This window comes from Hymenobacter sp. GOD-10R (assembly GCF_035609205.1).
Lineage (GTDB): Bacteria > Bacteroidota > Bacteroidia > Cytophagales > Hymenobacteraceae > Hymenobacter.
On the sequence record NZ_CP141184.1, the window covers coordinates 1,093,197 to 1,150,867 of the forward strand.

Here is a 57,671-nt window from a genome sequence, read left to right on the forward strand (position 1 = left end):
GTAGTCGGCTACGGGGTGCAGGAAAAAAAGCTGCTGACGACCTCTATTGCTACCGTATCAGCCAAGGACGTGGAGCTGCTGCCCGTGGCCTCGCCGGCGGAGGCGCTGGTAGGTCAGGTGGCGGGCGCGCAGATTACGGAGCCTTCTGGCGAGCCCGGCGCGGGCGCGGTGATTCGCATTCGGGGCCTAGGTTCGATTTCGGCAGGCAACAGTCCGCTCTACGTGGTGGACGGCTACCCGCTGGGCAGCGCGGATAACTTCAACCAGATTTCGCCCCTCGATATTCAATCCATTCAGGTGCTGAAGGATGCGGCGGCGTGCGCCATCTACGGTTCGCGCGGCGGCAACGGCATCGTGATTGTGACTACCAAACGCGGCCAAGCCGGCAAAACGCGCTTCAACTTCAACGCCAACACCGGTATTCAGCAAGTGGCTAAGCGCATCGACGTGCTCAACCGCAACCAATACCTAGACTACCTGACGGACGCTTTTACCAACGGCAACCGTGTTATTCCGGCTCCGCTGCAAGTCGACCGCAATACCCTAGCTGATACCGACTGGCAGGACGAAATCTTCCAGACGGGCGTGCAGCAGCGCTATCAACTCTCGGCCTCCGGAGGCTCGGATAAGTCGCGCTTCTACATTGCGGGGTCGTATTTTGACCAAAGCGGAATTGTGAAGGGCACGGGCTTCGAGCGGTTTTCGTTGCGCGCCAACTACGATGCGCAGCTCAGCAAGAAGCTCAAGATCGGTCTGAACCTAGCGCCGTCCTTCACGCGCACCGACGTGCGCCCCGTGTCGGGGAGCTACAACGGCGGCAACATTTCGGGCGGCGGCCCCGGCGGCGAAACGGCCGCCGTGACGACGGCCCTGATTCTGCCACCCGTGGTGCCCGCCCGCTTACCCAATGGCGATTATGGCCTGATCAGCAACGCTTTTCCTGCTAACACTATCACCATCAGCGACCTGCTGAACCCAGTGGCGCCCCTAGACCTATATAAGGACCGGACCAGCTCGGTGCGGGCGCTAGGCACCACCTTTCTGGAATACGAACCCGTGAAAGGGTTGATGCTGCGCACCAATTTCGGGGCGGAGCTGATTGCCAACCGTCGCGGCATTTACGTGCCCGCCACGCTTCCCACCAACAACTCGCGGAGTGCTAACCTCTCGAACCCCGTGCTCAACAACATTGACGCCCGGCAGGTGAACAGCACCAACTACAACTGGGTGTGGGAAAATACGGCTACCTACAACCGTACCTTCGCCAAGGATCATAACGTGACTGTGCTGGCGGGCTACGCTTCGCAGTACAACACGAACGAGGGCAGCACTGTACTCGGCCAGACCGGCACTTACACCAACACGGCGGTAGAGTACGCTACCGCCGCCGGGCAGCTGTTTGGGCAAGCTAGCTATAGCGCTAACTCACTGACTTCCCTGTTCGGCCGCGTCGACTATGCCTTCAAGGAACGCTACATTCTGACGGCTGCGCTGCGTACCGACGGCTCCTCACGCTTTGGACCCGACAATCGCTACGCTACGTTCCCGTCGGTGGCGTTGGCGTGGCGCGTGGGGGAGGAGAACTTTATTAAGCGCCTGCCGAGTGTGAGTGAGCTGAAGCTGCGCGCCAGCTACGGCGTAACCGGCAATAATAACATTGGTGACTACTCGTACCAGAGCTACCAGCAGGCGGCCAACTACGTGTTTGGCGCCAACACGGGCACCCGGGCGTACGGCTTCTCGCCCAACGGCGTGGCCATCCGGGATCTGACGTGGGAAACCAACACCCAGTTCGACACGGGCTTCGACCTAGGTTTGTTCCGCGACCGGGTATACCTGACCGTGGCGGCCTACCAGCGCAATACCACCGACCTGCTGCTGAATCGCAACATTCCGGCGGTGCTGGGCTTCTCGACGCGGGCGTTGGCGAATGTGGGCGAGGTGCGCAACCGCGGCCTAGAGTTTCAGCTGAACACGTCGAACTTCCAAGGCAAGGATTTTACCTGGAGCACGTCGGCTAATATGTCGTTTAACCGCAACCGCGTGATGGCGCTGGCCGGCCAGAACGACCAACTGGTATACGACGCCGTGTTTGGCTACACCAGCTCGATTCGGGTGGTGCCAGGGCAGCCGCTAGGCATGTTCTACGGCTACGAGCAAGTGGGCGTGTACCGTGACCAGAACGATGTGGACAACAGCCCCAAGTTTGCGACCGGCACCACCTTACCCGGCGACATCAAGTATGCCGATAAGAACGGCGACGGCATCATCAACGCCGCGGATATTAGCGTCATTGGTAACCCGTTTCCCAACTTCACCTATGGTTTGCTGAACACCTTCGGGTATAAGCGGTTGTCGCTGGCTATCACGCTGCAAGGCTCGCAGGGTAATGATATTCTGTACGGCGGCGACCGGTACGTGAACAACTTCCCGGGCCAAGCCAACCCGCGCACCAACGTGCTGGATCGGTGGCGCTCCCCCGAGGAGCCCGGTAACGGTATGGAGCCCCGCGCCTCGTCTAACCCGTCGCCTTCCATCCGGGAGTTTAGCTCGCGCTTCGTGTTCGATGCTTCGTTTTTGCGCATTCGTAACGTGACGCTGCGCTACAACCTCCCCACGGGTTTTGTGCAGAAGATCGGGTTGCAGAACGCCGACGTGTATACCAGCATCCAGAATCTGTACACGTTCACCAAGTACTTCGGCTATAACCCCGAGGCCAACAACTACGGCAATACCACCCAGCCGACCTACGGCGTCGATCAGGGCTCGTACCCCATGGCCCGCACGCTGACCCTAGGAGTGAACATTGGTTTTTAACCCGCCGCCTCTCATGATGACTTTCCCCAAACTTTTCACCAAACTAGGTGTCGCTGGGCTGCTGGGCCTAGGTCTGCTGAGCACGACCTCGTGCAACAAGGAGTTTATCGACCTGAATGACCCCACCCGCATTCCGACCACCGAAGGCTACACTGATTCGCTCAGCATCCTGAACGGGGTGACGGCCGCCTACGCTGGCCTGCAGGATGTGTACGGCAAAAGCGGTTCCAACAACGGCCTCTTCGTGTTTGCCGAAGTGCCCTCCGACAACAGTACTTCCGTTATATCGGGTCAGAATATCAATGAGTTCGACTTCTTTACCGTCACTTCCACCAACCTGCGCTTGCAAAGCCAGTGGACAGTAACGTACCGAACGATTGCGCGCTGCAACGTGGTGCTGAATCGGGCTCCTGCCGTGAAGCTCACCGCCGCGATCCGTAACCGCTACTACGCCGAAGTGCGTTTTGTGCGGGCGCTTTCTTACTTCAATGCCGTTCAGATTTGGGGTGATGTGCCGCTGGTGACCAGCGAAATTGCCACCATCCCCAATGCCTATCAGTTTGGGCGCACGGCCGCGGCACAGGTGTACGCCCAAATTGAGGAAGACCTCCGCTTCGCTGCCGACAACCTGCCGGTTACCCAAACCACTGCCAACCTAGGTCGGGCTACGAAGGGCGCGGCGCAGGGGCTGCTTGGCAAGGTGTACCTCACCCAGAAGAAATACCCCGAAGCTGCTGCGGTGCTAAAGCAGGTGATTGACGCCAACACCTACGCCCTGCAAGCGAGCTACGCCAACGTCTTCTCCATCACAAACGAGATGAACAATGAGATTTTGTTTGCGGTGCGCTATAGCAAAGGCGGGCTAGGGGTGGGCAGCCCGTTTGCCAACTACTTCGCCGTGACGCCCGCGCTGGTGGGCAACGTGGGTACTTCGGATCAGTTCAACACCATTCATCCCGACTTGGTGGCTGCTTTCACCGCCAGCGGAACCGCCGACACGCGTGCGGCGGCATCTTACGGTAGCACGCCGCTAGGTGGCCAAACGGTGTATTACACGAAGAAATATGCTGACACGCCTACCTCGTCGCTCGATGCGGAAAACGACTGGATTGTGCTGCGCTACGCTGATGTGCTGCTCCTGTACGCCGAGGCGCTGAACGAACAGGGAACCACGGCGCAGGCGGTGCCATTCGTCAACCGGGTGCGCACGCGGGCCGGCGTGCCCTCACTGGCAACTACACTCTCGCAAGCCGACTTGCGGCTCGCTATAGAAAATGAGCGGCGTTTGGAGTTGAATATGGAAGGCCAGCGGTGGTTCGACTTGGTGCGCACCGGCCGTGCCATTCCCGTGATGAATGCCTTTTTTGCCCGCTACAACATCCGGCCGAACAACGGCACGACCGGCGCAGCCATCCAGATTCAGGCGTATCAGCTGCTGCAACCCGTGCCCATCCAGGAAATCCAGACTAACCCCATTCTGACCCAAAATCCTGGGTACAACTAGGAGGCGCTGTAAACCTAGGTTGAGGGTATGCTAAACTGGCCATTGGTCTAGGCTTCGAATCCGAAATAAGATTAGCATTACGCTGTCTTACTACCACAACACCTTTCATGAAAAACCAACTTGTACGGCGTGCCCTGACGGCCGTGTTGCTAGTCCTTGGCTTGGCCACGAGCCAGTCAGGACAAGCGCAATCCACCTTGATCCAGAACATGCCGGCGCGGCGCATGCTCAGCCTCGATGGCAACTGGAACTACATCATCGACCCCTACGAAAACGGCTTCTACGACTACCGCCGCGAACCATTCGACCAGTCGAAATCGGGTAAAGGCGGCTATTACGACAATCAGAAACCTAGCTCCAAACAGGAGCCGGAGCTAATCGAGTACGACTTCGACCACTCGGCCACGTTGCAAGTACCCGGCGACTGGAACTCGCAGGACCCCAAGCTGCTGTACTACGAAGGCACCATTTGGTACAAAAAGAGCTTCAATCTGACGCCTAAGGCCGGTAAGCGCTACTTTCTATACTTCGGAGCCATCAACTACGAGTCGCACATCTATTTGAATGGCAAGAAGCTAGGTATGCACAAGGGCGGCTTCACGCCAATTCAGTACGACATCACGGACCGGCTCAGCCCTAACGGCGACAACTTCGTGGTGGTGAAGGCTGACAACACCCGTCGCCAAGATGAGGTACCGACCATCAACACCGACTGGTGGAACTACGGCGGCATCACGCGCAACGCTTTCATTGCCGAAACGCCCGAAACCTTCATCACCGATTACAAGGTGCAGCTGGCGAAGGGCAACCTAAACACGCTCACTGGCTACGTGCAGCTCGGTGGGAATAACAAAGCTGGCCAAACGGTGACGCTCGACATTGCCGAAGCCAAAATCCGTCAGCAGCTTAAGACGGATGCCGAGGGAAAAGCTAGCTTCAGCTTCCCCGCGAAGAGGCTCTCCTACTGGTCGCCGCAGAACCCGAAGCTATATGCCGTGAGCCTCGCCAGCGGCTCCGATGTCGTGCAGGATCGCATCGGCTTCCGCACGATTCAGACCCGCGGCGCCGACGTGTTGCTCAATGGCAAACCGACCTTTTTGCGTGGCATTTCTATCCACGACGAAAACCCGCTCATTCCGGGTCGGGCCCGCGGCGAGGGCGACTTGCGCATGCTGCTGACCTGGGCCAAGGAGCTAGGTTGCAACTTCGTGCGCCTGGCCCACTATCCGCACAACGAAACTATGCTGAAGCTCGCCGACGAGCTAGGGCTAATGGTGTGGGCCGAGGTGCCGGTGTACTGGACGATTTCGTGGCAAAACCCCGCTACGTACCAAAACGCCGAGACGCAGCTTTCGGACCTCATTTCGATGGGAAAAAACCGGGCGGGCATTGTGGTGTGGTCGGTAGGCAACGAAACGCCGCTGAGCGAGCCGCGCCTGAAGTTCATGAGTAGCCTAGCCAAAAAGGCTCGTGAGTTGGACGATACCCGCATGATTTCGGCTGCTCTGGAGCTGCACCGCGAAGAAAACAACATCATCGTGGATGACCCTTTGGGCGAGTACCTCGACCTGACCAGCATCAACGAGTACGCCGGTTGGTATTGGGGCGGTAAGCCGAGCGAAATCACGAAGTACACCTTCAATATCAAGTACAACAAGCCAGTCGTGATCAGCGAGTTTGGGGGCGATGCCCTAGCCGGCTACCATGGCGACGCCGAAACGCGCTGGAGCGAAGAATACCAGGAAGCCTTGTACCAGAACCAGCTCAAAATGCTGAGCACCATCGGCAACCTGCGCGGCATGACACCCTGGATCCTGACCGACTTCCGCGCCACCCGCCGCCAGCACCCGGTGTATCAGAACGGCTTCAACCGCAAGGGCTTGATTTCAAGCTCGGGCCAGAAGAAGAAGGCTTTCTATGTGCTGCAAGAATACTACCGCCAGCAAGCGAAGAAGTACGACAACAAGTAGCGCGGACTAGTCCGCGCTACTCAAAACCCCACCGCGCATGAAAACACAACTTTTCTTGAGCATGCTCAGCCTAGGTCTGCTGACGTACTGCATCCCCAATCAGCAAACGGGTGAGGATAACCCCGGCCCGACCACGCCCGCTGTGACAGGCTTGAAGCAGCTCGCGCCGTTTCCGATGGGGGCGGCAGTAAACGTGAGTTTGCTGAAAACCCGGCCCGCCTACGAGCAGACGGTAGCCACCGAGTACAACAGTCTGACAGCCGAAAACGCCATGAAGTTTGCCTCCTTGCATCCTGCCCAGACGACCTACACTTGGAGCGACGCCGACTACATCGTGACGTACGCCCAGCAGCACAATGCCCGGGTGCACGGCCACACGCTGGTGTGGTATAAGTCGTTGCCGAGCTGGGTAACAGGTTTTCAGGGCGATTCGGCGGCGTGGGAAAACTTGATGAAAACCCACATTCAAACCGTCGTGACGCACTTCAAAGGCAAAGTAGCCTCGTGGGATGTGGTGAACGAAGCCTTCGAGGATAACGGCACCCTGCGCAACAGCGTGTGGCGTCAGCACCTAGGTCCCGACTTTATTGCCCGAGCCTTCCAGTACGCGCATGAGGCTGACCCCGCCGCGCTGCTCTTCTATAATGACTACGGCCACGAGTGGGGTCCGACGAAGCGCACCGCTATTCTGAACCTAGTGAATGGCCTCAAAAGCCGCGGCATCCCGATTCACGGCATTGGCTTGCAAATGCACACTAACAGCAACCGCGCCGACTCGAACCTAGCTACGGCCATCAACACCGCCGCCCAAACGGGCCTGAAGGTGCACATCGCCGAGCTTGACATTGCCATGAACCCCGATAAGACCGCCGGTCTCGCGTTTACGCCCGCAATTGCCGCTGCTCAGAAGGCGAAGTACAAAGCCATCGTGCAAGCATTCAAGGCCTTGCCCGCCGCCCAGCGCTTTGGCATCACGACTTGGAATGTGGGCGACGCTGACACCTGGATTCGAGGCTCTTGCAGCTGCTCCGACTGGCCCTTGCCCTTCGATGACAACTACCAGCGCAAGCCCGCCTACGATGGTATCGTGGAGGCGTTGCAGTAAGAATATCAAAGGACGTCGTTCCTCTCATAACTCGGAACGACGTCCTTTTTGCTTTCAACAACTCAATCAGAAATGCCCCTGCCTTCTCCTAAATGCCTACTTCTTTCTTGTCTGCTGCTCTCGGCCAGTAGCTCTGTTTTCGCCCAGCAGCAACCTAGCTCTGCCACCATTGAGCAGAAGGTGACGGCCCTGCTGCAACAGATGACGCTCGAAGAGAAAGTTGGCCAGTTAAACCAATACTCTGGCCGCGAGCTGACCGGTCCGGCGAGCAACCGCAAGAATGACCTGCTCAACAGCATCCGCAGCGGGCAGGTGGGCTCTATGTTGAATGTGAAAGGCGTGAAGGATACCCGCGAGATTCAAGCCGAGGCCCTGAAGTCGCGCTTGAAGATTCCGCTACTGTTCAGCCTCGATGTGATTCACGGTTACAAGACCGTTTTTCCGGTTCCGCTGGCCGAAGCAGCTTCTTGGGATATGGATGCTATTCGGCTGGGGGCGCACGTGGCGGCCAAGGAAGCTGCCGCGGCCGGCATTCACTGGACGTTTGCGCCGATGGTGGACGTGGGCCGCGACCCGCGCTGGGGCCGCGTGATGGAAGGCGCCGGGGAGGACACGTACCTAGGTTCGCAGATTGCCAGGGCGCGGGTACTTGGTTTTCAGGGAGAGAAGCTAGGTGGCACCGACGCCGTGCTGGCCTGCGCCAAACACTTCGCGGCTTACGGCGCTGCCATAGCTGGCCGCGACTATAATGCTGTGGACCTAAGTCAGCAGCAGCTCTGGGAAACGTACCTACCGCCCTTCAAAGCCGCCGTAGATGCCGGTGCGGCCACTTTTATGAACTCGTTCAACACGTTGAACGGCATTCCGGCGACCGGCAACAGCTACTTGCAGCGCGACATCCTGAAGGGCCAATGGAAGTTCTCCGGCTTTGTTGTGTCGGATTGGGGTTCGATCCGGGAAATGGTGCCGTGGGGCTACGCCCAAAACTTGTCAGACGCCGCCCAGAAGGCTCTTGTTGCTGGCAACGACATGGATATGGAAAGCGACGCCTATCATCAAAACCTCGCGCAGCTCGTGAAAGAAGGTAAGGTAGCCGTAGCGCAAGTAGACGACGCAGTACGCCGGATTCTGCGCGTGAAGTTCGAGCTAGGTCTGTTCGATGACCCATACAAGTTTTCGGATGCGAAGCGCGAGCAAAAGGTGCTGAACGATCCACAAAACCGAGTGGCCGCCCGGCAGATGGCCCAAAAGTCGATGGTGCTGCTGAAGAATGAAAAGAGCACGCTACCGCTGAGCAAGCAGCTCCGCAAAATTGCGCTCATCGGCCCGCTGGCTCAATCCAAACGCGACCTAGATGGGGGCTGGACGGTGCAGGCCGACACCACCGAAATCGTCTCGATCTATGAAGGGTTGGCGAAAAGAGCCGGTAAGAACACGCAAGTGGTCTACGCCAAAGGATGCTCCGTATTGGGCGATTCGCGCCAGGGCTTTGCCGCCGCCGTCGAGGCTGCTCGTCAGGCCGACGTAGTGGTGCTGACCGTAGGCGAAACTTGGGACATGACTGGCGAGGCCAAGTCACGCGCCGATATTCAGTTGCCGGGCGTGCAAGCGGAGTTATTTAGAGCCCTGAAAGCAACTGGTAAACCCGTAGTGGTGGTACTGCTAGCTGGTCGGCCGCTGATCTTCAACGACATTGCCGACTCGGCCGATGCTATTCTGTACGCGTGGTGGCCAGGCTCGGAAGGCGGCAATGCCCTTGCTGATGTGCTTTACGGTGAGTACAACCCCGCCGGAAAGCTACCCTCGTCTTTTCCCCGCTCGGTAGGGCAAATTCCGATTCCGTACACGCAATACAACACCGGCCGCCCCGTCACGAAGCCCGACCAGATCAAGTACAAGTCGGCTTACATCGACGAGCTGAACACGCCGCGCTACGCCTTTGGCTACGGCTTGAGCTACACCACCTTCCAATATGCCGACCTAAGAATCAGCCGGCCAACCCTGACCGCAGCCGAGACAATTCAGGTGCAGTGCACCTTAACGAACACAGGCAAAGTAGCGGGCGAGGAAGTCGTGCAGCTCTATCTGCGTGACCCGGTGGCTTCTATCGCGCGGCCTTTAAAGGAGTTGAAGGACTTCCAAAAAGTGCTGCTTAAGCCCGGCGAAAACAAAACCATCACCTTCCGCATCAACAAGGAAAAGCTAGCTTTCTACAACCAGCAGCTGGAGTGGGTAGCCGAGCCCGGCGACTTTAACCTGATGATCGGTAGCGCTTCGAATGATATTCGGCTGGAGGGCAAGTTTGCGCTGGTGCCTTGAGCTGCGTTGCGTGAGCTATAAATCGCAGGCTATTAATGGGAACGCCAAAATCTGATAACAACCTAAACGCTCGGGCTAGGGTAAGTAGAGACCTAGCCTACCGTGCGGGTTCTGCCAGCTTATTGCGCAGAAGACACGCTAGGTGCTTTCATGATTGTTGTCTCCTAATCAGCTTTGTTATGTCCCTCAATTTTGATGATTACCAGCGCGATGCTAATAATTGGTTGAAGACAGTAGCCCGGCACCTCGTAATGGAGCGGGAGCAAGCTGGCCGTATTTTCCGGGCAGTGCTGCACGCCCTGCGCGACCGAATTCCGGCCGAAGAGGCCGTGCACCTAGGTTCGCAGCTGCCCATTATTTGGAAAGGAATCTACTTCGATGGGTTCAAAATTCGGCCCGTACCCATCAACATTCGCACGCGGCAGGAGTGGCTGGATTTTATCCGCACATATAATAACCGCGCGAACGTCATCGACTTTCCCTCCGACGACGAAGCGCAAAAAGCCTTTTCCGCTGTGATGCACGCCTTACGAGAGCTGCTCACCGAGGGCCAGTACAACCAGCTCCACCACATGCTTCACGATTCCATCAAGGAGCTCATCGAGCCGCAAAGCGTATAGCGGTTTTCGCTACCTAGCTCTGGCAAGAGGCCAAGTGCTAGGTAGCGGAACCCTTACCGCAGCTCGTCGAAGGCGTACTGGGCATTGCTCCAGAATTCATCTAGCGCTATCATGCGCGGCTTGAAGAACGATATTAGCTGCGGCCAGTCGTCGCGGCTGAACAGGTTGACGGGCTCCAGCGCTTTGTAGATGCGGGCTAGCGGCTGCCCGTTGGCGTCGATAGTTTCGGGCTCCCACTGCCAAGTTTCGCCGAGGGTCTCGTGCAGAAGGGTTTTTAACGCCAAAAACTGTTCGAAGAACAGCGCCCGAATGCCCGCGTCGGGGTGGGTAAGCTCGATACCGATGGTGGCACGCTTGCCGTCGGCTTGCATTCGAAAATACACGTGCTTAAGGCCAGTTTTGTAGTTGATCCAATTGGTAGGCATGCCTTCGGCCGAGGGCACGGGCGCCATGTATTGGCCGAATGTCGTCCAAAAGGCTTGGCGCAGCTGTGAAACTTCCGCTTTACTGTACATAAGAAGAGGATTGCGGTGACTAGCTCAGCGTTTCGGCTAGGTGCGTTATTTCCTGGCGGGCCGTTTGTACGGCGGGCTCTTGTCCAAATTCTTGCTCTACCCACCGCGTAAAGCCCACAATCAGGGCTACCACAGCTTGCCGACTGCTACCACCGGAAGGCGTAGCATCGGCCTGCGCGTGAGAGAAAGCAGCTTCCATACCGAGGGTGCCCAACACATCAGAAACAAAGGCTAGGGCGCACACGTGCATGGCCTGGTAGAGTAAAACCAGCTCTGGTAAGGTCAGGGCGAGGCGCTCGTTGGCGTGAACGGCTCCTAAGCGCTCCGTCAGCGTTTCGGCGGTGGCGGCGGGCAAGGCAGTGAGGTGCGGCAAGGCTTGAATAAATGGGTGCGTAGACTGCGTATGCTGTAGCTCCTGCACTAGCAGCAGCGCCAAGCGTAACATCTGCAAGCGGCCTTCATCGAAACCTAGGCTCACCACCGCCGGGCGTTGCGGCCGAAGCGTGTCGGCGTTCTGCTCGAATACCGTCCGGAGCTGCTGCGCCCGCCGGTGCAGCGGGGCTAGGGCGGCGGCTCCGCTTGGCCCTACCAAGTGTTGTTCGAGCGCTTGCTGTAGCTGTTGGCTCAGGGCTTGGCAATACTCCACAAGGGCACGCAGCTGAGCATCGTCGATCTGCATTTGGTGTTGCACAAATGCCAACACTGGCGTAGCCAACGGGCTTTCGAGGCAGAGCTGCCCTGTCACCACAAAGTCGTAGAGCCGCAGCGGTCGTTCGGTGAGCACGCGTTGTAAGGCCGGCGTCGAGTCGATGGCGTTGAGTTCGGCTACGGCGGCAGCACCAAGACCCGTAAGTGCCGTGACGTGCTCAGCTACCAAACTAACCGAATGACTAAATAAATGCGTGCACGCCATTCCTAGCAACGACAAGCATGGCGCTAAGCGCGAATAGGCGTCGGCAGGTAGGTTGCGGAGCGAAGCCTCTGGGTTATTAGCGGAAAACATGGCCGCAAAGGTCGGAAATCAAGCCGCAAAGAGCGAGCACAGCCTTAAATGTTATGCACAAAGCGTCAGAACGCCTTGCTGATGGTAGGAAGCATCTCGCGTGCAGGTAGTAGAACGTTATGTAATGAGCTGTCATGCTGAGCTTGTCGAAGCATCTCGCTCGCTTCGTTGCTGACGTCGAAAGTTAGCATTGCGTGCGAGATGCTTCGGCAAGCTCAGCATGACGGTTTAGTGAACATGGTATGTTTCTCCTCTCCCACGAAAGGCAAATACTAAATCAATTAGTAAAAAGCTGATTGAATAAAGCTGGCTAGATATTTTTGCTAAAAAAGCGGAGCTTTTTCCTAAGCAAAAGCGTTACCTTTATCCAACGTCTTATCTGAATATAGACTCATGCGCGAACCTTTTCTGACTGGCGGCGACGACCACATGAATCCCTCCGAAAAGGAGATTGACAAGGCGCTCCGTCCGCTAAGCTTTGATGACTTTGCGGGGCAGGCCAAAATTGTAGATAACTTGAAGGTGTTCGTGGCTGCGGCTAAGCAGCGCGGCGACGCCCTCGACCACGTTCTGTTGCACGGGCCTCCCGGCCTCGGTAAAACCACGCTCTCCCACATCATTGCCAACGAGCTAGGTGCCGGTATCAAGATGACGAGTGGCCCTGTGTTGGACAAGCCTTCTGACCTAGCTGGTCTGCTGACCAACCTCGATCCGCACGATGTGCTGTTCATCGATGAGATTCACCGCCTGAATCCCGTGGTAGAGGAGTATCTGTACTCGGCCATGGAGGATTACCGCATCGACATTATGCTCGATTCGGGTCCGAATGCGCGCTCGGTGCAAATCAACTTAAGCCCTTTCACGCTCATTGGCGCTACCACGCGTTCCGGTTTGCTGACCTCGCCGCTACGGGCACGCTTCGGCATCAATGCCCGCCTAGAGTACTACGACTCGAAGCTGCTCACCGACATCGTGCAGCGTTCGTCCGAAATCCTAGGCACGCCGATTTATGAAGATGCTGCCTTTGAAATTGCGCGTCGCTCACGTGGCACGCCGCGTATTGCGAACAACCTGTTGCGCCGTACCCGAGACTTTGCCCAGATCCGCGGCACCGGTACCATCACGGTCGATATTGCACAGTTTGCCCTGAACGCTCTCGACGTCGACCACCACGGCCTCGACGACATGGACAAGCGCATTCTGACCACTATCATCGACAAGTTCAAAGGTGGTCCGGTAGGCATCAGCACCATTGCCACGGCTTGCGGTGAAGAAGCCGAAACTATCGAGGAAGTGTACGAGCCATTCCTGATTCAAGAGGGCTATCTTAAGCGTACTTCACGCGGCCGCGAAGCCACGGAAGCCGCCTATGAGCACCTAGGTAAGATCATGCCTCAGCATCTGCGCGGCAACACAGCCACTGGCGAGCTGTTTAGCTAAGACTATACGTTTTGGCCGATTGTGTAAGCGGCGGAAAGTAGATGGTTCTACTTTCCGCCGCTTTTATTTTGGGTAGGCTGAAGTTACTCGGTTGCGTACTAAGGACAGGTTAGGCCAGCAATTCTTGCCTAGGTTTTGGAACGCCCTACTGCCACCAGGACGTTCGGACTTTTCAAGCGTACTTTGTGCTTGCTTAGTTACCAAATCAGATGCTGCCGACCGCCCACTACACTGCCTTTATTAAGCGCCGCGCGACGGAGCTAGGCTTTATGTACTGCGGTATCTCGAAGGCAGAGTTTCTGGAAGAGGAAGCGCCTCGCCTCGAAAGCTGGCTGAACCGCAACATGCACGGTAGGATGGCTTATATGGCCAACCACTTCGATAAGCGCCTTGATCCGCGCTTGCTCGTGGATGGTGCGAAGTCGGTTGTTTCACTTTTGCTCAATTACTACCCCGCCGAGGAAGATCAGCAGTCCGACGATACGCTAAAAATCAGCAAGTATGCTTACGGTAAGGACTATCACTTTGTCATCAAAGACAAGCTGAAAACCCTGCTAGCCGATATGCAAGCCGAAATAGGCGATGTTGGCGGGCGCGTGTTCGTCGATTCGGCGCCGGTAATGGATAAGGTGTGGGCCAAGAAAAGTGGCCTAGGCTGGGTCGGCAAGAATTCAAACCTTATCCGGCCCGGTACCGGTAGTTTTTTCTTTATTGCCGAATTGATCTTGGATGTGGAGCTAGAATACGATGGCCCCATCAAAGACTACTGTGGCACTTGCTCCAAGTGCATGGATGCTTGCCCGACTGATGCCATTTCGGAGCCTTACGTGGTGGATGGTAGCAAGTGCATCAGCTACTTTACTATCGAGTTGAAGGACCAAATTCCAATGGAGGTGAATGGCAAGCTGGGGAACTGGGTATTTGGCTGCGACATCTGCCAAGATGTGTGCCCCTGGAACCGGTTTGCCAAAGCTCACCAGGAGCCGCAGTTTAGCCCGCACCCAGAGTTGAAGAACCTAGGTCGGGCCGACTGGGAGGAAATCACGCATGAGTTGTTCTCGGAACTGTTTCGACAGTCGGCAGTGAAGCGCACAGGCTATGCCGGGCTCACCCGCAATATTCGCTTCGTGACAGAAGCAGAGTAGGGCGTCTTGCCAAGCAGCGCGAAGTCTAGAAATAAACTACTAGTGCTTGAAATAAGATTATTGGCTTACACAGAAGATAGACCAATGGATAAATAGCTACGAAAGAAAACGGCCGCAACATCAGTTGCGGCCGTTTTCTTTCGTAGTAAAGTAGGGCTAAGCTAGTTGGGCAAACACCCGATTAAGGATACGCCGGTAGCTTTTGGAAAATTGCTCATAGCACCAGGCTTTAAATTGACGAAGCTCGTCTGGAACCAGCTGGCGCAAAGCTTTGCGTAACTCTTTCTCAAAAAGAATCCTATCAAAGCTCACTTTTACAAGGATAGTCTTCGCATACTCCAACATCTCAAAAACAGTTTTACAGGGTGGGTGGTAGATATAAAGGGGGGTGGAACGACTGTTATACGTAAGTTTATAAGAAAGGTAGACAAAATTCAATAAAAAAACAGGCTGCCTAACAGACAGCCTGCTTGATTGTTACGTGCCTTATTCAATTAGTTGAACAAGCCCAGCGTAGCACCAACCGTTGAACGGAAGTTGCGAGCAATAGTCTTCACCGTTGTAGCGTCCAGCGGCTCATCGAATGCCTCTGTAGCGGCAGCTAGCTGCTGGGCTGTTGTCAATGTAACCCCTGGAATGGTGGGGAAAGTAGTGCCAGTCTGTACATTCACGGCACCTTGCGTCGTATTATCTTCAGCAGGGAAGGTAACACCCGTTGGAGTGCCCGCAGGTGGTGGGTTCACGCCAGCGCCATACACAGGCGTAGTCAGTGGTGGGTTAGAGCCACCACCATCTGTGCCCGAAATCCAGCTCTTAGGCTTGGCTACTAGATTGTTTACATCGGCGGTAGCAGATACGCCGCCGCGACGTAACAACCGGATGTGCGATGAGTGACGCGCCTCTACCGAGTGAATGTTCAATGCAGCAGTCAGGATGTCTTTGTTGCCCATTAGGTTAACAGCGCCTCCTTTATAAGCCCGCACACCGGTATCAACGAATGCTTGGCTAACGGCATAGAAGTTAGCAGCATTAGCAAACGGGTTTACTTTGCCACCAGCGGTGTAATCGAAGGCAGTGGCACCAGGGTCTGGGCCAAACGCCTGTGTACCTAGCACCGCCCGAATAGCAGCAATGTGGCCAACTTCGTCGTCACGGATGATGGTAATAGCGGGCACGTCAGCAGAGGGAATGAGGCCGGGCGTGTCGAGTCCGCGCTGATAATAGTAGCGCTCCAGGTACTCCAGTTGCAACGCTAGGTTCAGTGTCGCAACAATTTCGGGTGCTAAGGTGCTGGTCTGACCGTAGGCTTTGTTGAACATAGTGCTCAGCAAGCCAGGTAATGTAGCGGCCGTTACCGCTTTACCCATGCCCGAGATGTATTTGAACGCGCGCCGACGGGTGTCGAAACGCTCGTAGACTTCAGGGTCTACTTTTTCGATATCAGAAAGAATTTTAAACAGATCCATGTGGAAAGACGAGCTAGAAGTTGAATAGGTAGAATAGTAGCAGGTTATGCCACAAGGCTGTTAGCGCTCAGTTTAGAGCCGGCTGCTAGGAAGTTGTTGGCCGTGGCCAATACCTCAGCAGGCAACTTTGACTTTTCCTGACGACTCGTTAGGCTAAAGTCCACTACATCATCGCCCACAAAGGAGTTGAATGTAATTAGGTCGCGGATCAGGGCAGCGTGACGCGCTTCTACCGACACGATCTTACCTGCTATTACTAGGTAGAGTGGTGCTGTAATGAAGCGGCCTGCGCCGTTATACGCAGCTACACCTAGGTCTTCAAACGCTTTGGCCGAGTTTAGTACACTCGTGCGGTCGTCGAAATTGATAGTGGAGAAATTAGGGGTTAAGCCTTTGATAGCGTCGCCTGCTAGCACACTCTTAAAGAAATCAGCGTGGATTTTCTCGTGTAGTGCTATGTCGGTGAAGATCTGCTTCTCGGCAGTGCTGGCTCCAGCGTAATACTGACCCGTGAGTACTCGAGCATAAAAAGCGGCTTCAAGCTGTTCGAGTGCATACGCGTAGTTGAGCACGCCCTTATCGCCAGCGCCTACATCTACAATATCTGATTCGTTATTGTCGTCGTCGTCGCAGCCTGCTAGCAGCAGTGCGGTCGCCCCAGCGGTCGCGCCGGCATACATGAAAAAGGAGCGGCGCTTGATAGGAACAAAAAGTGGCTTGTTAACTTCCAGTTCGTCCCCAGGTGATTGGGTCATTTTGGACATGGTAAAAGTTTTGAGTGGCTAGAAAAAGTATGAAGGACAAGAGGGCGACAGTAAGCTGATGCTGGTATGCTCGAAGACGAGTCGGATACAGTTCGTAAAGGCTACTTACGGCGGCGTTTAGACAATGTTGGTCGGCCTGAACCTAGAGATAAATTACAACTGTCCAGGTTAAAGACATAAATGCACCTCACTGAGCTACATAAGGGGTAAATCCCGCATACAGGCAAGCCACTATACCTAGGCTCAGTGAGAGTGAAGCTTAAAATCATGTACGTTCGCGTGCATGCTCTATCACCTTACAAGCGAGAAGTAAAGCGTAAAAAGAGGCTTAGCAACGTAGCAAGCCATTGTTGAGCTTCGTGCAGCATAGTCTAATGGAGACTGACCCCAAATAGAAAAGGGCGACCCACTGGGTCGCCCTTTAGCAATCAGGAAATTATAAGAAGGAAATGCTTATCCGAAGAAGGTGTTGCCTGTCACGGTGAAGGTGCTAGCAATCGACAGGACTGTGGGTACTGGCAGCGGCTCATCGAAAGCTTCGCTGAAGGCAGAAGCGGGGAAGTTGAAGCTAGCTAATGTCGTTTGTAGGTTCACACCACCCTGCGTTACGTTGTCTTCAGCAGGAAATGTGATGCTTGCGGGCGTGTACGTGGGAGACGTACCAGCACCGTAGATGCCAGCCGTCTGCGTGGGGGAAGCGCCGCCGCCATCTTTGAAGGAAACCCAGCTCTTTGGTGATGCGCTGCGGTCACTTTCGTTGTTGCCTGCCGTAGGAGCCACGGCAGAGGCCGTGTTGTTGCTAGCTCCAGCCCGGCGCATAGTGCGCAAGCGAGAGGCGTGACGCGCTTCTACCGAGTGAATGTTCAGTGCCGTTTCTAGGATGGTGCGGCCAGCGGTGGTTGTACTCATCAGGTAAGGAGCTCCACCTTTGTAAGCCCGCACACCGGTATCCTCCAGCGACTGAGCTACTGCAAGGAACACAGCAGGAGCTGTGAAAACGCCAACAAACGGGCCGGTGTTTGATCCTTTGCCACCGGTGAAATCGAAAATGTTAGTAGCAGGCACTGGGACGGTGTTGGCGGGCAGAGCTGCTACCAGCGCTTTCACGTGGTTGGCCTCGTCGTTGCGGATCTTGTCCAGCGAAGATAGGTTCGTCGCGCTGAACAGGTTACGGAACGTGGTCTGTGCCGCAGTGGCTGTAGCGCCTGGTGCGCCAAGGCCAGCATTGTAGAAGTAAGACTCCAGATACTCTAACTTCAAAGCGAAGGCTAGCACATCTGTTGCACTAGGGGCGCCGCTAGTCTGGCCGTACGCTTTGTTGAAAATAGCCGTGAAAGCCAACGGTACAGCAGCAGTAGCTAGGTTCTTTCCTAAGCCAGAAATGTGTTTGAACACCCGGCGACGCGAATCAAAACGCTCGTATACCTCAGGGTCTACTTTTTCGAGCTCGGAGAGGATTTGGAAGATATTCATGTCTAATATGAGATTTGAAGGGGAGGGTAGGCTAGAAGCGCTGCCTATTTGATACCGGAAACGTCAAGCTTAGAGCCTGTCGCGAGATAGGTGTTAGCTGTCATCGCTACAGCAGAAGGCTCCTTCGATATTTCGATGCTAGCAGTAGCGATGCTCACCACGTCGCTGTCAACGAAGGATCCTTCTGTTACCAAATCACGGATCAGAGCAGCGTGACGAGCTTCTACAGATACAATTTTGCCCGCAATAACCAAGTACAAAGGCGTGGTGATGTACTTGCCGGCGCCATTGTAAGCGGCTACTCCTAGGTCTTCAAATGCCTTAGCGGTACCTAGCACACTTGCCTTGTTGTCGAAGTTGATGGTGCTGAAGTCAGGCGTAAGGTCCTTGATGGGGGTAGCAGGGGCAGCCGTGATGGCAGCTTTGAAGAACTCCCGGTGAATAACCTCGTGGTAGTACAGGTCATCCAGAATTTGCTTTTCGGCGCTAGTTGCTGGAAGGCCTTTGTAGTAGGCTCCGTCGCGCAGCTTGGTATAGAAAGCGGCTTCTAACTGCTCCAGCGCGTACGCATAGTTCAGCACGCCCACGTCGCCGCTACCCACGTTCACCATAGCAGGGTCGCTGCTGCCATTGTTGTCATCATCGTCGCAGCCCGATAGTAACAGGGCCGTAGCCCCAGCCGTAGCACCCGCATACATGAAAAATGAGCGGCGCTTGATCGGCACGAGAAGCGGTTTGGCGAATTCCGCTTCCTCCTTAGTAGCTTGAGGATTTTTGGACATTTTTGATAATTACGTTTAGTGAAGATGGGTAAAGGGAATAAAGAGGCAACGAGGCTCCGACAAAGCAGCAATCGTTTGCTAGTTTGCAAGGGCAATTATCTCTCCGGGTTTGACAGCATTTACGGTGGTGCTTCATAACCGGATTGCGGCAGAGCAATATTTTGTATTATAGCTCCAAAGCTGGACAGTAAATAAGAGCTGTGAAGCATTAGGTAAAAAGCTCCTCCGTAGCCTACAAGCCCTTTTTCGCTAGTTTTGGTACTGGCTAAATTCCTCGCATGCCTTTTTTCGCCCGCCTCTTATTTTTTTTGAGTGTAGCCTGGGTATTAGTGCCGGTCTCGTCCGTGATGGCGCAGGCTGTACCTGCTAAGGCTGAAGCCGACATTGTACTAGGCCCTAACTCATTTGCACTCAGCGACTATTACACCATTAGCTTCCGGTTGCGCGGTGCTCCACTAGAGCGCTACTCAGACTTTCCAGATTTGGAGGGCTTCAAGAAAAGTGGCAAATCGAGCACCACTACTACACGCATTGTGAATGGGCGCACGTCCGTTGAGCTAACCATCACGCAGCGCTACGCAGCCTACGACGAAGGCGAGTACGTGGTGAAACCCTTTAGTATAACCATCAACGGCCTCACGGTGCGCTCAACCGGGGCAACGCTGACGGTAGGACCACAGGCGCCTGCACCCACGCCCTTGGCAGGTAGTAATCCTTTGCAAGGTGTGGGTTCCTTAGACCAGCTCTTCGGCAAGCCTAAACCGCAAGATTATGTGGAACCAAAGGACCATGCCTTTCTGCTGCTACTTCCGGATAAGACCTCGGTGTACGTAGGCGAGGGCGTGCACGTGGGTTTGTACTTCTACCTAGCTCCTTCCGACCAGGGCCTGCTGGATTTCCATAACTTCCCAGTGCAACTACCGGCCATCTTGCGGCAGTTGCGCCAGCGCACGGCGTGGGAAGAGCCTTTTGACGAGCAGGAAATTCTGCCGGAGAGCGTAACTATGGGAGGGAAGCCTTTCTTGCGCTACCGGCTCTATGAGGCCATGTTTTACCCACTCAACACTACGCCGCTGATGTTTCCGGAAGTGTCGTTGCAGATGGTAAAATATCGCCTCGCCAAGAACCCAACTGAAGGGCTGGATAATCGCTTGGAAGGCTACAAAACGTACCATACCAACGTGCGCCTTATTGCCGTGCGCCCCTTGCCGCCGCACCCGCTCCGCGACCAGGTGGCGGTGGGTGATTATCGGTTGCGCGAGTCAATTGACCGTACCGTTTTCCGGACCGGCCAGGCGTTTAAGTACAGCTTTACGGTAGAAGGCGAGGGCAACCTAGCAGCTATGAATGGGCCGGGGCTGGTAGCACGCCCCAATGTAGAGGTTTATGGCCCCGATATAGAGCAGGAGCTCACCCGCCAAAACGGACGTGTGGGTGGGCGTAAAAATTTTCGCTACCGGCTAGTAGCCCAGCGTGCGGGTATAATACCGTGCGACAGCCTCTTCCAGGTCATTGTATTTAATCCGACGACGGCCCACTACGATACCTTACGCTCTGAGCTAAAACCAGATGTAAAAGGACCTATTCGTACGGCATCTTCTTTCGGGCTGCATCCCGATGATACTTTCTACGCTGAAGCACTAGCCTCAGCTGACGCTACCTTACAGCCCCTGGATGAGTACCGCGATGTACGCCGCTACGCCAACCTGATTCTAATAGTTCTACTTGGGGCAGCTAGCTTCGGGTGGTGGCTAGGAAAGAAAGGGAAGGCCAACTAAGACAGCTACTAGTTGGCTGATTGCCTAGCGCGAACTACAAATCCATGCTACAAGAATAGATGACTGGTAACCGGTAACTGATATTACCTTTGCCAGTACTGCGTTTTTGTACAGTTGCCCAATAGAAGGTAGCTGTTAACTGATAATTGAAAAGATGTCTAGTTCTTTCGGTACGCTGTTGCGCATCACCACCTTCGGCGAGTCACATGGGGTAGGGATTGGGGTTATCATCGACGGATGCCCGGCAGGGCTGCCTATTACAACAGAAGAAATTCAGGTGGCGCTTGACCGCCGCCGCCCGGGGCAGTCGGACCTCACCACGCCGCGTAAGGAAGCCGATCAGGTCGAAATACTGTCGGGGATATTCCGTGACGAGACTACCGGTACCCCCATCAGCTTGCTTATTCGCAACAAAGACCAAGCTAGCCACGATTATTCCCACATCGAGCACGCGTACCGGCCCTCGCACGCCGACTACACGTACGACGTCAAATACGGTCGGCGCGACTACCGGGGCGGCGGCCGCAGCTCTGCCCGCGAAACGGCGGCGCGGGTAGCGGCCGGTGTAGTAGCGGGTAAGCTGCTTGCGCAGTATGGCGTACGCGCCCAAAGCTATGTGTCGCAGGTAGGCGCCATTGCCGTGCCCGTGGGCTATGAGCAGCTCGACCTAGGTCTGATTGACAGCAACCTCGTGCGGTGCCCACATCCCGAAACGGCCGAGCGTATGGCCGAACTCATTCGCCAAACCCGCGACCGGCACGACACGGTGGGTGGCCTCGTAACGGGCGTGGTGCAAGGCGTGCCGGTTGGTTTGGGAGAGCCAGTATTTGACAAGCTGCACGCCGAGCTAGGAAAGGCCATGCTGAGCATCAATGCCGTGAAGGGTTTTGAGTACGGCTCGGGCTTCGCCGGAACGCTGCTGTTTGGCTCGGAACACAACGATACTTTCTATACCGACGAAAATGGCGCGGTGCGCACGCGTACTAACCATTCAGGTGGAATTCAGGGTGGCATCAGCAACGGCCAGGATATTTACTTCCGGGTGGCATTCAAGCCGGTAGCAACCATCCTGCAACCGCAAGCCACCATCAACGACCAAGGCGAGGAAATTAGCTTGGCCGGACGTGGCCGCCACGATCCGTGTGTATTGCCGCGCGCAGTACCCATCGTCGATGCCATGACCAACCTGGTACTAGCGGATATGCTGTTGCGCGCGCGGGCTAATAAAGCGTAACGCTGCTTCTGCCTTCGTGTGACCTGTTGAACTACTCTGACCGGAAAGCAGAAGGCCTTATTTCTCGTCCGTAATCCAGGCGTAGTGCCCTAGCTTGCGTGGTTGAGCAGCTAGGTCTACGTCAGGGCGAATTAAGGGGCGGGGCGCTCGGTGGTTTAGTTGCACCCACGAGTCAGCGTACACTGCCACCGGTGCAATGCCGCGTCGTGCATATTCGGCGGCCAAGAAGTGCGCAAATTGCAGAATCGCATCCGGTTGGGCGAGCAGCTTGCGGCATTGGCGCGGGGTAAGATACGCCGCTGGCTGCACCACTTCAACGTGGCCGTCGGGGCACCGAACCCGATACGACACGCCACCCGATTTGGTGCGCAGCATCATGTGCCAAGCAAAGTGATGTCCTTCTTCGGTCCAGTGCACGCTGCCTGGGTAAAGAAAGTGGCGCAGCGGTACCAGCAGTTGAAGTAGTGCGTAGCTGAGTAATACGATTGCTAATGCGTAGGTACGACCTGGTTGGTTTGGGAGAGTGACGTGAGCTTGCGCCGAAGTTGTCGGTAGGAGCTGCTCAAACCACCGTCGAACGCGCCGGATACCTAGGTGCCGCGGCCAACTCGGCGAAAAGAATACGGACACCGTCATGAGCAGCGAAAACCACGGGAACGTACCCAAGCCAAAAATCACGACGTTGGAGAGGTGAAAAAACGCTGCCGCTCCGAATGCCCAAGGGCGGGTACGGCGCCATAGCAAGGCCGGCACTACCAGCAGGTCGAAAGCTAGACCTGCGTAGCTCATGAGGGGTGGGAGCCAAGGCTGTGCTAGTAGAGGCCCTACAACAGGACGTGTGCTTTTCGCTTGCAGCCACAGCACCAAAGGTGAGTTGGTAAGCCAATCGGTATTGAGCTTAGCTAGGCCTGCATAGAGGTATACTACACTGAGTTGGAAGAGCAAGACGAGGCGCGTCCAATTCGGTAAATGAGCTGAGTAGCTGACCCGACCCGTGCGTACATCGGCGGAAGCGGCCCGGTGCGCGGGGATGAAGAACAACCACCCTGCCACGAGACAATAGAGATAGAAGTGGTTGATGTAGCGCGTCTGCTCCACCAAGAACAGCCACGTGTACGCCAGCCACAGCGCTGCCGCACTAGCACGGTAGCGCCACCCGGCCGCCACTCCGATGCCGCCAAGAATAGCTAGCAGATGCAAGCCGTACATGCCCACTGGCGGTGGCACTGGCAGCCATTGCGTAAAAAGATACGAAAAGTGAAAGCGCGGCTCCGTGTATTCCCGACTGTAACCTAGGGCTAGACTGCCCGCTTGCTCGAGCGCCAATAATGAGCCCGCACTAATACGGAACACCACGAGCCAGGCAATATCAATCGGACGAAATAGACAAGTAGTCAGACGGCGTAGCACGGCAAGCAATAACGAGAAAAGTATAGAGCACTTTTAGCGTAAAAAGCAGCCTTGTGGTTTGTGATGAGCTAAGCCATTCGCAATTCCGATGTGCCTAAGCTAGCGTGGTAACGCGAAAAAGCTTGTCAGGAGAATCTAATTACTACAGCAGGTATAGAGTAAAAAACGCAAAACCCCTCTTCAGCAAATGCTAAAGAGGGGAGAAATAGGTGTGTAGATCATTAGCACAATGTTACATATTTTGTTAAAATATTAATAATAATTAAGTAAAAATTATATTTAATGCCTGGCTTTTCGGTAGGAGATTACGAAGTATAAGGTAGCAACCTAGGACAGCCTGGCACACCAAAAAAGGGGGGAGTTGTGTAGCTTTGCAACTTCTTGGCTGCTGTGATGTTTAGCTACTAGTTGCGGCATCCTGAAACCAGGCTTATCGTACCTAATTTTGTCTCTTAAGTCTTTTTGACGATGGCTGAACATACTATTTCCCCCGCCACACCGGTGTCTATTTACGCCGAGGCTAGCCCAAACCCCGAATCCATGAAGTTCGTGCTCAACACCACGCTACTTAGCGATGGGGTAAGCGTGGATTATCCGAACGTAGAGGCGGCGGCCAATTCGCCCCTTGCGCAGGAGCTCTTCAACTTCGACTACGTTGGTCGGGTGTTTATTGCGGCCAACTTTGTAACCATCACCAAGACTACCGACTTGCAGTGGACGCACCTCATTCCAGAGTTGCGCACCTTCCTGAAGTCCTATGTGGAGGCTGGCGGCCCCATCTTCACCGTTGACCCCGCTGCTGAGCAGAAAGCTGCCCAAGAAGCTGCTGCCGGCAACAGTTCGGAGCAGGATCAGCAGACCAGCCAAAAAATTATCGACCTGCTCGATAACTACGTGCGTCCCGCTGTAGAGCAAGACGGTGGCAACATCACCTTCCGCAGCTACCAAGACGGCATCGTGACGGTGAACCTGCAAGGCTCGTGCTCGGGCTGCCCCTCGGCTACCGTAACGCTGAAGTCGGGCATCGAGAACCTGCTGAAGCGTATGGTGCCAGAGGTGAAAGAAGTGGTAGCCGAAGGCATAACCGCTTATTAAACTATTGTAACAAGCTTGAAACGCCGGGCATTGACTAGCGTGGCTCGACGTTCTTCTTACATACAAAAAAGGCCTGACCGAAACAGTCAGGCTTTTTTATGGACAAACGGAGAAGATCATAGACCTCAGCAGCAAGCAAAAGCTAGGTGCTAGTCGTTCTTCGATTTTAGGGTGAAGACGCGTGAGATGTTAAACCCGAAGTAGATGTCGCCGTCGAGCCAGCGGCCAGTCGTTTGGGGAATAAAGAACTTCTCGATCATGCCTTGGCTGTTGGTGAAGTGCAGCTGAAATACGTGGCCGCCCGTTTCGATGTCGAAGCCAACGGCGAGCGAGTTGCGGAAGCGGTCGGCCGTAGCGCCGGGCAGTAGATAGTAGTACTCGGCGGTGAGAGCCACTCGCTTCGTAAGCTTCTGCCGGCCGGCAATGCCTAGGGCGTACACATCATTTTGCTCGGCGCGGGTATCCACAAAGTTGCGGTGCACAAGCGTGGGCATCAGCTGCAAGGAAAGCGAAGGGCTGAACTTCCGCGCAATCAAGGCTTGGTACGTGTAAGCGAACCGCGAGTCAGTAGGACGCTCCTGGTCCGGAAATTTGAGGCTGGTAAGCGCCGAGCTGGCAAATAGCGTAACTGATACGGGCATGGCCCGCGAACCGGTGCTTTGGCGCAAGGCACGGTATTTTACGAAACCATCATACGTTTTTTCCAGCGAGCTACGCCCCACGCCAACCGTGAGTCGGTCATTGATGCCGTATTCCAGACCTAGCCGAATAGTGGCTTGGTCGAGGCCGAAGAAGTTGTAGGCGCCGCTGTTGAGCATACCAAAGCGGTGCGAAATCAGAAACACCATGGTGCCGGCACCTGGCGTTTCCACCGACTGGCCGTTGATGATACGGGTGCCCTTGAACGTGGCCTGCACGTACTCGGCGCGGGCACTATCTGTGACTTGCGCTTCCAGCGTTTTCAGAAGATCATCCTGCGCGTGGGCGCTAACAGAAAGGAAAAGCAGCGCTGCTGCTAGCCAGCCCCCCCGACTGCGAGAGAAAAGTAGTTTCATAAGGCAGAAGCTAGGGTTGGGCCACCGTGGGCGGGTTGCACAATAAGGACACGCTCACTTCTACCGTCTTGGCAATGTGTTCCCGCACGAGGGCAGGAATCTCAATGTCGTAGTCGGCCGGCGCGATGGTGAACTTGGACTTGGCCAGCAGTTGGTTGTCCTTTAACTCTATCGTGCCAGGCACCCGGACATGGCGCTTCACGCCGTGAATCGTGAGGTCACCTTCCACTTGCACCTGCTGCGTGCCCGGCTTGCTGAAGGCTACCGATTGAAAGTTGACTACTTGGCCGGCAAACGTTGCACGCGGAAATTTCTCTGATTCCACATAGTTCTCGTTGAAGTGCTCCTGCATCAGGCTTCGCTTGAACTGGAAGCTCTTCATAGGTACCGTGAAGGCCAACTGTCCGCTACTCATATCGAGCACGGCCCCCACTTGGCTGCTGCGAGCGTCGATATCTTCCATGGGCGTGCTCGAAAAGAAGCTGATCGTGCCCGTACGGGTTGAATACTTGGTTTGAGCGCTGGCGAGGTTGCACCCCAGCAACGACAAGGCAACTAGCAAATACTTCATGATTTGTCAGGCTAGGTTAGTTGTTGGGAGCACCTGCATCGATCCAAGCTTGAAAGCGAGCAATATCACAGTCACTCAGTTTCGCACCGTTCAGGGGCATCGCACGGAAGCCAGCAGCGTGCGAAATGGAGCCAATGAGACGCCCGTTATCCGCGTAGCGCTTTACCTGAGCATAATCTACCAGATTGATGCCGCCAGCGGGGGCGCCTGCATTGTGGCAGCCCCGGCAGCTTTGCGCCAGAATCGGGGAGATGGATGCCGTGTATGTCACGCTGCGCACGTCGCAGGTGGGAGTCGGCGTGGGTTCCTCCGCCGCAAGGTCTTCCGCGTTGTCGTAGGTGCAGCTACTGAGCCAAGCTAGGCTCAGCAGCCACAGAGTAGAAAGTAGAGGGCGCATAGCGTTCAAACTTTTGTATGACTCGGAATACAATGGTTTATGGATTGGCGACGTACCAAGGATCTTGGCCGGTTTTCACGCCGTGGCCTTCCACCTTGCCACGCGTGGTACCATCGGGCGTGTAGTAGTAAATCGGGATGCCCTTATAAGTAGTATGCTGGCGCGTCGTGCCATTAGGGCCATCGGTGCGGGTGATAGCGCCGAAATCGGAGGCCTTGAGCGACGAAGGCAGCACGAGTTTATCGGTGTAGAACACGGGCCACGCATTGATGCAGCCACCGGTGCAGTTGGTGGGCAAGGTGGTGGGCAGGCGGTTGTCGCGGTCGAAGATGTAGAGTGTGCGCGCCTGCGGATCAACCAAGAAGTTTTGCGTGGAGGTCTGGTTGGTGCTCTTGTCGAGTACCGATGCCGTGGCAATCATCACTGTGTAGTCGGGCTTCACCACAAACCACGTTTTGTTGGCAACCTGGTCGCCAAGGGTTTCACCTGGCTTCTCGCGCACGTTCTGCCCGGCGCTATTGGCTGGCGCATAGTAGTAAAGCGGCCAGCCCCGGTAGGTGGTTTGAAGGCTGCCGTCGGCACGCGTGATGGTGGTAAAGTCCTCAGCCTTGAGGCCAGTACCTAGCTTTATATCCGTCGGGTTTGCGTAGAAGATGGGCCACACGGCCGCGCAGTTGCCATTGCACGCGCTGGTGCCGGCCACGTCGCGGGTGAAGTAGTAGAGCGTATTGCCCTGACCATCCGTCAGAATATCACCGAAGGTGGCGTTGGAGGTAAGCTTTACGGAGAAGACCTCTTGCGGCTCCTGGTCATCATCGTTGTTGCAGGCAGCCAGCAGGAGTAGGAAGGCGCTCAGCAGGAACGAAAAGCGCCAAACGACGCGGGTATGGTACGACTTGAACATGGCTTTGCTGGTTTAGAATGCTGGTGGGAAGAAAAAAGGATGGATGTGGCTTACCTCAAAGCACACGCAGGGCCCAGCGGGTGCGAAAAGGGCAACCGGAAAGAACGGTCTCGTCGCGAGCGAGACCAGCAAAAGCAAGCAGGAAAGAGCCTAGATAGGCTAGGGGGCAACAGCCCGGTGAGACGGCAGAAAACCGTATTTAATCGAGAACAAAAGACCGGCGCTGCTCAGCCGTACTTGGCCAGCGCCTACGTTGCCCAGAGGCAATTGCACGAAAGGTTCTGCCTGGAATGATAGATGATTGCTGAGCTGTCGCTCGATACCTGCAGACAGATTAACAACGCTTAACACGAAGTTGGCACCGTTTTCCACACGAACTGCTGCGGTTCGAGGCGTGCCATTCACGTAGTAATCGTAGCTGTAGCGCTCATTGCGCATCAGCAGCGAGTTCATTCCGGCGCTAAAGAAAATGCTGTGTGTGGGGTGACTAACTACATCGTAGCGGAAGTCAATGGGTATTTCGGTGATGCGGCAATTGCCGTTGACTTCGTAATTGCCGGCGCGCCAACCCCACTTAGGTGGGGCAGTGTAGTATTCACTGGCTGCTTTGTAGCGCTTCACACTCCTAATCAAGCTAGCTCGTACACGCAGTCGGTTTGTCAGGCGATATTCTAGGCTCAACCCTAGGTCGCCGCCCATACGCGCAGTTTGAATTGTCCGCACAGCACTCAAGGAAGGAGCACCCAAGGCGCCAATGAGCAGACGATAGGCAGGTTTTTCCTGCGTTTTTGTGGTCGTCGAATCAACAGATGGTGCTGGTTCAACTGGCTTCGGTGCTGCTGTGTCTTGGGCTAAAGCAGTTGGCGCAGCAGGAGGCGTGCTGGCGGCGGAAGCTGGAGTAGAAGGCATTTCTGCTGCAACTGTCACCGTTTGTGGCGTTGATAATTCAGCAGTCGAGCTAGCTTTATCTTCTTGCTCTACACTAGCGCTCGGTTTTTCTTTCCTCGCAGATCCTAAATAGGTTTTTGAATCAGTAGAGTGGGCTCCATTAACAACCTTTGATTGGTGCCGTTTGGGTGCTACCAGTCCCGTGAACCCAGCTCTGGTTGCCGCCGGAAGTTGTCGGTGGCTGACAGGAGAAGTGTTAGAAGGCGTAACGGTTTCGGCAGAGGCATCAGAGATATTTGAGGTGTTTGCTAGGTTTTCCGTTGTGGAAATATTCGGTGTCGTTGCCTTCGTGGATGCGGTAGCCGTGCTGGTTTCTGACCTAGGTGCTGGCGTAATCGTTTTTGCGGAGCGGGTCTCTGTTGTTGGCGTTAGCTGAGGTTGAGTTACCGTTGTTAGCACGGCTGGTTGCTCCTTGACAGCTGATTCATCATGCGACTTATGCCGCCAGCTAATCTGCCATACCAGTAAGGCTAGCCCAACCAATACCAGCTCGATGGCGAAGAAGCGAGCAATTTTCCGGCGCAACAACCGGCTCATGGTGTCTTCGTTCAGCTTATCTTCCATGCGTGACCAGGCGCCCAGATGGACGTCATCCGGGTAGGCTTCGGCGCCGCGCCGAAACAGCGCATCTAGCTCCTCATCCGACATTTCCGGCGTACGCATGGTGTTTAGTTTTTTTTAACAGGTCCTTTAGATGGCCCCGGGCTTTAAACAAGTTTGATTTAGAGGTTCCAACCGAAATCTTAAGCTGCTCGGCAATTTCTTCATGGGTGAAACCATCCAGCACGTAGAGGTTGAAGACAGCTCGGTAGGCTGGTGGTAGCAAATAGATGAGCTGCAACAGTTCTTCGAATGCTAGGCTATCCAGCGGCGAACCACTTGCATCCGGGTGGCTTATTACCACTTCCTCCAGGCCTTGCTGAAACGCGTGCTTCTCCGTCGCGCGGAAGTGGTCAATGGCTGTGTGCACCATAATCCGCTTGAGCCAACCGCGGAAGGAGCCTTCCACGTCTTGGTGCTGGCTTTCATCGAAGCGATGCAAGTCCCGGAAGATTTTCAAGAAACCATCGTTTACGGTTTCCATGGCTTGCTCTCGGTCGCGCACGTAGCGCAGGCAAATACTCAGCGCGTACCCATAGTAGAGTGAGTACAGTTGACGCTGGCTTTCGCGCTGCGCACGGCGGCACCCCGCCAGTAAGGCAATGCATCTTTCGCGAGTGTGGTCGAGTTGAGACACGGGCTTCGGAGGGGTTACATCTGACAACTCGGGAGGTGCCGCGAATTGGTTGCCTCAGGAATAGAAAAAAGTTTTGAACAGCATGATAGGTGTTTTTAAAGTGCAGAAGCACAGTTCCGATAAACAAAAAAAGCCCGGTCATCTGACCGGGCTTTTCGTATACTAAAAAGAAGCTAGTGCTTACTTCACAGCCGTTGAAAGCTTGGGTGCTTCAGCGTCAGTGATGGTTGTGCTCGTGGTGGTGCCCCGCTCGCGAGCTTCCTTACGCCCATAGGTGTCAAGGATGATCGGCGTAGCGATGAACAGCGACGAGTACGTACCGAAGATGATACCGATAATCATCGAGAACGAGAACGAACGCAGCGTCTCACCTCCGAAGATATAGAGTACGAATACTACTAGGAACACAGTAGTGAACGTAATCATGGTGCGCGAGAAGGTGCTGTTCAGCGCTGGGTTTACCACCTGCGCAAACGTCAGGTTGGGGTTCTCACGCAAGTACTCCCGAATACGGTCGTAAATAACCACGGTATCGTTCATCGACAAACCAATGACGGTCAGCACGGCAGCCACAAATACCTGGTCCATTTCGTAGTTCAGGCCGAACAGTCGTGCAATCGGGAAGGCCGCAATAACGAGCAATGCGTCGTGGAACAGAGCGATAACAGCGGCCATAGAGTACTGCCACTTTTCGAAGCGGAACAACACATACACGAAGATGCCTAGCAGAGTAAGACCTAGGCTCAACACCGACGTTTTCTTGATGTCGTCGGCAATAGTAGCGCCCACTTTCGAGGTGCTACGGATCTGGGGGTTGTCAGCGCCGTATTGCTTCAAGCCAGCTAATAGTGCTTGCTCTACTTTTTTGTCGGCAGCCACGCTTTCATCTTCGGCCAAGTAGCCGGTAGTGATGCGCAAACGATTCTCTGCACCAAACGTCTTCACTTCGGTGCCAGCGCCTTTGAAGTCATCCGTCAGCGCTTCCCGTACGTCTGAGGCTACTTCTGCCTTGTTGAAGTCAACCACGTAGCTGCGGCCACCGCGGAAGTCAACACCTAGGTTCGGGCCACCTTGTACGGCCATCAGCACGAAGCCAAGCACAATAACTACGGTTGAGAAGATGTAGGCAATCTTGCGCTTGCCTACGATGTCGAAGTTCAAGTTCTGGAACAGACCACGCGAAATGGGCGTGCTGAACGAGATGGTGGTAGTTTCCTTGCCTTTCGTGAGCCACTCAATAATGAGGCGCGACACGTACACGGCCGACAGGAACGAGGTCAGAACACCAATACCGAGGGTGATGGCAAAGCTCTGCACCGGGCCCGTACCGAAGAAACCTAGGATCACGGCGATAAGCATCGTCGTCACGTTCGAGTCGAAGATAGCAGTGAACGCACGGGCATAGCCCTTGTTGATAGCATCATGCACGCTCAAGCCGTGGCTCAGTTCCTCGCGGATACGTTCGAAGATCAGTACGTTGGCGTCCACCGACATACCAATGGTGAGTACCATACCCGCAATACCGGGCAGGGTGAGGGCCGTACCAAACTGAGCGAGTACGCCCAAGATCAAGAACATGTTGAACAACAGCGCGACGTCGGCTACTAGACCTGCTTTGCCATAATACAAAGCCATGAAGATCATGATGATAACCAAACCGGCTAGCGACGAATACAGACCCTGGTTGATAGCCTCCTGACCGAGCGATGGGCCAACTACTGCTTCTTCCACGATGCGCGTAGGAGCGGGTAGCTTACCAGCTTTCAGTACGTTAGCTAGGTCTTGCGCTTCTTCAATAGAGAAGTTGCCCGAGATGCTCGAGTTGCCACCTGCAATTTCAGACTGCACCACTGGTGCCGAGTACACGTTGTCGTCGAGCACGATGGCTACTTGGCGACCGATGTTAGCGCCGGTCAATTTCTGCCACTTGCGGCCACCGGTCGGGTTCATTTGCATCGATACCTCTGGGCGACCACCTTGGTCGTAATCCTGGCGAGCGTCGCTGACAACTTCACCGCCCATGGGGGCTACACCTTCGCGGCTCTTCCGAATAGCATAAAGCTCCAAGTATTCTTGGCCATCAACTGCCTTCGGCTTCACATCCCACAGGAACGTCAAGTTAGGGGGAAGTACTGCGCGAGCTTCCTGGCTAGCCATCAAGGCATTCACACGGGCCGTGTCGCGCACGTTAGCACCTAGGGTGCCGGGCATGGTGAACAGACGAGCTAGTGGGCTGCCTTGCTTTGCAGCGGCGGCGGTTGCTTTGTTAGCTGTGTCTGCAACGCTCTTCTTCTTGGCAAGCTGGCTAGCTAGTGAAGTAGAATCGCCAGCAGTTGCAGTTGCTTTGGTGGTGTCAGCAGCCGTAGTAGCAGCGGCACCAGTCGTCGTAGTTTTTTCGGAGGCTTCCTTCGCCGTCAACGCTTGGTCGAGTTGAGCTAGGTAGGGGCCGAATTCATCTTGGCGCCATACTTCCCAGAACTCTAGCTTGGCTTGGCCTTGGAGCAGTTTGCGTACGCGGTCAGGGTTGTCAACACCAGGCAGTTCGATCTGGATACGACCGGTGCCTTTCACGCGCTGAATGTTGGGCTGGTTTACGCCGAACTTGTCGACACGCGTGCGAAGGATGTTGAAAGAGCGGTCGATGGCTTCTTCTACTTCCTTATCGATAGCGCCGATTACTTTTTCGTTCGACGAGTTGATGTCAATGCCACGGCTTTTGTTAGTGGTGTTAGCGAAGATGCGAGCAAGCTTGCCATCAGGCGAAGTCGAGCGGTACGCTTGCGCAAACAGAGCTGTGAAGGGCGTGGAAGGATTCGTTTTTTGTTGCTCCTGCGCCCGCGTCAACGCCGTGTTGAACGCCGGATCTTTGGAATTGCCCGCCATAGCGCGCACGATTTCCACTGGCGAAACTTCCAGCGTCACGTGCATGCCGCCTTTCAAGTCGAGGCCAAGACCTAACTCACTCTGACGTACGTCGCGGTAAGTGTAAGATCCAAATACGGGAGCCCGCCATACCGAATCGAGATAGTGCTGGCGCAGCCGCTCGTCGAGCTTGCCATTGCGTGTGCCGTACACCACAGCCTTTTGCTGCACGCCCCGCGACACGAAGGTGAAGGTGAGAAAATAGATGCACAACACCGACACAATGAGGGTGAGGGCAATAATGAGTCCTTTATTACGCATTTACTTGATAAGTTTTTTGATGTGCTGATCGGGTGATTTGCCGGTGTGTTGACTCAACAGGGGCTAGCTTTCAGCGTTCATAGAACCTGTTGTAATTCAGGAAGCACGTGAACAGCTAATCCATAAAGAATAGCTCATTGGCTCACAAAAAAGATGCAAATCAGCTACGGAGCGTGCGGCGACAAGGCCGCCAAGAGCAGGCGGGTGCGGAATAAATCCGGGACAGCACAGGGTCTAGGACGCGGTGCTGTGTACTGTTTAGAAAGCCGCAAACCTAGCAGCGGCTCAACGGCGGGCAACCACACATCGGCGGCTGGCGCGAGCCACGGACCTAGGGAGGCTGTGGCTTCAAAGGTTACTTTCTGCTTTACAACCGTGGCCTTCGCCGTGGTACCAACGCGCGCTGTTTTGCCAACCGGCGCCCGCAACGTGGCAACCGCTTGATGGTTCAGCGACAGCACAAACAGCAACGTGGCTGTGAGCAGCGCAAAACGCAAACGAGGCAAAACCGGAGTGATAAATAGCCGCATTAGGATAGCAATGGCTACAAAGATAACCAATTACGTCGGGTCAGAAAACAATTCTGTTCTGTTCCGGTTAGTTCGTCCTTATCTACACAAGTGGTAGTGATAAATAAAAAGGGCTGCCCACGTAGAGCAGCCCTTTTGTCGGGCACGTTGATCAAATGCCAGCTAGGTGGTCGGCTAGCCTGCGGCTTGCTTACTAGCCGTCACTTTGTTCTGTAAGAAAGAAACAAGCACATCCAAGCCCCGCTCGAAATGATGGTTGTTTGGAATGATGATGTCGGCGTCGTGCTTGAACGGCTTGATGTACTTCTCGTACGTTGGGGCCACGTGGTTGGTGTAGCGGTACAGCACGTCTTCTAGGTCGTAGCCGCGCTCGTCCCGGTCGCGCACAATGCGGCGTTGCAGCTTCACATGTTCCCGGGCGTCGATGTACACCTTTAAGTCAAGCAGCTTGGCTACCTCTTCGAAGTAGAAAACAAAGATGCCTTCTACCACCACGATAGGAGCCGGCAGAAACACAAGGTCTTTGGGCTGGATGGCGGGGTTATTATAGGTGTATTCCTTCCGGCGTACTTCCAAACCCTGGCTGATACGCTGCACGTCGGCCGCATAGCTAGCCGAGTCGATAGAGGAGGGCAGGTCGAAATTCGTCACCCCGTTTGAGTCGACTTGCTGCGTCTCGCGAGGGTGATAATAGTTGTCCTGCGAAATCAAGCAGATGTCTTCCGGAGGGAAAGAAGCTAGCAGCCGTCGCAAGAACGTAGTCTTGCCGGAGGCGCTACCGCCCGTGATACCGACGATGAAAGGATGTTGCATGGAGTAAGAATGCAGCCCGTACCGGCGGGGCCAACCGTGCAAATTTAGCAATTTAGGCCTGTCGAAAGGCGAAGAAATTATCTTGACGTTTTCCTGACGTGCTGAAGCACCAACTAGGATCCTAGCTTTTGCAGAAAAGCGACGAGTTGTTCGACAGCGCGCGAGCGGTGGCTCATGGTGTTTTTCTGCTCTAAACTCATCTCGGCAAATGTCTGCGTGTGGCCCGTTGGGCGGAAAATCGGGTCGTAGCCGAAGCCTTCGTGGCCGTGCACTTCTTCCGTAATGCTACCATCGACGGCGCCCGCAAACTCGTGGTACTCGCCAGTGGGTAGGAACAGCGCGATAACCGTTCTGAACTGCGCGCTACGGTCGGCAGCGCCTTGCAACTCGTGCAGCAGCTTCGCCACATTGTCGGCGGCACTGCGCTGCGGACCCGCATACCGGGCCGAGTAGACGCCAGGAGCACCATTAAGCGCAGTTACTTCTAACCCCGTATCGTCGGCGAAGCAAGGTATACCGTAATGCTCCCACACGTACTCTGCTTTTTGCCGGGCATTGCCAGCTAGGGTTTCCTGGGTTTCAGGTAGCTCTTCGTGGCAACCGATTTCTTGTAGACTCAAGAGTTCGACGGAAGCCGGCAGCAATAGCCGTACTTCGGCTAGCTTGTGCTCGTTATTCGTGGCGAAACAAAGACGCATGATCAATTAATTGGTAGAGGTCAAATTGTTGAAGGCTAAAGTCTGCGGGTGCTCAGACCCTGTCGGTGGTTGGGGAAAGTATCTTCTTACCCTTTATACGAGCTAGGTACAACTGCTCGGTAAAGCTAGGTAGTCAAGGCTGATAGCAAGGAGTAACAGCCGCGGCGAAGGTACTAGCCACTACATTTATGATTTCTATAGAAGAGAAGCCCTTGTTGCTGAACGCACGTAGTCAGCGAGAAAAGAAGGCGCGCTTATTTTTAATTTTCGAAGCTAACATGTACTTTTGCAGTCCCTTCCGCAAAATCGGCAGGCACCGAAGGTAAAAACGGCATTAGACCATGAAAAAAGACATCCATCCCCAGTATCGCGAAGTCGTGTTTCAGGACACTTCGAGCGATTTTAAATTCGTAACCCGCTCGACGATGTCCTCTAACGAGACCATCACGATGGAGGACGGCAAGACGTATCCTGTTATCAAGCTTGAAGTTAGCAGCGCGTCGCACCCTTTCTACACCGGCAAAAACGTGTTCATCGACACCGCTGGCCGCGTAGAGAAGTTCATGAACCGTTACAAGAAGAAGTAATTTCGAAACTACAAGCTGCTAGCCACAAGCTACAAGCTGGTTTCTCAAACTCCCATCGGCATAGCCGGTGGGAGTTTTTTGTTTTTATTGTTATCGGCTCATACCATGTTTGCCTTGCTTATTGCCTTAGTTTTGTAAACTACTTACTTCTTAAGCTTGCAGCCTGCAGCATATAGCTGGCTGCTCTTCTATCATGCACGTTTTACTTTTCGACGATCCTGCTATCCGGCCGCACTTGCTGCCTTTTACTTTTACGCGCCCCGTGGCGGCGCTACGCTGCGGCATTCTCACCATCGCCGAAAAGTGGCAGCAGCGCCTTTCAACCACCGTAGGCTACCTCACCGAGAGCTACCTGCAAGCTAAATTCCCGACTGGACCCATCGAAGGACCTGCTTTGGTGGTGAATGGGGCGGTCTGCCCCGATGATTTACTGATCCGGCAAGTGCAGGCACTCCAACCTGGCGAAGCACTGATGGATGAGGAGTTTCTCGTGGCCGCTTACCTGAGCGATGCTACCGCCGTGGCTGAACTGATCCAAAATGGCTTCGCCGTTACCAAACAGGTAGCCGAGCCAGTACTCGCTATTCGGCAGGTGTGGCAGCTGTTCTTGCACAATGGCGCCGAGATTCGTCGAGATTTTGAGTTGATAACTCGCGGCCGTGAGTCGCAGCCGGTGAATGATGTACATACCATTGTGTACGCGCCGGAAAACATCTTTATAGAGGAGGGAGTCCGGGTTCGGGCAGCTATTCTGAACGCAGAAAACGGCCCGATCTACCTAGGCAAAAATAGTGAAGTGCACGAAGGAGCTATTTTGCGCGGGCCCATGGCACTCGGCGAAGGAGCGCACATCAACGCAGGCGCTAAAATGCGCGGGGATAATTCAGTGGGGCCGCACTGCAAAATCGGGGGGGAAGTAGCCAACACGATCTTTTTCGGCTTTTCTAACAAGGGCCACGAAGGCTACCTAGGCAATTCGGTCATTGGGGAGTGGTGCAACCTAGGTGCCGATACCAATTCGTCGAACCTGAAGAATAACTACGCCCCGGTCAAGATTTGGAGCCACGCCGCCAAGCATTTCGTGAATACGGGTCTGCAATTCTGTGGCCTGATGATGGGCGACCACAGTAAGTGTGGTATCAACACGATGTTCAATACCGGTACCGTGGTAGGCGTAGCGGCGAATATTTTCGGAGCAGGCTTTCCGCGCACGTTTATTCCGTCGTTCAGTTGGGGTGGAGCGGCCGGCTTCGAAACGTTTAAGCTCCCAAAAGTAGGGGAGATGGTAGAGCGCGTGATGTCGCGCCGGCACCTCGCTTACGATGCCACTGAGCAGGCAATTATGACGCATATCTTCGAGATAACAAAAGAAGAGCGCGTGTGGGAAAAGTCAACTAACAGTTAACAATGTGCAGGGAGCAATGAGCAAGCAGCGTGGCTTACTCGTTGTTCCTTGTGCATTGCTCATTGAAGAATAATGCGTTTTTCTGAGATACCAGGCCAAGCCAGCGTTAAAAAGCTCTTAGTACAATCGGTGCAGCGGCAGCACGTGGCGCACGCACAGCTGTTTCGTGGTGCAGAGGGCTCCGCGGCCCTAGCCTTGGCCTTAGCTTATGCTACTTTCCTGAACTGCGAAGCACGTGGGCCCGAGGCGACAGATTCGTGCGGTCAGTGTGCTAGCTGTCAGAAAATCGCCAAGCTGATTCACCCGGACCTGAACTTCATTCTGCCCGTCACGACGACCAAGCAGGTGTCGAAGGATGCGGTGAGCAGCAAGTTTGCGGCGGATTGGCGCAGCTTCGTGCTGGAAAATCCTTATCAGGGGCTGAACGATTGGATGCAGCACATCGGCGCCGACAACAAGCAGGGCAGTATTTCCAAGGAAGAAAGCCTGCAGCTATTGCGCTTGGTGTCGTTGAAAGCATTTGAAGGACAATTTAAGATTGTCATTATTTGGCTGCCCGAACTGATGCACCCAGCGGCAGCCAATGCCGTGCTGAAGCTACTGGAGGAGCCACCCGCTGCCACTGTGTTTCTATTAGTGAGCTATGCGCCCGAGCAATTGCTGCCTACCATCGTAAGCCGCGTGCAGCCCGTTGTGGTGCGAGCCTTCGCGGAAAACGAAATCACCGAGTACTTGCGCGACCAATACCACGTGCCCGAAGTGAAGGCGCGTCAGCTGGCGCAGGTCGCCGATGGTAACCTAGGTGCCGCCTTAGCCGCCCGTGAAGCTACTTCCGACAACGACTACTTCGCCTTCTTTGCAGAGTGGATGCGTCATTGCTACAGCTACAAAGTAGATAAGCTGCTTGCCCAAAGCGACGAGTTTCAGAAGATGGGTCGCGAAAACCAGAAGGAGTTTTTGCAATATGCCCTAGGCTTACTGCGCAAGGTGCTGCTCTTTGGCATCGACCCGCAGTTTGTGCCCCATTTGCCAGCGGCCGAACAGCAGTTTATCAACGGCTTCAGTCGTTTCGTGACGCTCCGTAATGCCGACCCGCTCACCCGCGAAATCAACGACGCGCACTACCATATCGAACGCAATGCCAATCCGCGCATGACGTTCGTGGATGCTTCCCTACGCGTGGCGAGCTACCTAAAAATGGCCTCCTAAGCGTCTAAACCCATAAAATACAATTTGCTAATCTGCTATAGCTAGTGCTAAACGAGCTATAGCTGCCATGATTCGCCGGACAACCCTAGCTTTGTGATGGCGCAAGAAACGAAGCTTTCGCACTTGTTGTATTTGCTAAAGCCTACCTGGTCTAAGTAGAAAAGCTAGCGGCGTCATTGGCTAGGATAGCCTGTTGTTAATTGGTAAAGGATAACTGGTAAATGAAAAATATTCGCATAGGCACCCGTGGCAGTCGGTTGGCGCTGTGGCAGGCGCATCACGTAGCGGCTTGCCTGGAGCGTGCGCAATACACCACCGAAATCGTCATCATCACCACTACCGGCGACGTCGTGCTCGATCGTTCGTTGGCTAAGATTGGCTCCAAAGGCGTCTTCACCATTGAGCTGGAGGAAAGCCTACGTTCAGGGCACATCGACATTGCCGTGCATAGCGCCAAAGATGTGCAAAGCTCCATTCCGGAAGACCTAGAGCTGCTAGCCTTTATGGAGCGCGAAATCGTGAACGATGTAGTGGTAAGCTATAACCATGACTTCTCACTCGATAAACCGGGGATTGTGCTTGGCACGAGCAGCACCCGGCGGCGAGCTATGTTGCAGCGCTATTACCCTGCGGCTGCCACCGCCGAAGCGCGGGGCAACCTCCAAACGCGCTTGCGCAAGCTGGAAGAAGGCCAATACGATGCGCTAGTGCTGGCCTACGCGGGCGTACACCGCATGGAATACGACGCGCTTATCCGCTACATGTTGCCCGAGACGAAGTTTGTGCCCGCTACGGGGCAAGGCAGCGTGGCTATCGAATGCGCCCGCAACATGGAGCCGGAGCTAAAAGCTAGCCTTCAGGATATCCTCGACCATCCGACTACGCACTTGTGCGTGCAAGCAGAACGGGCTTTCCTGCGTACCATGGAAGGAGGGTGCAGCATTCCTTCTTTCGCCCTCGCCACTTATACTGATGGTGTGCTTCAGCTCCACGGTGGGCTCATTAGCTTAGATGGGGAAGAATACGTGGAGGAAATTCAGACCACGACTGACCTTACGCAGGTAGAGGCCCTCGGCGTGCGAGTAGCGGAGGCTGTGCTAGGGCGTGGTGGCCGTCAGATTCTCGACGAAATACGAAGCCACCGAGCTGAAGCCTAGGTCTCCGTGTCGTAGCCACAAAACGAAGGGTCCGTAGCAGACAGCGCGGGCCCTTTGTTTTATAGCTCCCCAAATTCGTTTTGCCCGCTTACTTTCGTGCTTTCTTGTTCCAATCTATTCTACGCTATGAAGTCTAGTTCTCGTATTTCCATGCTGCTGTTGGCTATTCTGTATTTGGTAGCTTTCAGCGGGCAAGCAGCTAAAAAACCGAAAAAGAGTAAAAAGGACGAAGTTGTAACTGTCAGCACTTCGTTCGGCGATATCAGACTGATCCTGTTCGATCAAACGCCAAACCATAAAGCAAACTTCTTGAAGCTGGCGAAGAGCGGGTTCTACAACGGAACCACTTTCCACCGCATCATTCTAAACTTCATGATTCAGGGCGGCGACCCAAACTCCAAGGATGCCGACCCCGGCAACGACGGCATGGGCCCAGCCAATGAAAAGACAATTCCCGCCGAAATTCGCCCTGATCTGTACCACAAGTATGGCGCCGTAGCAGCGGCTCGCCAGGGTGACTTCGTGAACCCAACAAAAGCAAGCAGCGCGTCGCAGTTTTACATCGTCGAAAACCACAGCGGCACGCCCCACCTCGATGGTGCTTACACCGTGTTCGGGCAGGTTATCAATGGCCTAGACGTGGTAGATAAAATTGCTGCTCAGCCCAAGAACATGATGGACCGGCCGCAAACAGACATCAAGGTGACGATGAAAGTAGAGAAGTTAAAAAAGAAAAAAATTACGGCGCTCTACGGCTACAAGTACGAGTAATACTTTTTGCGTCAAACTGGCTCCTCTACCATGCGCATTCTGATAACTGGCTCTAACGGTCTGCTAGGGCAGAAGCTAGTCGGGTTACTCCGCGAGCAGCCTAACGTTGAGCTAATCGCCACTTCCCGCGGCTCGAACAAGCTTGCAAGTATCTACCCAGACCTGCACTTTGTGCCGCTCGACGTCAGTGACCAAGCGCAGGTGCAAGCCCTTATTGCTGCTCATCAGCCAACTCACCTCATCCATACCGCGGCCATGACCAACGTAGATGAGTGCGAGCTAAATCAGGCGGAGTGTTGGCGGCAAAATGTGATAGCAGTTGAGTATTTGGTAGAAGCCTGCGCCACGCACCAGGTGCACCTCATCCACGTGAGCACTGACTTTATTTTTAGCGGTGCGGAAGGGCCACTGGCGGAGGAAGTCGAGCCAGGACCCGTCAACTTCTACGGACACAGTAAGCTAGCCGCTGAGCAACTGGTGCGAGAGAGCCAAGGCGCCTGGGCAATTATTCGGACGGTACTCGTGTATGGTACCGCCCACGACTACGGTCGCACCAATATCGTGCTGTGGGTACGCGATTCGCTACGAGCCGGTAAGGCCATCAAAGTGGTTAATGATCAGTTTCGCACCCCTACTTTGGCCGAGGACCTAGCTCAAGGCTGTTGGCTAGCGGCTAAGCACAATGCAACTGGCATCTATCATATCAGCAGCGACGAGATGTTCACGCCCTATCAAATGGCGCTACGAGTGGCTGATTTCTTCGGGCTAGATCAGTCCCTGATCACCAAAGTAGACGCAAGTAGCTTCACTCAGCCAGCCAAGCGGCCACTGCGCACAGGGTTCATCATCAGCAAGGCCCAACGTGACCTAGGTTTCCAGCCACACTCTTTCGAGGAAGGTATTGCTTTACTCGACCAGCAGACGAAATCAGTGCAGTAGGTGTTGCCAGAGGAAGCATTTGTGACATACTTAAAACGCAAAAAACCCGGAGGCAATGCCTGCGGGTTTTTTACACACCTATTTGCAACAATCGTTGGGCTTTGAAAAGGCTGTTCTTGGTGACAGCACTTTGCGCCCTAATTTCTATATTTATGCTTCTTCAACTTCGGATGTAAACGGTAGGACTCCAACGAGCAACCCACCTATTAACACCGCTGAACCATTTCTCAGGGCAGCTTCTCCAATTGAATACGCAACCATTTCTCCACAAATCGTCTGATAATCAGCAGGTGTCATAGTTGCTTTGTGCCGAGATGCCATTTCTAACAACAAGTAGCGCAGTGCAATTCCCTGACGGCGTTTGAGTAAAAGACGAGACATAAGCAAGTAGCAGTTGGCAATCGAAGAGAAGTGTTAAGCTTTGCTGTTGTAGTGCCAACCGTTACTTTACATTACAATATTACAGTACCCACGAAGGGAAGTAAAGGACATATACAGAGGGATTGTGACTCTGTTTAATAGCGAATGATTTAGCATTTTATAAATAGTAAATTGTTTCTATAGTTGTCTGTTTAGTAAACAAATATTTGATTTACAGGATTTTATAATTTTATACTGTACAGAGTAAAGCTAGTGCAAGTAGGATAAAGTGCTTTACGCGTTGGTAAAATACGTGTCATTTGTGACACGTATAATATTCATTATTTACTTGGATGATCTGTTGATAAGGCTAGCTGGCGTAGAGCTAGCATCGTGCACAGGAGTAGTAACCCTGGTTCGGCTATTAGCCACCATGCTGTTGGGTCTAAACGTGCAGTAGCCATGAGGCGTCCCCAACTCGCTGTTTCTGTTGGCAAACCGATGCCTAAGAAGGACAGCGTTGTCTCTAAGCCAATGAGGGCTGCTATGCTGAGCGGAAAGGCAGTACGAACACTCCTGCTAGCATTAGGCAGTACGTGATAGGCTAGAATAGAAAGGTTGGTCAGGCCCGATGCACGTACTGCTTCTATGTAGGGCAGCACCCTTATCCGCATAACTTCTGCCCGAATCAACCGTGCGGGCCCCGTCCAGTAAGTGAGGCTTAGCACGATCAGCAGGGTGAAAACGGAAGATTCTTGCACCGAGGCAACCACTAATACCAGTATCAACCGTGGAATTGACTCCAACAAAGCAATGACGCTCATCACAAGCCGATCGACGGGAAGTGCTATCGTCACTCGCCGTAAGAACCAGCCATACTTGGTGACAAAGAGAATAGTAACTGCAAAACCTAGCAGCGTGAGCGGCCAAGCGAGCGTAGGTGCTGGCCAGAGGTGAAAGCCACTAAATAAGCCAACAAGAAGCAGGCAACTTATACCGAGTAAGTAGCCCAAGGGAATGCGTAGGTTCGTATCGCCCCAGAAGCCGGCTGCACTACCTAGCAACACGCCAACGCCGATGGCAAGAAGTGCGGCCGGTACACTGACCACCAACGTAGTACGGGCGCCAAAAATCAAACCTGCGAGTAGATCATGACCTTGAGGATCGGTGCCAAGCCAGTGCTGCGGGTCGGCTAAGCCAGCGAAGGGGGGCTCCGCTAAATGAGTTAGGTCGGAGGCGCCGGGTGCATAAGGAAGGGGTAGCCAGTCGGCTAGTGTCGCTACCACTAGCAGAAAGACCAACCATCCAAGCGCAAGTAACTGCCGCCGATTGTTGAGGTAGCTCGGAAAACTCATAGCTGCGAACGAAGACGCGGGTCGAGCTGCCAATAAAGTCCATCGGCCACAACATGGGAAACTAAGCGTACCGAAGCCACTAGCAATACCCCTCCCTGAAGGACCGGATAATCGCGCGTGGCAGCAGCGTCCGCTAAAAGACGCCCCATGCCGGGCAAAGCAAAAATTACTTCTACCACGACGGCACCCGCTACCATGGCTGGCAGAAGATCCGTAACGAGTGCAACAACCGGCAACAAGGCATTGCGCAGCGCATGTCGGCGTACTACCTGCTGGAAAGCTAGCCCTTTCGCCCGCGCTGTGACCGAGTAAGCCGTATGTAGTTCGTGCTGCAACGAAGCATCAAGTTGCGTAACCAACCCAGGCAGGGTAATCAATACCAAGCTAAGAACGGGCAAAGCTAGGTGGTGCAGGTAGCTTCCTGTTTTTGTGAGCCACGAGTCCGCAAGCTCTTGGTTGGTGACACCGTAGGCTGGAAATAGGGTTAACGTATCAGGGTTGGCTAATAAGTACAGTAGCAGCAGGGCCACTACAAACAAAGGCAAGGCATCAATGCTGTACAAAGTAGTCAGTAAGTAAGAGCGCCAACGAGGGTGCTGCGCCATCCACAACGATACCCACAAGGCTACCGCAATAGCAAGCAAAGCTGCCATGGCTGTAAAAGGTAACGTGAACCACAAAGTCTCGGTAAGTAAAGTCGCCACAGGTTGGCTGTCGCGGTACGAGCTGCCTAGCTCACCACGTACCAAATGACGCCACCACTGATGGTATTGATTCCCCGCGCCATGCCAATACCAAGTGCTCTGTTCGCCTGAGGAGGAGCGCTGAACCGAAAAGTAGAAAACAGGTTTATCTAAGCCAAGGCGCCGGCGTAGTTGCTGCTCAATAGCTTGGCGTTCGGATGGGGTTATGGGCCGACTGCCGGCATCCAGTTGGCTTTCGATTGCTCGAGATAGGAGTTGATCATCTGGCAGAGCTCGGCTCAGCAGAAAAAAGACGGAAATGATGCCCCAAGTAGCCGGAAGCAGTCGCAGCAAGCGAGTAAGCAGTAAACGTAGCATTAACCAACCTATTGGCTTTTATGAGCTGGTTGGGTAATAATAGCTTTTACCTCGTAACCAGGTTTGATTCCTGAAGGCTGCAAGTTTGCAATTTGATTGGAAGCAACTAACCGGTAGGGAAGAAAAAAAAGTGGCACGAGCGGACTTTCCTGCTGAAGTAAAACCTGGAACTTATGCAGGAGCAAAACTTTGCGCTTTGGGTTTTCTTCCGCAGAAATAGCTTCGATGAGTTTGTCGCTATTCGGGGTGCCAAAACGAGTGTAGTTGAACACGCCAATACTAGCCGAGTGTAAAACTGGAGCAAAGTTGAAGATGAACGGATTGCCAGCAAGAGTTCGAATGTAAACATCATACCTACCCTCGCGTAAGCGCCCGCTAAGAAGGGAACTTTCCGTTGGTTTCAAAATGATAGGAACCCCTATGGTCATTGCTGCATTCTGGAACTGAAGGCCAATCTGCTCAAACAGCGGATCATTGGCGCGGTAGCTAACGGTTAAAGCTAGCTTTTGTGCGGCTCCGCTGACTGTCCGTCGAAGCCAACTGCCATTGGCCTGCCGGAGCCAACCCGCTTTTTGCAGGAGAGCCACGGTCTGCGATGCATCATAGGACAGTAACGGCAAACTATCGTTGTAGTAAGGCCGGCTTCGCATGCTGAGCAACCCGACAGTCCGCTCTGCTAGCCCCTGCTCCATTGCCTGAATTAGCCCGGGAATATTTAGCAGGTGACTAAGTGCCTGCCGCGTCAGATTATCCGTGAGTAAGGGCTGCTTTGTGTTGAAGCCGAGCGTGACAATCTCGTAAGAAGGGTGCGTGTAGAAATTCAATTTCTGCTGGGCACTTGCTGACGCACGCAAGTTGTTGAAGTCCTTAGCCGGGACTAGAGGATAAATATCGATATCTCCTTGACGGAGAGCTAGCAGAGCAGTACCCTGATTAGGAATAATTTGATAGTCAATAGCTAAAGGACGAGCTTCTAATTGGCTAGGAAGAGGGCGTAGGCGATTTGCCCACCAATTGGATTTTCGCCGAAATCGGAGAAACTGCCCGGTTTGCCATTTTTCTAGTTGGTAAGGCCCACACCCTGGCAACTGTTCAGGATGATGAGCAAGGTCAGCGGCCTGATAACGGTTTGCAAAAGCCGTAAGCACGGAGTCCTGTTCGAGCGTGGTACTAGCGCTGTTCTGGAGGTAGGCCAAGCTAATGGATCGCAAACTTCCCGTCTTGTCTAAGGCGTACTCAGGTAGGATAAAGAAATTGCCAGACTCTCTGATATAATCAGGTGATCTGCCCTTACAAACCAGCGTGAACGCTCGTGAATCACGTGGATCAAACTGTATGTCTTGAATGAAGTCAAACCTTGCCTTGGCGCCTTCATTAGGTAGCCCTGGGCAATTCATCACCTTAAGCGTGAAAGCAACATCGCGAGCTTGCACTGGCTGGCCATTATCCCAGGTTGCTGCCTTCCGCAAGTGGTAGGTTAGCAGCATCAGCGAGTCCTGGTAGCGTACGACAGGTGCTCGGCTGGCTAACCATGGCTCAATCCTTCCTTCCGCATTATCGAAGGTTAGGAGACAGGTATGTAGTAAATTTAAACCTTCGTTCGCATAAATGTTGGCCATTGCTAATGGATCCAACGTTTCTGGGTCCTGTGGCCAGCGGATACGTACCGTATCGGAATGCTTCTTCGGACCCGAGCAAGTCGTGAATCCAGCAATAACTAATACAATGAATAGAGACTTAGCTATTTGCAACATTGCCTGGTAACCACACGAAACGGTGGCTACCAGGCAAGTTAGGCAATAATTGAAATAGTCGTTAGATCAAGCAGGTACTATCGCTTAGTGACCGTCGCCCCAGCCGCCAGCACCACCACCTGTAACTAGGTGACCGTCGCCCCAGCCGCCAGCACCGCCGCCAGTTTCACTTGTCATGTGGCCATCACCCCAGCCACCGGCGCCACCGCCTGTTTCGCTGGTCATGTGGCCATCACCCCAGCCGCCAGCACCACCGCCGGTTTCCAACGAAGCTTGCTGAGCAGGCGTGATAGTTGTAGTAGGATTGCCAGTTAGGGTGGCAAATTGGAAAAGGGCGAGGGCGATGAGTTCGAACATAATGTTGGGTTATATTATGAGAGTTTTGTTTGTGTTTCAGGCGTTTGAATGACACAAAGTTGGCTCATTGCGGCCCCCATGTAAAGGAAGGTTTGATTGCTTCTATGACTTGTATAATGCGAATAATTTATTAAACTTTATTACGATTCTAAGATTGCCAAATAGTTTTATGCATGAGCAACAATAGTTTTTATCCGCTGAATAGTATGATTTTTATCTTAAATTGTGACATTACAATTTCTGTATGTGCTCAATTTCCCACAATACAAAGTAGAGCTAAGGCCAAGTGAGAAAAAAGGAAGAAATTTGATTTTTTGTGACATAGATTCAATATAAAAACAGCTCACTAAGAGGCGCTTTAAGCTGCCGAAAAGCCCTTCTTACTATGGATGAACTAGCCAATTTAGCTCGCATTGTGACTGATCGTCGCTTAAAAGCGACTCCGCTGCTGGATTTTGGAAGTAAGAATACTTCCAATAAGGAGGTCGAACTCGTACGACTTCTAGAAAAAGCGCCTGATAGTACCCAACTGCAGTTAACAAAAACGCTCTATGGATCGGTAAGTGCTACTAACCAAGCCGCCTTACGCAAGCTGAAGTCGCGCGTACAGCAAAAACTGTTGCACCATTTGTACTTTCTAGATCAATCTGATCCGAGGCACTTAGTGTCCAGACAGTACGAATTGCAGTGTATCGAACTCTTGCATCAAATCAGTGTACTTCAAAGTGAAGGAGAGTACAAGATGTCTGAACGCTTGCTGCGCAAGTGTTTACGCCTAGCCACTGACGGGGAGTTTACGCAGTATACAGTGATGGCTGCGCGGCTCCTGCGCAATGTGTACGCCCAACAACGGCAGCCAGCCCTATATAAGGCCGCTTCAGTGCAGCTTACTCATTATCAAAAGCAATTAGAATTAGAGGAAGAAGCTGGACATCTGTATTGGGCAACGAAGATGACCCAAACCCACACCGTACGAAGCAGCCGCAATCTTCTTAATAAACTTCCGGAGTATCTGCAGCGCCTACAAGCACTGCACAAGCAAGCAAAAAGCTATGCTACTTTTCATTATCTCTATACTACACAGTTGATGTATGAGGGAATGATCGGGAATTATGCGGGAATCATTCGGCTAACTATGGATGCGGCCCGGCAAGCTGCTAAAGGCAAAATCAATCGGAAGCGTTTTGACAAGCGCTTTAATCATTTTATGACGGTATACGCGCACTTGCGAAGCCGACAAGTAGAGGAAGGATTAAAGCTAGCCGAAGAGTACTTCAAAGAATTTCATCCTTCTTCGGGTAACTGGTTCTATTTCTTAGAATATTATTTACTGCTCGCCATTCATGCTAAGAACTATACGCGTGCACAGGAACTGCTGAAGCTAGCTCGGCAGAATCCGTATTATCGTAAGCAACGCGTAGCGGCTCAGCAGCGGTGGGAGCTGTTTGAAACATACCTGCACTTCGTGCAGCCTGAACAGTCGCCGTTGCGTAGGCTACACTTCTCGCAGTTCGTGCTGACCGTGCCCGATTACAGCCGCGATAAGCGTGGACACAACGTAGCGATTCTGATTCTACAGTTTCTATACTACTTGCGCAATCATGATGCTGAGGGGCTGCTAACCCGTATGGAAGGCTTGCGCAAATATCAGCAACGCCACTTGCGGGAAGCCGAAACGCTGCGCAGTCAGCTTTTTTTGCGCTTGCTCATGCTCACAATCAAAGAAAACTTTGATGTGCAGGCTTGTGAGAAGAAAGGACAGGCTCTACTCACTCGTTTGCGCGAGACGCCACCACCCGGAGAAGCTTTTGCAGAGATAGAAATCATCCCCTACGAAGAACTTTGGGCCTTGACCTTAGAGATTCTGCGGGTGAACGCCAAGGAGCTAGCTGCTTCCGAACTGATGGCTTATAGGTAAACAAAGAGGCTGGCTTTGCTGGCGCCGCTTGGCTTGCTGCGGTGTGTGCCGGCGGCAGTGAGGCGCTGAGTGAAGCTAGCCGACGAAAGGGTGTGGGCAACGTCACACAGAAGGAACGCATACTGCTTGCAGGTGGCGGAACACCTTAAAGCCATTCAGGACGGAATGATCAGGGTTGGACAACAACGATTGGCCTGCTAACGCAATGACTTTCTGGGCATGGGTCAGGGCCATTGCCACGTAAGCTCATGCGGATAGCATATTGGCCTGGCCGGCGGAAGGCGTGCTGCACGCGGCGGCCATTCGTTACATAGCCGTCCCGAAAATCCCAGAGCACCACTACATTCTCGCAGAGTGGCATCTGGGAATCAGCAGCGTCGCAGGTAATAACCTGACCGACCCGAACGGTGTCGGGCGCCGAGAAGTTGAGAACAGTTTCTTGCGTGAAATCTACCGGCAAGATTTTCTCGGCGGGGCGCACTTCGCCTGTTCGGTCGTCGACTACATCAAGCTGCACGGTGTATCGCTTGCGTTCTTGGTAGCAATGAGAAACCACAAGCCCGGTAAGCATGGTACCATCGCCCATGTTCCAGCGGTACGTAAGCGGACCACTGAGTGAATCAGCAGAGCGGGAGGCATCTAGCTCAACGCATAAGTCAACCACGCGGGGCAGCGGACAAGCAGCACTGATGGTGTCGCCGGCTTGCTGAGCCCGAGCTGCTACTGCCATCGTTATAAAATAGCTGAGCAAGAGTACGCGAAGAACTGTAAATAACGCTCTGAAAGACACGATAAGCTAGGGTGGGTACTAGAACTTGTTAAGACGTTGCAGCACGTCGCGTAAATACGTCTGTCCGATGGGGATATGCTTGTTGTCAATCACAATCATATTATCCTCGATAGAATGTACAGAGCGAATGTTAACGATAAATGAGCGATGTACGCGCACGAAAAGCGAGGACGGAAATTTCTCTTCTACTGCTTTCATGGTGCTGTACACAATTAGTTTGTGTTGGGCCAGCACAATGTGTACATAGTCGCCGAGTGCTTCGACGTAGCGTACTTCCTGAAAAGGCACCTTCACCAGTTTCGTGTCGACCTTTACAAAGGTATAATCGACCTCTGAGGCGTGAACAGGTTGTTCTACTTCTGGTCGTTGATTTTGCATCTCAAGCGCTTTCTGGGCTGCTTTCAAGAAACGCGCGTAGCTAACTGGTTTGATTAGGTAATCTACTACGTCGTATTCAAACGCTTCAACAGCGTATTCCTTGCTGCTCGTAATGAGCACTACCATAGGCGGATTTTGCAAGGTCTTCAGTAGATCTATACCCGACATGAGCGGCATTTCTACGTCCAGGAACAAGAGGTCGACAGATTGATGCCGCAGTACTTCGGCCGCTTTGACGGCACTGTCGCAACTACCGGTAGCTTGTAGAAAAGCCGTATTGACAATACAGTTATTGACAACTTGGATAGATAGTGGGTCGTCATCGACCACCAAACAGCGCAGAGAGGAGGTAGAAGTAGTAGGCATAGGGCTTGTAGAGATAAAGGGATAGATGGCTAGTTTCTACGCAGAATTATGATGCCAAACTTGCGTGCAGGCGAGCTTCTAACTGCGGCACAATGCTAAGCCATTGACCAGTAAGATTACTAATGGCCGCTGAAAAATCTATTTCAGCCTCTGGCTGACGTGCTTGATGTTCCAGTGTCTCTAATTGGCTCTGCAAGGACAAAGCACCGAAGTAAGCTACCTGCCCTTTCAGCTTGTGAGCGGTGCGAGCTAGCGTATGCTGGTCATTGATTTCAGCCGCTGTCTTGAGCTCAGCCAAAAGGGGTGGAGCTTGCTGCAGTACGGTTCTAATAAGTTGCGCAGTGAAATCGGTGTTGCCGCCGGCTAGTTCATCTAGCAGCGTCCAATCTAAAGAGGGGGCAGGGGGGGGGGCTAGGTCTGCGACGGGTTGCGGCTGCGAGTTAGTTTCTGTCTCAGAGGCTTCCGCTTGCGTGCGACCCGTGTAATAAGCAATTCGGGCGTAGAGAAGCGCCGGGTCAAAGGGTTTGGCCAGGGTATCATTCATACCGGCAGCAAGCGCCAGCGCTCGATCTTCGGGCAGGGCAGAAGCTGTGAGGCCAATGATGGGCAACGCTTGAGCGTCTGGGAAATGCATGCGTAGCTGACGACTAGCCTCGTAACCATCCATTTCGGGCATCTGCACGTCCATCAATATAGCATCGTAAGGCGCCAACTGCGCTGCTTCTACCGCCAAACGGCCATTGTCGGCAATGGTCACCTGTACGTTCCATGCTTCTAGGGTCTTGCGCGCTACCAGTTGGTTTAGTTCGTTGTCTTCCGCAACTAACACCCGCAATGCTGGCTCAAAGGGCCGCAAATCGGCAACACCTTCCGGCCGAACGTGGGTGATGTCGGCAACTGCGTAGGGAATTTCAAACTGGAAAATTGATCCTAGCGCTTCTTGGCTTTCCACCCAGAGCCGCCCGCCGTGCAGGTGCACGATATTGCGAGCAATGCTAAGGCCTAGCCCAGTGCCACCAAACTGGCGAGTCGTGCTGGTATTAGCCTGGGAAAAGTCCTCGAAGATGGCTTCGAGCTTATCGGCGGCAATGCCGATACCAGTATCGGCCACGGCAAAGTACACCAGGGCAGTATCAGCTGCCGTTGGCCGAGTGGTGGCGGTGAGGGTTACGCTGCCGTGGGTTGTGAATTTGACAGCATTGCCTACTAAGTTGACAAGCACTTGGTTGAGCCGTACGGAGTCGCCGAATACGGCAGCGGGCACCTCGGGCGCTATGTGCAGGTGAAAGGAAAGACCTTTGGTAGCCGTGGCAAACTCGAACATGCGGGCCACGCGGCCCAAAAGCTCGGGCAAGTTGAAGGGAGCATGCTCAAGCGTGAGCTTACCGGCTTCAATCTTAGAACTGTCGAGAATATCGTTGATGATAACCAGCAAGTTTTGCGACGATGATTGAATAGCCGTTAGGTATTCAGCCTGTTCGGTGGTCGGCGCTGTGTTGCGCAGTAAGTGCGTCAGGCCAATAACTGCGTTCATCGGTGTCCGAATCTCGTGGCTCATGTTGGCCAGAAACTGCGCTTTTGCCTTCCGCGATGCTTCGGCCGCGTCGCGCGCTACAATGAGTTCTTCATTGATGTCTTCAATGTGGGCCTTCTGCCGACGAAGCCTAGCAGTGCGTTTTCGGACCGTTGTTTCCAACTGCAGCTTTTGCCGGCGGAGAGTAGCCTCGCGCGCCCGCATGAGGCCATAAGCCACTAGAACAAGTGCGGCTACTGCGGCAGTACCAAACCACGCCGTGCGCCAAAACGGTGTAGCAATCGAGAAGGTGACCACGGTAGGCTTAGACCACGGACCGGTAGTGCTGCTACGGGCCCGTACTTCAAAGGTATAGTTGCCGGGGTCGAGTGCTGGGAACTGTGCTTCTCCTGTGAGGCTAGAACGGCTCCAATGATTGGAGAGACCCTGCAACCGATATTCATAATGAAAAGAGTTGCCGCCAGATAAGCTCACACCCCGGTACAGAAACGTAACACGGTGCTGTCCAGCCGCAAGCCTCCCGAGGTGCTTCGGGTTGCGTGTGGCCCCATCTACTTCTGCTAGCAAAAGCGCGACCGAAGGAATGCGTGGTTCCTTAGCCCAGGAGCCGTGCTTTACATCGAGGCGTAACAATCCCGTGCGGGTGCCTAGCCAGATCTGGTGCCGAGTAGTTGTAGCGAAGGGTAAGCAGTCGTGCACCCATGGATTGGTAGAGCTAGCAGCTGACCAGAAATGGTGCGTAATCGGGTTAAAAATGGTCAGGCTGTTGCGATGGACAATGAGTAGCTCTTCGGTGCCTGGCGCGCCAGCTGTTGAGGAGGCTAGCTGGAAAGGAGTTACGGCGTAGCAATAGTCAGACGGCAAGCCATCGGCGGCGGTATACTGCCGAAAACGGCCTTTCTCGTAGCAAAATAGCCCGTCGCCTTCGGTGCCAATCCAAACGCGGCCCGCTTTGTCGGTAGTAAGGGCAGTAGCATCCAGGCCGCCTTGCACGAGCCGATAATGCTGAAAGCGCTCTTGTTTCCAAACTGTGAGGCCAGTGCCATGCGTCGCAATCCAAAGCTGCCCAGTGGCATCAAAGAGTAGTGCTTTGATGCTGTTGTGCAGCAAGCCATTGGCTGTAGTGAAGTGTTGGACGGCGCGCTCAGGTTGACTAGGGAGCCGGTAGAGACCATCGGTGCTAGTGCCAACCCAGAGCGAGCCATCAGCTTCCAATGCCAAAGCAGTTGCTTGTAAGTCAGAGGATAAGCGCGAAGTGGGCTGAGCGCTCTGGCCAAGTTGAACCTTCCATATACCTTGCCCAGCCTTGCCAACCCAGTAAAAGCTAGGTTGCTTGCTAGAAGCAGGCTGCTCCATAAGCGCCGTGACGGCAGCTGGCACAGAAGCAAGGGTACGGGTATCAGTAGCTGAATCGAGCAATGAAAGCAGTGCACCGCGCTCGGTACCCACTACCGCCACCTCTTTGCCGCTTAAGGCTATCACTGCTGACGCGAGCGGCAAGGAGTTCGGGTAAAAAGCTAGGTGCAAATCGGCATGGCGCCACAAGCCCTGACCTGCCGTGCCGAGCCAGATGTTGCCCTCCCGATCAGGGAGCAAGCAGCTAATAACTGTTCCGGTAGGAAGGGTGGGGTGGTACCTTCGTAAGTATGCCTCTACTTGCGAATTAGTAGGAGTTGGTAAACCGTGCCTCGGTTGTAAAAAGCTAGCTTGAGTGGACGAGACTGCGGCAAACCGTTGTCCGTTCCAGCGCGAAACGCCCCCCTGGTAGTGCCCTACCCAGAGCTGCCCCGTCCGGGGTTCCTCACGCAACGTCGTGATGAAGTCCTCGGCCAGCCCATCTTTGGTTGTGAAGGTGACGAACTCAGTGCCATCGTAACGCACTAGTCCTTCGCCGGTACCAATCCATAGATAACCAGTACGATCCTGCAGCAAGGCATAGATGAAAGGCTGAGGCAAGCCATCTGCCGCGCCAAATTGCTTGAGGTAATGCTGCTGCCCACGAACCGGTAATCCTAGACCGATAAGCAGCAGCACGGCCAGTAGGTAGCGTACCATACCTAGCACAAAGACAATCGCTTACTTGCCCGTGACCTTGAACTCGGTACGGCGGTTAAGCTGCCGACCGGCTTTGGTCTGGTTCGTCGAAACGGGCTGTGTATCGCCGTAGCCAGCGGAAGTTAGCCGCCCTTTGTCGACACCTTTGGTTATCAAGTAATCAACAACGGCTTTCGCACGGCGCTGGCTGAGGTCTTTATTGTACTCCGCTTTCCCCACGTTGTCAGTGTGGCCCGAAATCTCAAGGCGCAAGTCGGGCATGTCGGTGAGTAGCTTCTGCAAACGCTCCAGTTCGTTGGTACTTTCCTTCCGCAGCGTTGCTTTGCCCGTATCGAAGAAGATGTTGTTCAGCACCACCTTCACGCCCACGTCAAGCTTTTTCAGCGCAATATCCTTTACTACTTCCGAATAGGCCGCGCCAGCTGGCAGGTCAAAGTTTTCGGAGTGGAATAGATAGCCATCTTGCTGCACCACAATACCGTAGTTCACCCCTGAAGGCAATGACACTAAGTAACGACCCGACTGTGCGTTGGCCCGGAAGGACGCAATGGTTTGGTTGCGGGTGTTATCAATCACGTCGATGGTGGCTTCCAGTGGCTGCTTGGTCACATCGTCCGTAACGGTGCCTTTCATGATCGTCACCTGCGCCGTGGCAATGGGTACAGGCGGGGCCAAGGAAGTTTCCTTCACGGGCTGAGCCCGCGAAGCTAACAACTGGTCTTCCTGCGATAATACCGGCGGCTTTTCCGGGCCCAAGAAGGTGATGAGGTAAATGTCTTTGGAACCCAAACCATCTTCGCGAACGGAAGAATAATAGCCGTGACGACCAGAGGCTGAAATCACGAAGAATACGTCGTCGTCGGGCGTGTTAATAGGCCACCCTAGGTTCTCGGGCGTGCTCCACTTACCATTCTCAAACACCGACTTGAAGATGTCGTAGCCTCCCATCGAGTTGTGCCCTTCCGAGGAGAAGTACATCGTTTTGCCATCGGGGTGCAGGAACACTCCCTCCTCGCCGTAAGGCGTATTGATAACCGAACCTAGGTTCTGTGCTTGGGTCCGGCCTTCCAGCTCGATTTTATAAATATCGCGCGAACCTAGGCCACCTTCTTTGTCGCTCACAAAGTACAAGCTGCGGCCATCCGGCGTGTAGGCCGCTGACGATTCATGGTACTTGGTATTGATGCGTGACCCTAGCTTTTGCGGTTTGCGCCATACGGTGCCGCGTAAGTCAGCTTCATGCAAGTCGCCCCCGTTATCTTCCGCGTACACCATCATGCGCTGTCCGTCGGGGGAGAGGCCCACCGTGGCATCGTGCCCATCGGTGTTTACGGGCTGACCTAGGTCACGGGCGGCGCTCCATTTGTCTTTGGCGCTATTGCGGGTGCTCTGGTAAACATCTTCGAAGAAGCCACCGGTTTCGGGGTCTTTCTGCCCGCCCGTCGAATTGTCGCGCCGCGAGGTGAAAAGAATAACAGATTCGTCCGCTGAAATAACGGGGCCGTAGTCGGCGTAGGGCGAGTTGATGCTAGGGCCAGCGTTGTCGATAAACACCCGACTCGGACGCTGTTGTAGTTTTTGCCCGTTTTCGCACTCTGTAATCTTCTTGCGAATATCAGTAAGCGATACAGGCGGGTTCTTGCCGGTAGTAGCCGCTTGGGCGGTTTTGTATTCCGCAATGGCTTCTGCCCACTTAGCGTTTAGGTGCAGCCCACGCCCCAGCAGATAGTGAATGCGCCGATCTACATCAGGGTTGAGCTTGTAGGCTTTCTGCAAATACGGCAACGCCTGCGGCTTGGCACCCGAATGCAGATAGGCATCCCCGATCTTTAGATTGAGCTGCGCGTTATCAGGGTTGAATTTCTGGGCTGCTAAGTAGTGCGGCAGCGCTTGCTCGTAGCGAGCCGGGTCGCTGAGGTACCATTCGTCGCCTTCTTTGATCTCGCGCAAGGCAGCCTTTAGGCCATCCTTGTCACTGCCGAAGCGGTCTTTGCTGAATTCTACGTTCTGGGCGTGGAGCGTGAAGGATAACGGTAAAAAAGCTAGCAGCAGGTACTTACGCATTGTCTACATAGGATTACGCAGGGCTACTCAGGCGCTTTGGGGAAAAATTACGCGCTGAGGCCCGCAGGAATTATTTCAATAAACTCTCTTTACTCGATTGCGCTACTCGCCACTACACCCCGAGTTAGCGGCGTAGGTAGAGCCAGCTTCCAGGCCTAGCTCGGCGGCTTTGTGCCAATCTTGGCAGGCGCCATCAGCGTCGCGGAGCATTTCGCGGGCATGGCCCCGGTTGAGGTACGCTTCGGCATATTGGGGGCTCAGCGTCAAGGCTTTGCTGGCATCATCGGCAGCCTTTTGGTATTCCTTGAGCTTGAGGTAAGTCGCGGCGCGATTGTTCAGGGCAAAAGCGTAGGAGGTATTTAGCTCAATGGCCTTGGTGAAGTCGGCCAAGGCGCCTTGGTAATCACCTAGCTCGTAGCGCGTTCCACCACGGTTAGTATAGGCCGTAGCGTTGTCGGTTTTCTTGCTGATATAGCTATTGTAGTCACCTAGGGCACCTTTCAAGTCATTGGCACGACGCCGAGTAGCGGCGCGGTTCAGCAGCGCCGGTAGGAATTCGGGCTGTAGATTAAGGGCCTTGGTGTAATCCTGAATAGCGGCTGTGAAGTTGCCAAGCTGACGTTCGGCGCTGGCACGGTCGTGGTACGCGTAGGCATAGTTGGGGTCAGCTTTTAGCGCTTGGTCGAAGTCAGCTTGCGCGGCTTTGTAGTCCGCTTTCTCGAAGCGCAGCGCTCCTCGGTAGTACCAGGCTGGGGCATAAGTAGCTCGTACTTCAGTAGCCTTGGTGTAGTCCTGCTCGGCCTCATCGCGCTGCCCTAGTGCCTCGCGCGCTTGGCCACGGCCGAAGTACGAGGTGTAGCTGCCCGGATCGAGGCGGAGCGCCTGATCGTAGTCTTGCACTGCGGGAGCATAGTCTTTTAGTTCGTAGCGTGTCGTAGCACGGTTGTAAAAAGCTCTGCCAAAATCGGGTTTGGCGGCCAATGCTTTGTCAAAATCTAGCAACGCCGCTTGGTAGCTTTTCTCGTTGTACTTGGCCACGCCACTGTTATAGTACTTCTCCGCCAGTTGGGCCGGTGGCAGCGTACTGGCGCGCACCGTATCAACTTGCGCCTGTCCGGCAAAGCTTCCCAGTAGAAGTGCAGGGAGAAAAAATTGTATTCTAGATAATAAAAATGGTTTCATAGCTAATGAATAGGAGCAAAACAGATTCCGAAATATAAAAAGATGGGGCTGAGTATCGAAATACCCAGCCCCTTTACTCGAAAGATGAAAGTTAAACAACGGATTATTCTACCAAGATACGCCGTGCGGCGCTCGTGCCATTATTGGCTTGGTAGAGAAGCGTATACAGGCCCCTGTTGATCGAGGTAGGTATCGTGTGGAACCTAGGCATTCCAGGCAGGGAGACGCTTTCCCGCCATACTATCCGACCTAGCCCATCGACCAGCGTCAGCGTTGCAGGTCCTACTTGAGTGGGCATAGCTAACTGGAGCGATGTCCCTTGGCGTACAGGGTTAGGCCAAGCCTGCAAACCAATAGCATCGGCGTTGCTCTTTAATCCTAACACAACCGCAACCGATACGTCATCGAAGGCAATGCCACCTTGCTGGGCCGCTACCGGTGCCTCCGGGCGGCCACTGCCGTATTGCTGAAATTTTATGCGCACATCGCTACCAAGCGTTAGGCCTCGCGTTTGGGCGAACTGCGTTAGGTTGAGAGCAAAATCATGGTAGGTCGTCGTGGAGTTAGCTCCTGTCAGGTCGGCCAAGCGGTACCAGTTCTTGCCACCATCTACGCTCAAAGCGACCCCGTCACCGTTGTGGGAACCTGTGAAGTGCGCTGGCAATACATCGTCCGTTTCGTTTTCAAATTCCTTTTCGCGGAACGTCAGCAAAATAGTACCTGTAGTGCTAGCCGCGTTGATGTAAAAGATGGCTTCGCTGGAGCTAGAAAACAGCCGAGAAAAATACTGATTGGTGCCAGCACTTAAGACCAAATATGTTTTGCTAGTAGGCAGACCTTCGTCCAAGCGAATCTGCGCACGGCCTGCTAAATCATTATTTGTTGCCCAGAATGGGCTTAATGCTCCACTTTCGAAATTCTGGGTAATCGGTACCGGAGTGCTAACCACGTTACCGTAGAGTGCAGCATATGCATTGAGCAACCCAGCACCCGAACGATCATCAGTACCCGCGGAGCCTAGGTCGCGGGCCGTGTTGCGGAAGCGCTCATACACCTGAGCAGGGGTAAGGTCAGGCTCGGCTTGGCGAAGCAAGGCCCCTGCCGCTGCTGCGTGTGGTGCTGCCGCCGAGGTACCGAAAAAGTTCGGAAATCCGTCCTCTTCTAAATCGTTGGCGGATGAGCCGAAAAAGGTGTTATTCACGCCATCTATGGCCGCAATATCGGGCTTGGTTCGCACTTCTGGGGCAGGAAGCAGCGTGCCTGTAGGTCCAAATAAGATGGTGGGTGAGCCTTTGGAAGAGTACGATTGAACGGTGCGCTGATCGTAATAGCCTACTGCTGCTACGGCTTGTGCCTGCGCAGCAGCGGCGTGGCCTACCACGGTGCCGCTAGCCGTGAGCCATTCTGTGGCTGATGCCGAGCCTGCGTTGATATACTTCAGGCGGGTTGGGTTGGCAGTGCCCCTGAAGCGCACAATACTGAGATTGAAGCTAGTAGTGTGCGTGCGAGCTGTGTCGTTGGTGAAGGAAAGAAGCTCGGAAGGCGTTTGCAAACCGATGTTGTTGTCGTTTGCCAGTGTTACGGTGTCGCCTTTCGAAGATACTAGGTACACATCTAGGTCGGTTTTGACGCCTGCTACCGTGTAAAAAGGAT

46 protein-coding genes (2 of these 46 cut by a window edge) are annotated in these 57,671 nt (G+C 54.1%); 18 read left to right on the top strand and 28 right to left on the bottom strand.

Annotation, left to right across the window (positions count from 1 at the left end; genetic code table 11):
- The 6 genes from SD425_RS04575 to SD425_RS04600 form a co-directional block, all read left to right on the top strand.
- A protein-coding gene (locus SD425_RS04575; protein WP_324675869.1) for a TonB-dependent receptor crosses the window boundary here: on the top strand, positions 1-2,817 show its 3' portion. 633 nt of this gene lie to the left of the window's left edge; only the last 2,817 of its 3,450 coding nucleotides appear in the window; the start codon falls outside the window, past its left edge; the stop codon is at positions 2,815-2,817.
- 13 nt (positions 2,818-2,830) lie between these two features.
- Entirely contained in the window at positions 2,831-4,321 is a 1,491-nt protein-coding gene (locus SD425_RS04580) for a RagB/SusD family nutrient uptake outer membrane protein (RefSeq protein ID WP_324675871.1), read from the top strand.
- A gap of 107 nt (positions 4,322-4,428) precedes the next feature.
- Positions 4,429-6,291, top strand: a complete 1,863-nt coding sequence (locus tag SD425_RS04585) for a glycoside hydrolase family 2 protein (protein ID WP_324675873.1) — start codon at positions 4,429-4,431, stop codon at positions 6,289-6,291.
- A 37-nt stretch (positions 6,292-6,328) separates the two neighbouring features.
- Positions 6,329-7,396, top strand: a complete 1,068-nt coding sequence (locus SD425_RS04590) for an endo-1,4-beta-xylanase (protein WP_324675875.1) — start codon at positions 6,329-6,331, stop codon at positions 7,394-7,396.
- A 72-nt stretch (positions 7,397-7,468) separates the two neighbouring features.
- The gene (locus SD425_RS04595) at positions 7,469-9,715 is read left to right on the top strand and encodes a glycoside hydrolase family 3 N-terminal domain-containing protein (protein WP_324675878.1); all 2,247 of its coding nucleotides are present in this window, start codon (positions 7,469-7,471) and stop codon (positions 9,713-9,715) included.
- 179 nt (positions 9,716-9,894) lie between these two features.
- Positions 9,895-10,335, top strand: coding sequence for a DUF2267 domain-containing protein (locus tag SD425_RS04600; protein WP_324675880.1), 441 nt, complete (start codon positions 9,895-9,897; stop codon positions 10,333-10,335).
- A 53-nt stretch (positions 10,336-10,388) separates the two neighbouring features.
- Here the strand turns inward: SD425_RS04600 and SD425_RS04605 are convergent, their stop codons facing one another.
- Both SD425_RS04605 and SD425_RS04610 read right to left on the bottom strand, forming a co-directional pair.
- On the bottom strand, positions 10,389-10,850 hold the full coding sequence (locus SD425_RS04605) for a DUF4268 domain-containing protein (RefSeq protein ID WP_324675882.1): 462 nt from the start codon (positions 10,848-10,850) through the stop codon (positions 10,389-10,391).
- Between the two features lie 19 nt (positions 10,851-10,869).
- Positions 10,870-11,853: a hypothetical protein gene (locus tag SD425_RS04610; RefSeq protein WP_324675884.1), complete on the bottom strand. Its 984-nt coding sequence runs from the start codon at positions 11,851-11,853 to the stop codon at positions 10,870-10,872.
- A 393-nt stretch (positions 11,854-12,246) separates the two neighbouring features.
- Here SD425_RS04610 and ruvB point away from each other — a divergent pair, with 393 nt between their 5' ends.
- Together ruvB and queG are read left to right on the top strand one after the other, a co-directional pair.
- Positions 12,247-13,293, top strand: coding sequence for a Holliday junction branch migration DNA helicase RuvB (gene ruvB / locus SD425_RS04615; RefSeq protein WP_324675886.1), 1,047 nt, complete (start codon positions 12,247-12,249; stop codon positions 13,291-13,293).
- Between the two features lie 209 nt (positions 13,294-13,502).
- Positions 13,503-14,438, top strand: a complete 936-nt coding sequence (gene queG, locus SD425_RS04620) for a tRNA epoxyqueuosine(34) reductase QueG (RefSeq protein ID WP_324675888.1) — start codon at positions 13,503-13,505, stop codon at positions 14,436-14,438.
- 494 nt (positions 14,439-14,932) lie between these two features.
- Here queG and SD425_RS04625 read toward each other — a convergent pair whose 3' ends face one another.
- The 4 genes from SD425_RS04625 to SD425_RS04640 form a co-directional block, all read right to left on the bottom strand.
- Positions 14,933-15,904 (bottom strand): ferritin-like domain-containing protein, encoded by a 972-nt coding sequence (locus tag SD425_RS04625; RefSeq protein WP_324675890.1) that lies wholly within the window; start codon positions 15,902-15,904, stop codon positions 14,933-14,935.
- Between the two features lie 44 nt (positions 15,905-15,948).
- Entirely contained in the window at positions 15,949-16,659 is a 711-nt protein-coding gene (locus SD425_RS04630; protein ID WP_324675892.1) for a ferritin-like domain-containing protein, read from the bottom strand.
- A gap of 462 nt (positions 16,660-17,121) precedes the next feature.
- Positions 17,122-18,141, bottom strand: coding sequence for a ferritin-like domain-containing protein (locus SD425_RS04635; protein WP_324675894.1), 1,020 nt, complete (start codon positions 18,139-18,141; stop codon positions 17,122-17,124).
- 44 nt (positions 18,142-18,185) lie between these two features.
- Positions 18,186-18,923 (bottom strand): ferritin-like domain-containing protein, encoded by a 738-nt coding sequence (locus SD425_RS04640; RefSeq protein ID WP_324675897.1) that lies wholly within the window; start codon positions 18,921-18,923, stop codon positions 18,186-18,188.
- Between the two features lie 278 nt (positions 18,924-19,201).
- Between SD425_RS04640 and SD425_RS04645 the strand changes: the two genes are divergently transcribed.
- Entirely contained in the window at positions 19,202-20,701 is a 1,500-nt protein-coding gene (locus SD425_RS04645; protein WP_324675899.1) for a BatD family protein, read from the top strand.
- Positions 20,702-20,855: 154 nt separating this feature from the next.
- The gene (gene aroC / locus SD425_RS04650) at positions 20,856-21,935 is read left to right on the top strand and encodes a chorismate synthase (protein ID WP_324675901.1); all 1,080 of its coding nucleotides are present in this window, start codon (positions 20,856-20,858) and stop codon (positions 21,933-21,935) included.
- 57 nt (positions 21,936-21,992) lie between these two features.
- On the opposite strand, the gene SD425_RS04655 is transcribed toward aroC, so the two are convergent.
- Positions 21,993-23,345: an HTTM domain-containing protein gene (locus SD425_RS04655; protein ID WP_324675903.1), complete on the bottom strand. Its 1,353-nt coding sequence runs from the start codon at positions 23,343-23,345 to the stop codon at positions 21,993-21,995.
- 468 nt (positions 23,346-23,813) lie between these two features.
- On the opposite strand from SD425_RS04655, the gene SD425_RS04660 reads away from it, so the two are divergent.
- Entirely contained in the window at positions 23,814-24,440 is a 627-nt protein-coding gene (locus SD425_RS04660; protein WP_324675905.1) for a NifU family protein, read from the top strand.
- 149 nt (positions 24,441-24,589) lie between these two features.
- Here the strand turns inward: SD425_RS04660 and SD425_RS04665 are convergent, their stop codons facing one another.
- The 10 genes from SD425_RS04665 to SD425_RS04710 form a co-directional block, all read right to left on the bottom strand.
- Entirely contained in the window at positions 24,590-25,495 is a 906-nt protein-coding gene (locus SD425_RS04665; protein WP_324675907.1) for a DUF5777 family beta-barrel protein, read from the bottom strand.
- Positions 25,496-25,505: 10 nt separating this feature from the next.
- Complete coding sequence (locus SD425_RS04670) at positions 25,506-26,066, bottom strand: YceI family protein (protein WP_324675909.1); 561 nt, start codon at positions 26,064-26,066, stop codon at positions 25,506-25,508.
- A 16-nt stretch (positions 26,067-26,082) separates the two neighbouring features.
- Positions 26,083-26,463 carry a cytochrome c gene (locus SD425_RS04675; RefSeq protein WP_324675911.1) on the bottom strand — a complete coding sequence of 127 codons (381 nt, stop codon included), beginning with the start codon at positions 26,461-26,463 and terminating at the stop codon, positions 26,083-26,085.
- A 37-nt stretch (positions 26,464-26,500) separates the two neighbouring features.
- Positions 26,501-27,367 (bottom strand): hypothetical protein, encoded by an 867-nt coding sequence (locus SD425_RS04680; RefSeq protein WP_324675913.1) that lies wholly within the window; start codon positions 27,365-27,367, stop codon positions 26,501-26,503.
- 159 nt (positions 27,368-27,526) lie between these two features.
- Positions 27,527-28,978, bottom strand: a complete 1,452-nt coding sequence (locus SD425_RS04685; RefSeq protein WP_324675915.1) for a hypothetical protein — start codon at positions 28,976-28,978, stop codon at positions 27,527-27,529.
- Positions 28,953-29,552, bottom strand: a complete 600-nt coding sequence (locus SD425_RS04690) for a sigma-70 family RNA polymerase sigma factor (protein ID WP_324675917.1) — start codon at positions 29,550-29,552, stop codon at positions 28,953-28,955. The genes SD425_RS04685 and SD425_RS04690 overlap by 26 nt, the downstream gene beginning before the upstream one ends.
- A 180-nt stretch (positions 29,553-29,732) precedes the next feature.
- The gene (gene secDF / locus SD425_RS04695; RefSeq protein ID WP_324675920.1) at positions 29,733-32,735 is read right to left on the bottom strand and encodes a protein translocase subunit SecDF; all 3,003 of its coding nucleotides are present in this window, start codon (positions 32,733-32,735) and stop codon (positions 29,733-29,735) included.
- Between the two features lie 164 nt (positions 32,736-32,899).
- Positions 32,900-33,241 carry a hypothetical protein gene (locus tag SD425_RS04700; protein ID WP_324675922.1) on the bottom strand — a complete coding sequence of 114 codons (342 nt, stop codon included), beginning with the start codon at positions 33,239-33,241 and terminating at the stop codon, positions 32,900-32,902.
- A gap of 198 nt (positions 33,242-33,439) precedes the next feature.
- Entirely contained in the window at positions 33,440-34,078 is a 639-nt protein-coding gene (locus SD425_RS04705) for a uridine kinase (RefSeq protein WP_324675924.1), read from the bottom strand.
- A 113-nt stretch (positions 34,079-34,191) separates the two neighbouring features.
- Positions 34,192-34,776, bottom strand: a complete 585-nt coding sequence (locus SD425_RS04710) for a non-canonical purine NTP diphosphatase (protein ID WP_324675926.1) — start codon at positions 34,774-34,776, stop codon at positions 34,192-34,194.
- A gap of 341 nt (positions 34,777-35,117) precedes the next feature.
- Between SD425_RS04710 and SD425_RS04715 the strand changes: the two genes are divergently transcribed.
- The 6 genes from SD425_RS04715 to SD425_RS04740 all read left to right on the top strand — a co-directional run bounded on the left by SD425_RS04715 (position 35,118) and on the right by SD425_RS04740 (position 40,844).
- A complete protein-coding gene (locus SD425_RS04715; RefSeq protein WP_086592871.1) occupies positions 35,118-35,363 on the top strand; it encodes a type B 50S ribosomal protein L31 in 246 nt (81 codons plus the stop codon).
- Between the two features lie 193 nt (positions 35,364-35,556).
- Positions 35,557-36,768 carry a GlmU family protein gene (locus SD425_RS04720; RefSeq protein ID WP_324675929.1) on the top strand — a complete coding sequence of 404 codons (1,212 nt, stop codon included), beginning with the start codon at positions 35,557-35,559 and terminating at the stop codon, positions 36,766-36,768.
- 72 nt (positions 36,769-36,840) lie between these two features.
- Positions 36,841-37,977: a DNA polymerase III subunit gene (locus SD425_RS04725; protein WP_324675931.1), complete on the top strand. Its 1,137-nt coding sequence runs from the start codon at positions 36,841-36,843 to the stop codon at positions 37,975-37,977.
- Between the two features lie 221 nt (positions 37,978-38,198).
- A complete protein-coding gene (gene hemC, locus SD425_RS04730; RefSeq protein WP_324675934.1) occupies positions 38,199-39,134 on the top strand; it encodes a hydroxymethylbilane synthase in 936 nt (311 codons plus the stop codon).
- Positions 39,135-39,260: 126 nt separating this feature from the next.
- Positions 39,261-39,905: a peptidylprolyl isomerase gene (locus SD425_RS04735; RefSeq protein ID WP_324675936.1), complete on the top strand. Its 645-nt coding sequence runs from the start codon at positions 39,261-39,263 to the stop codon at positions 39,903-39,905.
- A 30-nt stretch (positions 39,906-39,935) separates the two neighbouring features.
- Positions 39,936-40,844 (top strand): SDR family oxidoreductase, encoded by a 909-nt coding sequence (locus SD425_RS04740; protein WP_324675938.1) that lies wholly within the window; start codon positions 39,936-39,938, stop codon positions 40,842-40,844.
- A gap of 150 nt (positions 40,845-40,994) precedes the next feature.
- On the opposite strand, the gene SD425_RS04745 is transcribed toward SD425_RS04740, so the two are convergent.
- The 5 genes from SD425_RS04745 to SD425_RS04765 all read right to left on the bottom strand — a co-directional run bounded on the left by SD425_RS04745 (position 40,995) and on the right by SD425_RS04765 (position 45,731).
- Positions 40,995-41,225: a hypothetical protein gene (locus SD425_RS04745; RefSeq protein ID WP_324675940.1), complete on the bottom strand. Its 231-nt coding sequence runs from the start codon at positions 41,223-41,225 to the stop codon at positions 40,995-40,997.
- Positions 41,226-41,545: 320 nt separating this feature from the next.
- A complete protein-coding gene (locus SD425_RS04750) occupies positions 41,546-42,559 on the bottom strand; it encodes an ABC transporter permease (protein ID WP_324675942.1) in 1,014 nt (337 codons plus the stop codon).
- Complete coding sequence (locus SD425_RS04755; RefSeq protein ID WP_324675944.1) at positions 42,556-43,620, bottom strand: ABC transporter permease; 1,065 nt, start codon at positions 43,618-43,620, stop codon at positions 42,556-42,558. The genes SD425_RS04750 and SD425_RS04755 overlap by 4 nt, the downstream gene beginning before the upstream one ends.
- A gap of 8 nt (positions 43,621-43,628) precedes the next feature.
- Positions 43,629-45,239: an ABC transporter substrate-binding protein gene (locus SD425_RS04760; RefSeq protein ID WP_324675946.1), complete on the bottom strand. Its 1,611-nt coding sequence runs from the start codon at positions 45,237-45,239 to the stop codon at positions 43,629-43,631.
- A gap of 219 nt (positions 45,240-45,458) precedes the next feature.
- A complete protein-coding gene (locus SD425_RS04765; RefSeq protein ID WP_324675948.1) occupies positions 45,459-45,731 on the bottom strand; it encodes a hypothetical protein in 273 nt (90 codons plus the stop codon).
- A 742-nt stretch (positions 45,732-46,473) separates the two neighbouring features.
- Between SD425_RS04765 and SD425_RS04770 the strand changes: the two genes are divergently transcribed.
- Positions 46,474-47,649: a hypothetical protein gene (locus SD425_RS04770; protein ID WP_324675950.1), complete on the top strand. Its 1,176-nt coding sequence runs from the start codon at positions 46,474-46,476 to the stop codon at positions 47,647-47,649.
- Positions 47,650-47,818: 169 nt separating this feature from the next.
- On the opposite strand, the gene SD425_RS04775 is transcribed toward SD425_RS04770, so the two are convergent.
- The 6 genes from SD425_RS04775 to SD425_RS04800 all read right to left on the bottom strand — a co-directional run.
- A complete protein-coding gene (locus tag SD425_RS04775; RefSeq protein WP_324675952.1) occupies positions 47,819-48,379 on the bottom strand; it encodes a PKD domain-containing protein in 561 nt (186 codons plus the stop codon).
- Between the two features lie 78 nt (positions 48,380-48,457).
- Positions 48,458-49,183 carry a LytTR family DNA-binding domain-containing protein gene (locus tag SD425_RS04780; protein WP_324675954.1) on the bottom strand — a complete coding sequence of 242 codons (726 nt, stop codon included), beginning with the start codon at positions 49,181-49,183 and terminating at the stop codon, positions 48,458-48,460.
- Between the two features lie 46 nt (positions 49,184-49,229).
- Positions 49,230-52,772 (bottom strand): ATP-binding protein, encoded by a 3,543-nt coding sequence (locus SD425_RS04785; protein ID WP_324675956.1) that lies wholly within the window; start codon positions 52,770-52,772, stop codon positions 49,230-49,232.
- 21 nt (positions 52,773-52,793) lie between these two features.
- Positions 52,794-54,836 (bottom strand): OmpA family protein, encoded by a 2,043-nt coding sequence (locus SD425_RS04790; protein WP_324675959.1) that lies wholly within the window; start codon positions 54,834-54,836, stop codon positions 52,794-52,796.
- A gap of 102 nt (positions 54,837-54,938) precedes the next feature.
- The gene (locus SD425_RS04795) at positions 54,939-56,018 is read right to left on the bottom strand and encodes a tetratricopeptide repeat protein (RefSeq protein ID WP_324675961.1); all 1,080 of its coding nucleotides are present in this window, start codon (positions 56,016-56,018) and stop codon (positions 54,939-54,941) included.
- A gap of 103 nt (positions 56,019-56,121) precedes the next feature.
- Positions 56,122-57,671, bottom strand: the 3' portion of a protein-coding gene (locus SD425_RS04800) for a S8 family peptidase (protein WP_324675963.1). It continues 895 nt past the right edge of the window; the window shows 1,550 of its 2,445 coding nt (coding positions 896-2,445); the start codon falls outside the window, past its right edge — the gene reads right to left on this strand; its stop codon occupies positions 56,122-56,124.

Bases quoted from the DNA above. Each gene is read 5' to 3' on its own strand.
- SD425_RS04580 (WP_324675871.1), top strand. From the start codon at position 2,831: ATGATGACTTTCCCCAAACTTTTCACCAAACTAGGTGTCGCTGGGCTG.
- SD425_RS04585 (WP_324675873.1), top strand. From the start codon at position 4,429: ATGAAAAACCAACTTGTACGGCGTGCCCTGACGGCCGTGTTGCTAGTC.
- SD425_RS04590 (WP_324675875.1), top strand. From the start codon at position 6,329: ATGAAAACACAACTTTTCTTGAGCATGCTCAGCCTAGGTCTGCTGACG.
- SD425_RS04595 (WP_324675878.1), top strand. From the start codon at position 7,469: ATGCCCCTGCCTTCTCCTAAATGCCTACTTCTTTCTTGTCTGCTGCTC.
- SD425_RS04600 (WP_324675880.1), top strand. From the start codon at position 9,895: ATGTCCCTCAATTTTGATGATTACCAGCGCGATGCTAATAATTGGTTG.
- SD425_RS04605 (WP_324675882.1), bottom strand. From the start codon at position 10,850: ATGTACAGTAAAGCGGAAGTTTCACAGCTGCGCCAAGCCTTTTGGACG.
- SD425_RS04610 (WP_324675884.1), bottom strand. From the start codon at position 11,853: ATGTTTTCCGCTAATAACCCAGAGGCTTCGCTCCGCAACCTACCTGCC.
- ruvB (WP_324675886.1), top strand. From the start codon at position 12,247: ATGCGCGAACCTTTTCTGACTGGCGGCGACGACCACATGAATCCCTCC.
- queG (WP_324675888.1), top strand. From the start codon at position 13,503: ATGCTGCCGACCGCCCACTACACTGCCTTTATTAAGCGCCGCGCGACG.
- SD425_RS04625 (WP_324675890.1), bottom strand. From the start codon at position 15,904: ATGGATCTGTTTAAAATTCTTTCTGATATCGAAAAAGTAGACCCTGAA.
- SD425_RS04630 (WP_324675892.1), bottom strand. From the start codon at position 16,659: ATGACCCAATCACCTGGGGACGAACTGGAAGTTAACAAGCCACTTTTT.
- SD425_RS04635 (WP_324675894.1), bottom strand. From the start codon at position 18,141: ATGAATATCTTCCAAATCCTCTCCGAGCTCGAAAAAGTAGACCCTGAG.
- SD425_RS04640 (WP_324675897.1), bottom strand. From the start codon at position 18,923: ATGTCCAAAAATCCTCAAGCTACTAAGGAGGAAGCGGAATTCGCCAAA.
- SD425_RS04645 (WP_324675899.1), top strand. From the start codon at position 19,202: ATGCCTTTTTTCGCCCGCCTCTTATTTTTTTTGAGTGTAGCCTGGGTA.
- aroC (WP_324675901.1), top strand. From the start codon at position 20,856: ATGTCTAGTTCTTTCGGTACGCTGTTGCGCATCACCACCTTCGGCGAG.
- SD425_RS04660 (WP_324675905.1), top strand. From the start codon at position 23,814: ATGGCTGAACATACTATTTCCCCCGCCACACCGGTGTCTATTTACGCC.
- SD425_RS04665 (WP_324675907.1), bottom strand. From the start codon at position 25,495: ATGAAACTACTTTTCTCTCGCAGTCGGGGGGGCTGGCTAGCAGCAGCG.
- SD425_RS04670 (WP_324675909.1), bottom strand. From the start codon at position 26,066: ATGAAGTATTTGCTAGTTGCCTTGTCGTTGCTGGGGTGCAACCTCGCC.
- SD425_RS04675 (WP_324675911.1), bottom strand. From the start codon at position 26,463: ATGCGCCCTCTACTTTCTACTCTGTGGCTGCTGAGCCTAGCTTGGCTC.
- SD425_RS04680 (WP_324675913.1), bottom strand. From the start codon at position 27,367: ATGTTCAAGTCGTACCATACCCGCGTCGTTTGGCGCTTTTCGTTCCTG.
- SD425_RS04685 (WP_324675915.1), bottom strand. From the start codon at position 28,978: ATGCGTACGCCGGAAATGTCGGATGAGGAGCTAGATGCGCTGTTTCGG.
- secDF (WP_324675920.1), bottom strand. From the start codon at position 32,735: ATGCGTAATAAAGGACTCATTATTGCCCTCACCCTCATTGTGTCGGTG.
- SD425_RS04705 (WP_324675924.1), bottom strand. From the start codon at position 34,078: ATGCAACATCCTTTCATCGTCGGTATCACGGGCGGTAGCGCCTCCGGC.
- SD425_RS04710 (WP_324675926.1), bottom strand. From the start codon at position 34,776: ATGCGTCTTTGTTTCGCCACGAATAACGAGCACAAGCTAGCCGAAGTA.
- SD425_RS04715 (WP_086592871.1), top strand. From the start codon at position 35,118: ATGAAAAAAGACATCCATCCCCAGTATCGCGAAGTCGTGTTTCAGGAC.
- SD425_RS04720 (WP_324675929.1), top strand. From the start codon at position 35,557: ATGCACGTTTTACTTTTCGACGATCCTGCTATCCGGCCGCACTTGCTG.
- SD425_RS04725 (WP_324675931.1), top strand. From the start codon at position 36,841: ATGCGTTTTTCTGAGATACCAGGCCAAGCCAGCGTTAAAAAGCTCTTA.
- hemC (WP_324675934.1), top strand. From the start codon at position 38,199: ATGAAAAATATTCGCATAGGCACCCGTGGCAGTCGGTTGGCGCTGTGG.
- SD425_RS04735 (WP_324675936.1), top strand. From the start codon at position 39,261: ATGAAGTCTAGTTCTCGTATTTCCATGCTGCTGTTGGCTATTCTGTAT.
- SD425_RS04740 (WP_324675938.1), top strand. From the start codon at position 39,936: ATGCGCATTCTGATAACTGGCTCTAACGGTCTGCTAGGGCAGAAGCTA.
- SD425_RS04745 (WP_324675940.1), bottom strand. From the start codon at position 41,225: ATGTCTCGTCTTTTACTCAAACGCCGTCAGGGAATTGCACTGCGCTAC.
- SD425_RS04750 (WP_324675942.1), bottom strand. From the start codon at position 42,559: ATGAGTTTTCCGAGCTACCTCAACAATCGGCGGCAGTTACTTGCGCTT.
- SD425_RS04755 (WP_324675944.1), bottom strand. From the start codon at position 43,620: ATGCTACGTTTACTGCTTACTCGCTTGCTGCGACTGCTTCCGGCTACT.
- SD425_RS04760 (WP_324675946.1), bottom strand. From the start codon at position 45,239: ATGGCCAACATTTATGCGAACGAAGGTTTAAATTTACTACATACCTGT.
- SD425_RS04765 (WP_324675948.1), bottom strand. From the start codon at position 45,731: ATGTTCGAACTCATCGCCCTCGCCCTTTTCCAATTTGCCACCCTAACT.
- SD425_RS04770 (WP_324675950.1), top strand. From the start codon at position 46,474: ATGTCTGAACGCTTGCTGCGCAAGTGTTTACGCCTAGCCACTGACGGG.
- SD425_RS04775 (WP_324675952.1), bottom strand. From the start codon at position 48,379: ATGGCAGTAGCAGCTCGGGCTCAGCAAGCCGGCGACACCATCAGTGCT.
- SD425_RS04780 (WP_324675954.1), bottom strand. From the start codon at position 49,183: ATGCCTACTACTTCTACCTCCTCTCTGCGCTGTTTGGTGGTCGATGAC.
- SD425_RS04785 (WP_324675956.1), bottom strand. From the start codon at position 52,772: ATGGTACGCTACCTACTGGCCGTGCTGCTGCTTATCGGTCTAGGATTA.
- SD425_RS04790 (WP_324675959.1), bottom strand. From the start codon at position 54,836: ATGCGTAAGTACCTGCTGCTAGCTTTTTTACCGTTATCCTTCACGCTC.
- SD425_RS04795 (WP_324675961.1), bottom strand. From the start codon at position 56,018: ATGAAACCATTTTTATTATCTAGAATACAATTTTTTCTCCCTGCACTT.